At 48.0% G+C, this 57,671-nt stretch carries 52 protein-coding genes (2 of these 52 running past the window's edge); 34 read left to right on the top strand and 18 right to left on the bottom strand.

The window, feature by feature from the left end:
* On the top strand, positions 1–646 hold the 3' portion of the coding sequence (locus PG728_RS03545) for a BMP family lipoprotein (RefSeq protein WP_270625892.1). It extends 614 nt beyond the left edge of the window; 646 of the gene's 1,260 nt are visible here — the last part of the coding sequence; its start codon lies off the left edge, out of view; its stop codon occupies positions 644–646.
* Positions 647–738: 92 nt separating this feature from the next.
* Here PG728_RS03545 and PG728_RS03540 read toward each other — a convergent pair whose 3' ends face one another.
* Positions 739–933 carry a DUF3117 domain-containing protein gene (locus PG728_RS03540; RefSeq protein WP_072509564.1) on the bottom strand — a complete coding sequence of 65 codons (195 nt, stop codon included), beginning with the start codon at positions 931–933 and terminating at the stop codon, positions 739–741.
* A 156-nt stretch (positions 934–1,089) separates the two neighbouring features.
* On the opposite strand from PG728_RS03540, the gene PG728_RS03535 reads away from it, so the two are divergent.
* Positions 1,090–1,725 (top strand): hypothetical protein, encoded by a 636-nt coding sequence (locus tag PG728_RS03535; RefSeq protein WP_270625891.1) that lies wholly within the window; start codon positions 1,090–1,092, stop codon positions 1,723–1,725.
* 308 nt (positions 1,726–2,033) lie between these two features.
* On the opposite strand, the gene PG728_RS03530 is transcribed toward PG728_RS03535, so the two are convergent.
* The 5 genes from PG728_RS03530 to PG728_RS03510 form a co-directional block, all read right to left on the bottom strand.
* A complete protein-coding gene (locus PG728_RS03530) occupies positions 2,034–2,777 on the bottom strand; it encodes an LOG family protein (RefSeq protein ID WP_072509568.1) in 744 nt (247 codons plus the stop codon).
* Positions 2,778–2,893: 116 nt separating this feature from the next.
* Positions 2,894–3,535, bottom strand: coding sequence for an O-methyltransferase (locus PG728_RS03525; RefSeq protein ID WP_270625890.1), 642 nt, complete (start codon positions 3,533–3,535; stop codon positions 2,894–2,896).
* A gap of 58 nt (positions 3,536–3,593) precedes the next feature.
* A complete protein-coding gene (locus PG728_RS03520) occupies positions 3,594–4,715 on the bottom strand; it encodes an Mrp/NBP35 family ATP-binding protein (RefSeq protein WP_270625889.1) in 1,122 nt (373 codons plus the stop codon).
* Between the two features lie 47 nt (positions 4,716–4,762).
* Positions 4,763–5,305: a DUF1003 domain-containing protein gene (locus tag PG728_RS03515; protein WP_270625888.1), complete on the bottom strand. Its 543-nt coding sequence runs from the start codon at positions 5,303–5,305 to the stop codon at positions 4,763–4,765.
* Positions 5,295–6,602 (bottom strand): magnesium transporter MgtE N-terminal domain-containing protein, encoded by a 1,308-nt coding sequence (locus PG728_RS03510; protein WP_072509572.1) that lies wholly within the window; start codon positions 6,600–6,602, stop codon positions 5,295–5,297. The genes PG728_RS03515 and PG728_RS03510 overlap by 11 nt, the downstream gene beginning before the upstream one ends.
* A gap of 189 nt (positions 6,603–6,791) precedes the next feature.
* On the opposite strand from PG728_RS03510, the gene PG728_RS03505 reads away from it, so the two are divergent.
* Together PG728_RS03505 and typA are read left to right on the top strand one after the other, a co-directional pair.
* A complete protein-coding gene (locus PG728_RS03505; protein WP_072509573.1) occupies positions 6,792–7,532 on the top strand; it encodes a general stress protein in 741 nt (246 codons plus the stop codon).
* A gap of 170 nt (positions 7,533–7,702) precedes the next feature.
* Positions 7,703–9,628: a translational GTPase TypA gene (gene typA / locus PG728_RS03500; RefSeq protein ID WP_270625887.1), complete on the top strand. Its 1,926-nt coding sequence runs from the start codon at positions 7,703–7,705 to the stop codon at positions 9,626–9,628.
* A gap of 25 nt (positions 9,629–9,653) precedes the next feature.
* On the opposite strand, the gene PG728_RS03495 is transcribed toward typA, so the two are convergent.
* Positions 9,654–9,887 carry a hypothetical protein gene (locus PG728_RS03495; protein ID WP_270625886.1) on the bottom strand — a complete coding sequence of 78 codons (234 nt, stop codon included), beginning with the start codon at positions 9,885–9,887 and terminating at the stop codon, positions 9,654–9,656.
* 38 nt (positions 9,888–9,925) lie between these two features.
* Between PG728_RS03495 and fdxA the strand changes: the two genes are divergently transcribed.
* From fdxA to PG728_RS03470, 5 genes are all read left to right on the top strand, one after another.
* The gene (fdxA, locus tag PG728_RS03490; protein ID WP_072509576.1) at positions 9,926–10,252 is read left to right on the top strand and encodes a ferredoxin; all 327 of its coding nucleotides are present in this window, start codon (positions 9,926–9,928) and stop codon (positions 10,250–10,252) included.
* Between the two features lie 80 nt (positions 10,253–10,332).
* Positions 10,333–11,490 carry a succinyldiaminopimelate transaminase gene (gene dapC, locus PG728_RS03485; RefSeq protein ID WP_270625885.1) on the top strand — a complete coding sequence of 386 codons (1,158 nt, stop codon included), beginning with the start codon at positions 10,333–10,335 and terminating at the stop codon, positions 11,488–11,490.
* A gap of 101 nt (positions 11,491–11,591) precedes the next feature.
* The gene (locus tag PG728_RS03480) at positions 11,592–12,932 is read left to right on the top strand and encodes a citrate synthase (RefSeq protein ID WP_270625884.1); all 1,341 of its coding nucleotides are present in this window, start codon (positions 11,592–11,594) and stop codon (positions 12,930–12,932) included.
* A gap of 107 nt (positions 12,933–13,039) precedes the next feature.
* Positions 13,040–13,708 (top strand): vitamin K epoxide reductase family protein, encoded by a 669-nt coding sequence (locus PG728_RS03475; protein WP_270625883.1) that lies wholly within the window; start codon positions 13,040–13,042, stop codon positions 13,706–13,708.
* 34 nt (positions 13,709–13,742) lie between these two features.
* Positions 13,743–14,423, top strand: a complete 681-nt coding sequence (locus tag PG728_RS03470) for a metal-dependent transcriptional regulator (protein WP_270625880.1) — start codon at positions 13,743–13,745, stop codon at positions 14,421–14,423.
* 26 nt (positions 14,424–14,449) lie between these two features.
* Here PG728_RS03470 and PG728_RS03465 read toward each other — a convergent pair whose 3' ends face one another.
* The 4 genes from PG728_RS03465 to PG728_RS03450 form a co-directional block, all read right to left on the bottom strand.
* The gene (locus tag PG728_RS03465) at positions 14,450–17,524 is read right to left on the bottom strand and encodes an AAA family ATPase (RefSeq protein ID WP_270625879.1); all 3,075 of its coding nucleotides are present in this window, start codon (positions 17,522–17,524) and stop codon (positions 14,450–14,452) included.
* Positions 17,525–18,775, bottom strand: coding sequence for an exonuclease SbcCD subunit D (locus PG728_RS03460; protein WP_270625877.1), 1,251 nt, complete (start codon positions 18,773–18,775; stop codon positions 17,525–17,527).
* Between the two features lie 130 nt (positions 18,776–18,905).
* Positions 18,906–19,571 (bottom strand): response regulator transcription factor, encoded by a 666-nt coding sequence (locus tag PG728_RS03455; protein WP_270625876.1) that lies wholly within the window; start codon positions 19,569–19,571, stop codon positions 18,906–18,908.
* A complete protein-coding gene (locus PG728_RS03450; protein ID WP_270625875.1) occupies positions 19,561–20,694 on the bottom strand; it encodes a sensor histidine kinase in 1,134 nt (377 codons plus the stop codon). Before PG728_RS03450 ends, PG728_RS03455 begins: the two co-directional genes overlap by 11 nt.
* Before the next feature lie 419 nt (positions 20,695–21,113).
* Between PG728_RS03450 and PG728_RS03445 the strand changes: the two genes are divergently transcribed.
* The 4 genes from PG728_RS03445 to PG728_RS03430 all read left to right on the top strand — a co-directional run bounded on the left by PG728_RS03445 (position 21,114) and on the right by PG728_RS03430 (position 23,866).
* The gene (locus tag PG728_RS03445) at positions 21,114–21,836 is read left to right on the top strand and encodes a hypothetical protein (protein WP_270625874.1); all 723 of its coding nucleotides are present in this window, start codon (positions 21,114–21,116) and stop codon (positions 21,834–21,836) included.
* Positions 21,837–21,865: 29 nt separating this feature from the next.
* Positions 21,866–22,099 carry a hypothetical protein gene (locus PG728_RS03440; RefSeq protein WP_270625873.1) on the top strand — a complete coding sequence of 78 codons (234 nt, stop codon included), beginning with the start codon at positions 21,866–21,868 and terminating at the stop codon, positions 22,097–22,099.
* 192 nt (positions 22,100–22,291) lie between these two features.
* Entirely contained in the window at positions 22,292–23,044 is a 753-nt protein-coding gene (locus PG728_RS03435) for a type I 3-dehydroquinate dehydratase (RefSeq protein ID WP_270625872.1), read from the top strand.
* A 30-nt stretch (positions 23,045–23,074) separates the two neighbouring features.
* Positions 23,075–23,866 carry an inositol monophosphatase family protein gene (locus tag PG728_RS03430; protein WP_270625870.1) on the top strand — a complete coding sequence of 264 codons (792 nt, stop codon included), beginning with the start codon at positions 23,075–23,077 and terminating at the stop codon, positions 23,864–23,866.
* Here PG728_RS03430 and rsgA read toward each other — a convergent pair.
* Genes rsgA through PG728_RS03415 form a run of 3 tightly spaced genes read right to left on the bottom strand, consistent with a single transcriptional unit; the run spans position 23,828 to position 26,535 of the window.
* On the bottom strand, positions 23,828–24,829 hold the full coding sequence (gene rsgA / locus PG728_RS03425; protein WP_270625869.1) for a ribosome small subunit-dependent GTPase A: 1,002 nt from the start codon (positions 24,827–24,829) through the stop codon (positions 23,828–23,830). The two genes, PG728_RS03430 and rsgA, sit on opposite strands and share 39 nt — an antisense overlap.
* The gene (gene aroA / locus PG728_RS03420) at positions 24,816–26,144 is read right to left on the bottom strand and encodes a 3-phosphoshikimate 1-carboxyvinyltransferase (RefSeq protein WP_270625868.1); all 1,329 of its coding nucleotides are present in this window, start codon (positions 26,142–26,144) and stop codon (positions 24,816–24,818) included. The genes rsgA and aroA overlap by 14 nt, the downstream gene beginning before the upstream one ends.
* Before the next feature lie 4 nt (positions 26,145–26,148).
* Entirely contained in the window at positions 26,149–26,535 is a 387-nt protein-coding gene (locus tag PG728_RS03415; RefSeq protein WP_270625867.1) for a hypothetical protein, read from the bottom strand.
* A gap of 95 nt (positions 26,536–26,630) precedes the next feature.
* On the opposite strand from PG728_RS03415, the gene PG728_RS03410 reads away from it, so the two are divergent.
* From PG728_RS03410 to PG728_RS09340, 3 genes are all read left to right on the top strand, one after another.
* On the top strand, positions 26,631–27,329 hold the full coding sequence (locus PG728_RS03410; RefSeq protein WP_270625866.1) for a sigma-70 family RNA polymerase sigma factor: 699 nt from the start codon (positions 26,631–26,633) through the stop codon (positions 27,327–27,329).
* Entirely contained in the window at positions 27,329–27,613 is a 285-nt protein-coding gene (locus tag PG728_RS03405; RefSeq protein WP_270625865.1) for an anti-sigma factor, read from the top strand. Before PG728_RS03410 ends, PG728_RS03405 begins: the two co-directional genes overlap by 1 nt.
* A 122-nt stretch (positions 27,614–27,735) precedes the next feature.
* On the top strand, positions 27,736–27,810 hold the full coding sequence (locus PG728_RS09340; protein ID WP_408648196.1) for a 50S ribosomal protein bL37: 75 nt from the start codon (positions 27,736–27,738) through the stop codon (positions 27,808–27,810).
* Between the two features lie 102 nt (positions 27,811–27,912).
* Here PG728_RS09340 and PG728_RS03400 read toward each other — a convergent pair whose 3' ends face one another.
* A complete protein-coding gene (locus PG728_RS03400) occupies positions 27,913–31,638 on the bottom strand; it encodes a multifunctional oxoglutarate decarboxylase/oxoglutarate dehydrogenase thiamine pyrophosphate-binding subunit/dihydrolipoyllysine-residue succinyltransferase subunit (protein WP_270625864.1) in 3,726 nt (1,241 codons plus the stop codon).
* Between the two features lie 236 nt (positions 31,639–31,874).
* Between PG728_RS03400 and PG728_RS03395 the strand changes: the two genes are divergently transcribed.
* The 8 genes from PG728_RS03395 to PG728_RS03360 all read left to right on the top strand — a co-directional run bounded on the left by PG728_RS03395 (position 31,875) and on the right by PG728_RS03360 (position 40,460).
* Positions 31,875–33,251, top strand: coding sequence for a hemolysin family protein (locus tag PG728_RS03395; protein WP_408648195.1), 1,377 nt, complete (start codon positions 31,875–31,877; stop codon positions 33,249–33,251).
* Positions 33,244–34,290, top strand: a complete 1,047-nt coding sequence (locus PG728_RS03390; RefSeq protein WP_408648194.1) for a hemolysin family protein — start codon at positions 33,244–33,246, stop codon at positions 34,288–34,290. The genes PG728_RS03395 and PG728_RS03390 overlap by 8 nt, the downstream gene beginning before the upstream one ends.
* A gap of 196 nt (positions 34,291–34,486) precedes the next feature.
* Complete coding sequence (locus PG728_RS03385; RefSeq protein ID WP_270625863.1) at positions 34,487–36,229, top strand: hypothetical protein; 1,743 nt, start codon at positions 34,487–34,489, stop codon at positions 36,227–36,229.
* Between the two features lie 228 nt (positions 36,230–36,457).
* Entirely contained in the window at positions 36,458–37,279 is an 822-nt protein-coding gene (locus PG728_RS03380; protein ID WP_270625862.1) for a M23 family metallopeptidase, read from the top strand.
* A complete protein-coding gene (locus tag PG728_RS03375; protein ID WP_270625861.1) occupies positions 37,270–37,995 on the top strand; it encodes a glycerophosphodiester phosphodiesterase family protein in 726 nt (241 codons plus the stop codon). The genes PG728_RS03380 and PG728_RS03375 overlap by 10 nt, the downstream gene beginning before the upstream one ends.
* A gap of 27 nt (positions 37,996–38,022) precedes the next feature.
* Complete coding sequence (locus PG728_RS03370; RefSeq protein ID WP_072509595.1) at positions 38,023–38,472, top strand: ribose-5-phosphate isomerase; 450 nt, start codon at positions 38,023–38,025, stop codon at positions 38,470–38,472.
* Positions 38,456–39,169 carry an ATP-binding cassette domain-containing protein gene (locus PG728_RS03365; RefSeq protein WP_270625860.1) on the top strand — a complete coding sequence of 238 codons (714 nt, stop codon included), beginning with the start codon at positions 38,456–38,458 and terminating at the stop codon, positions 39,167–39,169. The genes PG728_RS03370 and PG728_RS03365 overlap by 17 nt, the downstream gene beginning before the upstream one ends.
* Positions 39,162–40,460, top strand: a complete 1,299-nt coding sequence (locus PG728_RS03360) for an ABC transporter permease family protein (protein WP_270625859.1) — start codon at positions 39,162–39,164, stop codon at positions 40,458–40,460. Before PG728_RS03365 ends, PG728_RS03360 begins: the two co-directional genes overlap by 8 nt.
* Before the next feature lie 109 nt (positions 40,461–40,569).
* On the opposite strand, the gene PG728_RS03355 is transcribed toward PG728_RS03360, so the two are convergent.
* Positions 40,570–41,757: an acetate/propionate family kinase gene (locus PG728_RS03355; protein ID WP_270625858.1), complete on the bottom strand. Its 1,188-nt coding sequence runs from the start codon at positions 41,755–41,757 to the stop codon at positions 40,570–40,572.
* A 22-nt stretch (positions 41,758–41,779) separates the two neighbouring features.
* A complete protein-coding gene (gene pta / locus PG728_RS03350; protein WP_270625857.1) occupies positions 41,780–43,294 on the bottom strand; it encodes a phosphate acetyltransferase in 1,515 nt (504 codons plus the stop codon).
* Positions 43,295–43,523: 229 nt separating this feature from the next.
* Between pta and guaA the strand changes: the two genes are divergently transcribed.
* The 4 genes from guaA (at position 43,524) to PG728_RS03330 (ending at position 48,646) form a co-directional block, all read left to right on the top strand.
* Positions 43,524–45,107, top strand: coding sequence for a glutamine-hydrolyzing GMP synthase (gene guaA / locus PG728_RS03345; RefSeq protein ID WP_270625855.1), 1,584 nt, complete (start codon positions 43,524–43,526; stop codon positions 45,105–45,107).
* A 659-nt stretch (positions 45,108–45,766) separates the two neighbouring features.
* Positions 45,767–46,717 carry a DUF3644 domain-containing protein gene (locus PG728_RS03340; protein WP_270625853.1) on the top strand — a complete coding sequence of 317 codons (951 nt, stop codon included), beginning with the start codon at positions 45,767–45,769 and terminating at the stop codon, positions 46,715–46,717.
* Positions 46,718–46,944: 227 nt separating this feature from the next.
* Complete coding sequence (locus tag PG728_RS03335) at positions 46,945–48,087, top strand: hypothetical protein (RefSeq protein WP_270625850.1); 1,143 nt, start codon at positions 46,945–46,947, stop codon at positions 48,085–48,087.
* Between the two features lie 103 nt (positions 48,088–48,190).
* Positions 48,191–48,646 carry a cupin domain-containing protein gene (locus PG728_RS03330; protein WP_270625849.1) on the top strand — a complete coding sequence of 152 codons (456 nt, stop codon included), beginning with the start codon at positions 48,191–48,193 and terminating at the stop codon, positions 48,644–48,646.
* Positions 48,647–48,801: 155 nt separating this feature from the next.
* On the opposite strand, the gene PG728_RS03325 is transcribed toward PG728_RS03330, so the two are convergent.
* Positions 48,802–49,110, bottom strand: a complete 309-nt coding sequence (locus tag PG728_RS03325) for a thiamine-binding protein (RefSeq protein ID WP_270625847.1) — start codon at positions 49,108–49,110, stop codon at positions 48,802–48,804.
* 389 nt (positions 49,111–49,499) lie between these two features.
* On the opposite strand from PG728_RS03325, the gene PG728_RS03320 reads away from it, so the two are divergent.
* From PG728_RS03320 to purF, 6 genes are all read left to right on the top strand, one after another.
* The gene (locus PG728_RS03320) at positions 49,500–52,946 is read left to right on the top strand and encodes a phosphoribosylformylglycinamidine synthase (protein WP_270625845.1); all 3,447 of its coding nucleotides are present in this window, start codon (positions 49,500–49,502) and stop codon (positions 52,944–52,946) included.
* Entirely contained in the window at positions 52,937–53,407 is a 471-nt protein-coding gene (purE, locus tag PG728_RS03315; protein WP_072509604.1) for a 5-(carboxyamino)imidazole ribonucleotide mutase, read from the top strand. The genes PG728_RS03320 and purE overlap by 10 nt, the downstream gene beginning before the upstream one ends.
* A gap of 30 nt (positions 53,408–53,437) precedes the next feature.
* Positions 53,438–54,148 (top strand): phosphoribosylaminoimidazolesuccinocarboxamide synthase, encoded by a 711-nt coding sequence (gene purC / locus PG728_RS03310; RefSeq protein WP_270625843.1) that lies wholly within the window; start codon positions 53,438–53,440, stop codon positions 54,146–54,148.
* A 94-nt stretch (positions 54,149–54,242) separates the two neighbouring features.
* Positions 54,243–55,220, top strand: a complete 978-nt coding sequence (gene purM, locus PG728_RS03305; RefSeq protein ID WP_270625841.1) for a phosphoribosylformylglycinamidine cyclo-ligase — start codon at positions 54,243–54,245, stop codon at positions 55,218–55,220.
* Between the two features lie 71 nt (positions 55,221–55,291).
* Complete coding sequence (purD, locus tag PG728_RS03300; RefSeq protein ID WP_270625839.1) at positions 55,292–56,485, top strand: phosphoribosylamine--glycine ligase; 1,194 nt, start codon at positions 55,292–55,294, stop codon at positions 56,483–56,485.
* A gap of 48 nt (positions 56,486–56,533) precedes the next feature.
* Positions 56,534–57,671: the 5' portion of an amidophosphoribosyltransferase gene (purF, locus tag PG728_RS03295; RefSeq protein WP_270625837.1), read on the top strand. Its footprint extends 323 nt past the window's final position; the window shows 1,138 of its 1,461 coding nt (coding positions 1–1,138); it begins with the start codon at positions 56,534–56,536; the stop codon falls past the right edge of the window.

Raw genomic sequence — 57,671 nt, 5'->3', positions numbered from 1 at the left:
TACCTTTGGTTCCGGGCTGTATTTAGGGGATAAGGTAGATGATGCCCAGCTGACTAGCCAGGTTGAGACGTTGGTAAAACAAGGCTCGGACGTTATCTTTTTTGCACAGGGCGCGCAAGGCGGGGGAGGTATCAAGGCGATAGTTAAAGCGAATCAAGAAAAACTTAAAGCTGCTCAGGAAGCTGCTGAAGCTGCAAAAACGGCCGCCAGCTCGCCCTCGTCCTCTCCTGAAAAAAGCGCTTCCCCTAGCGAGGGGGAACGCATTTCCGCCATTCCAACTGAAAGCAGTATCCCGGTAGCTACCCCCAGCGTCACTACCAGTATTTCTCAATCAGATGCGCTAGGGACTATCACCGCGATTTGGTATTTAACCAATGGGCATGAAACTCAAACGAAAGTGGCAGGTTCTAAGCCCCCGATTCTCACATCGATTGTTCCAGATTTATCGCAGGCAATGATTTCTTTAATCGAAGATGCACGTAAAGATAAGTTTGCCACGAACTCTACCCAGATTTTGGGGAGCTATAAGAACGGGTGGGTGGGGTTAAGTCCATTTTATGAATATGACTCTACAGTGCCCAATGAGGTTAAGAAAATGGCTAAGACAATAGAGGAAGAATTTCGGCAGGAAACCTTGAAACTGTAGCTAAAATACTGCTGATGATTTTACTCAGATTTCAAGGGCGGATACTCAGCCGTAATGCCTGCACGCTTCGCTGCAAAATGGTGGGAATACTTTTACGGTAAGTCGGGATATAGTTCGTGGATAGCTGCTGCCAGGTCGATAAGCTCTTTCTTGCTCATTTCGATTACCAGGCGACCGCCCCCTAAAGCGGGAAGTCGCAGCACCACTTCGCGACCTTCTTCCGTACGAGCCCCGTCCTCGGCTACCTCTAACGGACCATCTCCGGTTCGCGGTTTCATTGCTGCCATGCTGACCCCCGAGAGATAAAAATAGGACTAAAAATTAAAGCTTACTCAGCTAATTATAGCAGATGGTGTCCTGCTTAGCTTTGGCTATTTTGGGAGGGAAATGGGAATTCGGGCAGCTGCTAGTTATTAAAACCAGTGGGGTGTTAGGGTTAAATAATGGATGTGAAACGATATCCCGGTTTTGCGGTTCGTTTGACTGTCTATACTTTCGGGCATTTTTTCTTTGAATTTGTGGCTAACTATTTCATAATCTCTCTAATTGCGCCCCAAATTACTTCATACCCGCAGATGATTACGGTGTTACTACTTTACAATATCTGCGACTATGGTCTGCAGGTATTGATTGGTCTACTAGACGATGTGGTTCACCGTAACCATTTTTTCGCTGCTTTTGGAGCGGCGCTATTTATAATCGGGTATTTTTGTAGTCCCATTCCCTTGCTAATGGCGGCGGTTGTAGGGACGGGGGCTGCTTTTATCCATGTTCCTCTGGGACGTCAGCTTTTACTTGACCGCCCCGATAGTTACGCGGCCTTGGCTCCTTTTGTAGCCTCGGGGTCTTTCGGGGTGTTTTTAGGGCGGAAAATAGGTCTAATCCATGTGGAGATGGCGGGGGTGATACTTGCTTTAGCCCTGGGGATGATGTTTCTACTGATTGCGGTAGGGACAGGGGAGCGAACTGGGAACGCTGATATCGAATCCTCCCGCCTCGGCTACTACGAAAAATACTCCACCAGCTACCAGTTCTACTCCCTCGGCTACAACATCCACCCCGACGCAGACATCTTCTGAGGAACAAACTACCAGCGCACCAACTAAAGCAACCGCTAGCAAGCAAAGTTCTCAAAACCAGGGAGTTAGCAAGGCGCTACTAATCGCTCTAGTAGTGCTTTTAGGGTTTATCTGCATAATCTCGGTTCTGTTGCTTTACTTGCTGTTTGTGAAAAACAAGCACAGGCAATCTGATTTCCCAGGTTATCCTCGCTAAAGGTGATTGCAGCAGCGGCTTTTACATTTCAAAATCTACCTACCTTTACTTCGCGTTCATTTTGCCCAAGGACAAACTGGTGCTGCGTTCTATAGAGGACGGGGGTAGGGGGCTAGCAATCTTTCGGGGCTTTGCCAATAATCTGCAAAGCCTCGGCAGGGGTATCTACCAGCTGCAATGCCGCGAGCTCTTTTTCTGTAATCATCTGGGAGCTAATTGCTTGTTCACGCACCCAAGACAGCAATCCGCTCCAGTAGTTTTTGCCAACTAGCACTATTGGGAAGGACTTAATTTTTCCGGTTTGTGCCAGGGTGACCGCCTCGAAAAGCTCATCTAGAGTACCGAATCCTCCCGGCAAAACTATAAAACCTTGAGCATATTTTACGAACATAGTTTTGCGAGCAAAAAAGTAGCGGAAGTAAATTCCCAAAGAAACCCAATCGTTGAACATTTGCTCGTGGGGCAGCTCGATACCAAGCCCCACGGAAATACCGCCGGCTTCACTACAACCTTTAGAAACGGCCTCCATTTGTCCTGGGCCCCCACCGGTTAGAACCGACCATCCGGCTTCAGCAAGCAGTTTTCCGGTTTCTTCTCCGAGGGCGTAGCTAGGGGTATTGGGGGCGGTGCGCGCTGAACCGAATACCGAAATTGCCGGGCCTAGTTCGGCTAGCGCCCCGAAACCCTCCACGAATTCGCTTTGAATACGCAAGACTCGCCAAGTGTCATTGTGAAGCCATTCAGTGTCTTTTTGTGGGCGGAGCAGGCGTTGCTCGGAAGTCTCGGTAGGTAATAACGGTTGGCGTAACTGGATAGGACCGCGCCTATAGATTCCATCATTTTTAAAACTTCTCACTCGCGCAGCATACCAGGAGAGGGTTTAAGCCAGGGCTAACTGCGCCGAAGAAGCCAGAGAAAACTCTGCTCCGGGAATAAAACGCGTTGAGTCAATCGCAAAAAACTGGAACAAATTTATTCTGGCGGACAGTAAACCCCGACCGCTAAGCCGTCCCCGCAGGTTAAAACATTGGAAATAAAGCGTTCATCACCAAGTAGGGAAGTGACTGCCCCACGCATTTGGGTAGTTTCCATTTCGCGGCGTGCGGGGTCTCCGACTTGATCCATCCAGAGGGAGTGTACGATTACCACCATGCCGCCCGGTCTTAACATTCGGGTTGCCTGTTCAATATAGCTGCTGATTTCCCGCACATCCCCATCGATAACCACCATGTCATAGGCGGCTTTGGCCATTCGAGGAAGTACTTCCAGAGCGTGCCCATTGATTAGACGAGTGCGGTTAGATTTTTGAGTTGCCACTCGAAACGCGCTACGAGCCGCAGCCTGGAATTCTGATTCGGAGTCAATAGTGGTTAATACCCCGTTCTCACTCATTCCAGCTAGCAGGTATAACCCGGAAACCCCCGCGCCAGTACCAATTTCAAAAACTGCTTTTGCGCCACAAGCTGCCGCTAGCATTCGCAAAGCTGCCCCGGTGGCGGGAGAAACTGGGCTAGCTCCCATCTCTACGGCGGCGGCGCGGGCTGCTACCATTACCGCGTCCTCGAAAACTTGAGACTCGGTCCAATCCCAACTTAAAGCCTTGCTGTTGTTCATAGTTACTTCCTTGCTAGCGGATTTACGCTTTAACCAGTTTAGGAAAATTTAAAAGAGCCTAGAGCGGTTTGATACCGAGACTGCGTCCTGCCAGAGACTGGGTGCGTTTAGCCAGTGCCTGAGCTACCTGGCTAATAGCCTGAGATGCCGGGGAATCCGGGTGGGTGGTTACCACAGGTCTGCCCTGGTCAGAGCCTTCTCGCAAAGCGATATCTAAAGGTACTTGCGCCAAAAGCGGAACCTGGTATCCCAGTTGGGAGCTAAGCCGTCCCGAAACCATGTCTCCGCCGCCACTGCCAAATAGCTGCAATTTGCTACCGTCTGCTTGGGGTAAATAAGACATATTTTCTATTACCCCAATTACCCGCTGGTCGGTTTGGGAACCGATAACCCCGGCACGCTCGGCGACTTCTGCGGCCGCCACTTGTGGGGTGGTTACTACCAAAATCTCTGATTTGGGCAGTAATTGGGAAATCGAGATGGCTACGTCACCGGTTCCTGGGGGCAAATCTAGCAATAAAACATCCAGGTCACCCCAGTAAACATCGGCTAAGAACTGCTGAAGGGCGCGGTGTAGCATCGGGCCGCGCCAAATAACCGGTTGCCCATCTGGTACAAACATTCCGATAGAAATTACTTTCACCCCACCAGCAACTGGGGGCACAATCATGCCATCAATAACTGTCGGTTCTTCGCTAACCCCCAGCATTCTGGGAATCGAAAAACCGTAAATATCAGCGTCAAGAACCCCGACTTTCAATCCCTGCATGGCAAGAGAAAGCGCCAGGTTAGCGGTCATTGAAGATTTACCAACCCCGCCTTTACCGGAAGTAATGGCATAGATTCGGGTTAGATTATCGGGTTGGGTAAAAGGAATCACGTTTTGCGGTCCGGAAAGCTTCTCTTTCAATGCGGCACGCTGGTTTTCATCCATGACTCCCATTTCTACAGTCACCGAACCTACGCCAGGAACTTTAGAAACTTCTGCTTTTACGTCCTTTTCAATTACGGCTTGCAGCGGGCAGCCCGCGATAGTTAAATCTACCCCAACTTTAACTGCTCCACCAGCGTCAATAGATATTTCGCGTACCATATCTAAGTCGGTGATTGACCTGCCCAACTCGGGATCGATTACCCGTGAGAGCGCTTGCTTAACTGCCTCTTCATTTAACTCACTCATGTCTTTATCCTATATTGACTGCGGTCCTTGCTCACTTTCACCAAGAACTATGAATGTTTATCCCGCTCTAAGTGGTTATTATTTTGCTCATGGTCGCGGAGGCTGGAGTGTTTTTCTTCTTCCCGGATTTCCTCAAGGAGGTCGCGAAGTTCTGCCCGCACAAAGTCACGGGTAGCAACCTCAGACATCGCAATTCTTAAAGAAGCGATTTCGCGGGTTAAGTATTCAATCTCGGCATGATTGCGGACAGCGCGCCGCCTGTCCTGCTCGGCGGAAACTCGGTCACGGTCATCTTGACGGTTTTGCGCTAAAAGAATCAGGGGAGACGCATAGGAAGCCTGCAAAGAAAGCATTAAGGTCAGAACCGTAAATCCCAGGGTTGCACTGTCAAAGCGCCAAGCCTCCGGAGCCCAAGAGTTCCAGGCTAGCCAAACAATTACGAATACGGTTAAGTAAACCAAAAACTGGGGAGTCCCCTGGAAACGAGCAAAAGATTCCGAAGCCCGCCCTACGCCCTCGGACTGCAAATTAATACGCGGAAGTCGAAAACGACGTTTTCTTTCACGCGGAATATCCAGCCTATCCGTCATCTTCGTTCCTGTCCCTTTCCATAGCTAGGTCAGTTTCGTGTTCATCAGCATCGCGCCAGTCTTCAGGCAAAAGATGATCGAGGACGTCATCGACACTAACTGCCCCTAAAAGATGTCGATTCTTATCAACCACGGGTACCGCTGTGAGGTTATAGGTGGCAAGTAACCTGGTGACCGTGCCAATTCCTGCCGATGGGTCTACGCCTTTTAAGTCGTCATCAAGAATTTTACCCAGTAGTGTTTGCGGAGGTTCCCGCAGAGCTTTTTGAATATGAACCGCTCCCAGAAAACGCCCGGTTGGGGTTTCGGTGGGGGGACGACAAACACAAACCATGGCGGCGAGGGCGGGGGGAATATCTTGGCGGCGCACATGGGCTAGCAGGGTGGCAACATCGGCGTCCGGGGGCAAAATCACCGGGGTAGTGGTCATTAGACCACCCGCAGTGCGTTCGCCATAAGCCATTAGGCGGCGCACGTCCTCTGCTTCCTCCGGTTCCATCTCGGCCAATAAAATTTGCGCCTGCTTTTCTGGTAGCTCATTTACCAAGTCAGTGGCATCATCTGGTTGCATCACATCTAAAACATCGGCAGCTCTGGCAACATCTAAAGAAGTTAAAATCGAAACTCGATCCTCTTGCCCCAGCTCTTCAAGGACATCGGCTAATCGTTCATCTCCTAACTGCGCTGCTACTTCGATACGGCGCTCTTCAGGAAGGTCCGCGAGAACATCTGCCACATCTGCGGCTTTTGCGTCCTCTAATTGGGTTAAGAGGGTGGTGGCTTCCTGAGGAAGAACTGATTTACGCAGGTGGGTTACCTCTGAAGGATCAACAAGTAGGGTTTCGCCGCGGCTAAGAGCCAGTGCCGAAGTAATGCGTTGCACATAGAGCTTAGTTATATACCAGTCGCGACGGTCATCTTGCTCCATACACATATCCTGGATTTTTACCTCTCCAGAACCGTCCCGCATCGACAGCACCCGATCCATGAGTTCGCCCATCACCATGGTTTCTGCAACTCGCTGTCTAAACTGGCGGATATTAACTAATCCGGTGGTGATGACCTGTCCCGGTGCGATAGCCACTATTCGGGTTACAGGGACAAATACGCGCCGGTGGGTGGCAACTTCAACTACTAATCCCACCACGGTTGGCAGTCCGGTAAAGCGTAGCACCGTGATGACATCGGTTACTCGCCCAATATTGTCTCCGACCGGGTCGAATACGCGGGTTCCCGCCAGTTTCCCGATAAAAACCCGTGAACCGATAGGTTTGATTGAGTGCTTGACGTGCTCCATAACTCTAACTTTACGTGAAGATTCGCACCGGTAAAGCTGTAAAACTTAATAGTCAGTTTTTAATATCATTTTATCTTTTAGGCTTCTAAGATCTGCCCCAGATTAGACGCTGATTCGCCCCTGGCTAAACCCGCCTGTTCTACGCTAATCGCTTTTGCATTTAAGCAGCTTAAAAGGCAAACTGTGGCTATGGCTCTAATTCCAAACCGTATGATAACTACCGCTCCCACCGGGCAGGACTTAGCGATTTTTTCTTCCCGAGAAAGCGCAGAAGAAGCCATTAATTATTTGAAATCCAAAGATTTCCCTATCCAAAATCTGGTTTTGCAAGAACGGGGATTGACCCGCTCAAACCAAGTTCTAGGGACAGTAACCTGGCCTAAAGCCATGATTTCCGGGTTTATCCGCGGGCTAATTATGGGGATATTTTTTGCTCTCCTGTTTATGATTTGGAAACCTGCCCTGTCGGTATTTGCTCCTCTAGTGGTGTTTACATTCGCGTTTTTAAGAGCGATAGAACGGTTGATAGCCTGGGCAATTCATTCTTCCGCTACCGGCGCACCCATCGCTTTCTCTTCCGCCTTTACCGCTCAAGAACAGGTGTTAATGGTTCGGGAAGACTATTTTACGGCTCGCAGGTTTCTATTAGATAATCCCCGTTTTCAAACCGCAGTAATCGAACAAGATACCCCCACTGCCGCCACTAACAGCGAGTTCGGCTCGGGGATGGATGAGCAACCTCGTTTCGGAGTGCGCCTTAGTCCCGATGCGCGCAGGCAACTTCGTGAACAACAAACACAGCTAAAAGATGACTCGGATTCGGCAAATAACCTTGCTGGTAACGGTCAAGTTAATCAGGACGCTACCGGAAATAATGCGCAAGATTCTCCTCAGATAGAGGAAACTCCTTCCAAAGAGCTAAAAAGCTAGCCACCCGGATAAACGCCGGATTGTACCGGTATAAACAGTGACTTAAATGACGTCCGTTAGTACTGGTAGAGCTGGTAGAGGTATATTTATTTTAGTTCCGGCGCAGGTTCTAATCCCGCCGGTTTTTTCATGTCCGAGATACCACTTGGAACGGCTATAAGGAGGCGCGAATGGAAGTTCGCCAGGATTTGCGGAATGTGGCAATCGTTGCCCATGTAGACCACGGGAAAACTACCCTAGTGGACAAAATGCTTTGGCAGTCCGGAGCGTTCGGAGACCACGCGAGTGTAGAAAAAACCGGGGAACGGGTGATGGATTCTGGTGATCTCGAACGGGAAAAAGGGATTACTATCCTGGCAAAAAACACTGCCGTTCACTATGCGGGTAAAGCCGCTCAAAAGGTCGGAGTCAGCGAGGGGATTACCATTAACGTAGTAGATACCCCCGGTCACGCCGATTTTGGTGGGGAAGTAGAGCGCGCCCTCTCCATGGTGGATGGGGTAGTGCTGTTAGTAGACGCCGCCGAAGGTCCCCTACCACAAACCCGATTTGTGCTGCGCAAAGCCTTAGCGGCACGCCTGCCTGTAATCGTAGTGATAAATAAGGTAGACCGCCCAGATTCGCGTATCGACGAGGTTGAAGCCGAAACTGTGGACCTGCTTTTGTCCCTGGCTCAAGACCTAGTTGATGAGGGTGAAGAAGTAGATTTAGATGCTCTGCTCGATGTTCCAGTGCTCTACTGCTCGGCGAAAGCCGGATGTTGTTCGTGGAAAAAACCCGGCCGCGGTGAACTCCCCGGAAATGACCTGCACGACCTATTTGACGCAATCATTAACCGGATACCTGGCCCCGAATACGACCCGCAAGCTCCCCTGGCTGCCCACGTAACTAACCTGGACTCTTCCCCTTTCCTAGGACGCTTGGCTCTGCTGCGGATTCACAACGGTACTTTGCGACAAGGCGAACAAGTAGGGTGGGCTCGCCAGGATGGTTCAATAACCAATGTGAAACTAACCGAGCTGCTAGCCACCTTCGGTTTGGAACGCCAAAGCGTGAGTGAAGCCCACGCCGGAGACATTGTGGCAGTGGCAGGTATCCCGGACATTACCATCGGAGAATCCCTAGTAGATTTGGATAATCCCCAGCCGCTACCCTTAATCACGGTAGATGATCCGGCTATCTCGATGACTATCGGAACTAACACCTCTCCGCTGGCCGGAAAAGTCAAAGGACACAAGCTCACTGCCCGCCAAGTTAAAGACCGTTTAGACCGCGAGCTAATCGGTAACGTGTCTTTGCGGGTGCTCCCAACCGAACGCCCCGATGCCTGGGAAGTTCAAGGGCGTGGGGAACTGGCGCTAGCGATTCTAATTGAGCAAATGCGCCGAGAAGGCTTCGAGCTAACAGCCGGAAAACCGCAGGTAGTTACCAAAGAAATCGATGGGAAGACCTGTGAACCTATGGAACTAATGACCATCGATGTGCCGGAAGAATACCTGGGTAAAGTTACCGAACTGATGGCGGCACGTAAAGGTAAATTGCAGACCATGTCTAATCACGGCACCGGTTGGGTGCGCCTGATTTTCCGGGTTCCTGCTCGCGGGCTGATTTCATTCCGTTCCAAGTTCTTAACCGAAACTCGTGGCTCGGGGATTGCTTCTTCTATTGCGGACGGCTATGCCCCTTGGCAGGGTGCTATTACGCGCCGTCAAAGCGGCTCTTTGGTTTCAGATCGCGCCGGGAAATCTACGCCTTACGCTATGATTCAGCTGCAAGAACGCGGTAGTTTCATTATTCAACCCGCTAGTGAGGTTTACGAGGGGCAAGTGGTGGCCGAAAACCCGCGCGGGGAGGATATGGACGTTAATATCACTCGCGAAAAGAAACAAACCAATATGCGCTCGTCTACTGCGGAAGCCTATGAGGGGCTGATTCCGCCGCGCATGCTCACCTTGGAAGAGTCTTTGGAATTTGCGGCCGAGGACGAATGCGTGGAGGTTACCCCGGAAGAAATCCGAATCCGCAAAGTGGTATTAAGTGCGCAAGATCGTTTCAAAATTGCTTCGCGTCGGCGCCGCCAGGAACGCGACGAATAGCAGATTTTGAGAGACGAGAATCGGGCTAGATTTTTGGCGCAGGCGGGACTCTTTTTCCGGTCACCATTTTTTCTGCCGGAACTGTTACCGGTCCTTTGCGGGTCAAAATAGTGACGCTAGCAGGGCTTACGTCCAGGACTTCCCCAAGAGCGTCATAGAGCCCATCGGCTTCTCGTCTACGCAGTACCACCCGTTCTCCGACTTTCCAAGACATCCAAGGCAAACGGGGCGGCGGTTTTTGATTGCCTACTAAGTTCATAGTGAGATACTAGCAATATCGATACTTAAGGAGAGTAAATGACTTACGTGATTGCGGAACCATGCGTAGATGTTAAAGATCGCGCTTGCGTTGATGAATGCCCAGTGGATTGTATTTACGAAGGTAAACGTACTCTTTATATTCACCCTGAAGAATGCGTGGATTGTGGGGCTTGTGAACCGGTTTGTCCGGTGGAAGCTATTTTCTATGAGGACGATTTACCTGAGGAATGGTCTGATTACTATCGCGCGAATACTGACTTTTTCGATCTTAAAGATTTAGGCTCTCCCGGGGGGGCTTCCAGTGTGGGACCTACGGGATATGACGATCCTATGGTTGAAAAGCTTCCTCCCCGCGCGGAATAGTTTTACGGACGCATTACCCGTTTCACTTTTTCTGGTGGACGCGAGGGATTTTTGCCCTACCGCTGTCTTAGGCTGGGAACATGAGAAACACTAGATTTCCCCGTCCTCTAGATTTGCCGGTTTTTCCTTGGGATTTGCTCACGCCCTATCGGGTTAAAGCCGCTGCTTGCGAGGGTGGGGCGGTAGATTTATCTATCGGGACTCCGGTCGATGATTGCCCGCCTCCTGCCCTGGCGGGACTTTCTCAGGCCGCTAATAGTCCCGGCTATCCTCCGGTGGCGGGCAGTGATTTGCTGCGAAATGCTATTTGTAGCTGGGCGCGCACTCGGAATATTAGGTGTATTGACGAGGATTCTTGTCTACCAACGGTAGGTTCTAAAGAACTGGTGGCTTCGTTGGGGTGGCAGTTAGGGCTCGGCAGTACAGATACGGTTTTATTCCCAGATATTGCCTACCCGACTTACGATATTTGTGCCCGATTGGCTGGGGCTAAGGGAATCGCGGTTTCTTCCGATATTTCTACTTGGCCACGTGATGCCGCTTTGGTGTGGATAAATAGCCCCGCTAATCCTACCGGCTGGGTGGGAAGTAAAGATTGGTTGCGACAGGTGGTTTCCTGGGCGCGACAGGTAGGCGCGATAGTTGCTTCCGATGAGTGCTATGCCGAGCTCACTTACGGGGTGGGCGAGCCGGTGCCCTCAATCTTGGACGAGGACGTGTGTGGGGGCACTAGCGAGAACCTGCTATTGGTTTATTCGGTATCGAAGGAATCTAATCTGGCAGGATACCGCGCGGCTTTTGTAGCCGGAGACCGAGACTTGGTTTCAGCTTTACTTTCAGTACGTAAACATATGGGGCAAATGATGCCCGCTATGGTGCAGCAGGCACTTGCGGGGGTGCTTTTAGATAGGGAGCATGTTGGTAAACAGGTGGCTCGCTATCAATGGCGGCGCGAAGTGTTGGGGGCGGCGATTTCGCGGGCGGGGTTAAAAATAGAGGATGACTGCGAGGCGGGTCTATACCTCTGGGTTTATGATCCTGCTGATAGGGCGGACTCGCGGGTGCGCTCTGGTCAGGGAGCAGATTGGCGTCTGCTGGATAAGCTTTCTAAAATTGGTCTAATTGTAGCCCCAGAAAGTTTCTATAACTGCCGTCCCGGCAAGCATGTTAGGGTGGCGCTGTGCGTAAAAGATGAGGATATTAAGAAAGCGGCTAGGCGTTTAGAACAATCATTTTAAATGGTGAAGTCTTTACGAACATGGTATAGTCTTGAGGGCGATAAGTCCTGCATATTAAATAGGGGGCGGCGTTAGCTATCTCCCTTGGGAAGGTTGTCGAAATGGCTGAAAGTTTAGGAAATGCCCAAACCTTAAATGATTTCGACCGCCAACCAGGCATTTTGCAAGTTGATGGTAAAACTATTCAATTCCCTCCCGTCAAGGCAACCTGCGGTGACCGGGGAATTGACGTGTCTAAACTTCGGGGAGAAACCGGTCTGGTTGCGTTAGATCCCGGGTTTTCCACTACCGCTTCTTGTACTTCCAAAGTGACCTTCATTGATGGTGGTAAAGGGGTGCTGCGTTACCGGGGATATCCGATTGACCAGCTGGCAAACCACTCCAGCTTCCTGGAAGTTGCATATTTGCTGATTAAAGGAGAACTTCCTACCTCAACGCAACTAGATGAGTTCGTTAGGCGAGTTAAGCGTCAAAGGCTCTTGCACGAAGACTTTAGGGCATTTTTTACCGCTTTCCCCTCCAATGGTCACCCGATGGCTATTTTGCAGGGCGGCATTGCCGGGATGGCCACCTATTATGAAGATACTTTTGCCGATGTACATGACCTAGAATTGCAAGAAATTCAGGCAGTGCAGCTGCTGGCAAAAGTCCCGACCATGATTTCTTATATTGCCAAACGTGCCGCTGGTCTGCCATTGCTCTATCCGGATAACGAACGCTCCTATGTAGAGGACTTTATTCGTTTGACTTTCGGTTTACCCTACCAGTCATACGATATTGACCCGGCGATTATTCGCGCCCTAGAAGTACTGTTTATTTTGCATGCTGATCATGAACAAAACTGTTCGACTTCCACGGTGCGCCTGGTAGGTTCGGCGAATGCAAATATGTATGCTTCCATAGCCGCGGGGGTGGGGGCGTTGTCCGGTCCGTTGCATGGGGGCGCTAATGAAGCCGTACTCAGGATGCTGATTAATATCCGGGACAGTAAGTTGTCCATTCAAGACTTTGTTGAAAAAGTCAAAAATAAGGAACAGGGCGTTAAGCTAATGGGTTTTGGTCATCGAGTTTACAAAAACTATGACCCCCGGGCAGCAATTGTCAGAGAACAGGCACACAAAGTGCTTGAGCGGATGGGAAAAAACAATGACCTGTTTGATTTGGCTATGGAACTAGAACAGGTGGCACTCTCAGATGACTATTTCATTGAACGCAAACTATACCCAAATGTCGATTTTTATACCGGCTTGATTTATTCCGCAATGGGATTCCCCACCAAGATGTTCACCCCACTGTTTGCGCTAGGGCGACTGCCGGGTTGGATTTCTCAATATATCGAAATGCTCCATGACCCCATGACCCGTATCGGTCGTCCTCGCCAGGTTTACCAGGGAGAGCCAAAGCGCGACTATGTGCCCTTACGTATGCGAGAAGCAAAATAGAAATTCGATAAAACAAATCCTCGGGTCTATTCACGGGAATCTCACGGTTTTTGATTTGCCCATTATGCTAGATAATGTGCAGGTGTAAATAGCAACAAAGGGGAAACATGGTCGAAACTGAAGAAGCCCTGTCATCGTCAGAACTAAGTTTTTATGCCGACCCGCTTTCACCATCTCCGAAAATGCGCAGCGGATATTTACCGCGTGCATACAGTATTTGGATTATCCTTTTTTCGGCACTCGGATTTATGGCTTCGGCGCAGCTGTGGCGTACCGAAATGATTCACCGTGCCCATCCGCAGCTCGGGCTGGGCTGCTCCCTGAACCAGGTGGTGGATTGTCGGGGCGCGATGGATTCGCCGGTAGGTCACCTAGTTTTCGGTATCCCAAATTCGATTTTTGGTATGGCGTTATTCTTGGGGCTAATCATCGTTGCAATCTATCTGTTATGCGGCAAATACCTGCCAAAATGGGGATTAGTGATTTTTTGTATTGGAACCAGCTTTGGTTTACTATCCGTAATCTTTTTCTTGTTTACCTCGGCGTTTAGCCTACATTCACTGTGTCCCTACTGTTTTCTAACCTGGTTGGCAACTATTTTTCTCGCCTGGCTATCCTATGCTATTCTAGTACGCCAAGCAGCTAGCCCGGCTCGTCCTCTTAAAGGGATTCGCCGCGCTCTAGTAGGATATTGGTGGCTGGGAGCACTGCTAACAATCGCGGCAATCTTCGCCCTCCTATTCCAAGTTTTTGGAATGCAAATTTTCCGCCTCTAAACAGGTAAAATAGCCAGGCAAACAGGGGGAGTAAATGAGTAGGGAAACTGACAGCAACGCTGATACTTCCCGGGTAGTAGAAGACTATTTAAAAAATCTTCTAGGAGCTAGCGAATGGGGAGGCAAATCCCTATCCGTATCCGGACTAGCCGAAAGAATGGGGGTTGCTCCCTCAACTGCCTCAGAAAATGTTCGCCGCCTAGATAAACTAGGGTTAATTACCCACGCGCCCTATCGGGGAATATCTCTGACCGAGAGAGGGCGAAAACTAGCCTTAAAAATGGTGCGCAAGCATCGTATCCTCGAAACCTATCTGCATCAAAAACTGGGCTACCCCTGGGATGAGGTTCACTGCGAAGCCGAAATACTAGAACACGCCGCATCAGACAAGCTTATTGCTGCCATGGATAAAGCCTTGGGGCATCCTAAAAACGATCCCCACGGCGACCCCATTCCCACTATTGAGGGCGATATCCCTCCAGTATCTACTCGCCCCTTATCTGAAGCGCCCCTAAATACATCTGCCACAGTTGCGCGCATAAATGACATTAACCCGGCTTTGCTTAGATTCTTACAGTCCGTAGGGGTGGTCCCCGGGGTCGTCCTCACCCCAATCGAGAAAATTCCGGAAGCCGGAATAATGCAGCTAAAAATCAATAACCATCAGGTTACTTTAGGTAAACCAGCCGTTAAAGCCATTTGGGTAACCGACTAAAGAATTCCGGTTTTCGGTATCCGGCTTTAGTTCCCGGTAATCCTCAGGGTTGAGCCTTTCTCGCGGGTGAAAACCACTTCAATCTGATCAGTAATTTCTGAACGCAGAGAACCTACGTGACTGATTAAGCCCACGGTTCTGCCCGAAACTGATGTTGATTGCAGCGCCTCCATCACCAGTGAACGTTTCGTGTCGTCAAGAGTACCAAAACCCTCATCAATAAACATAGAAGAAATCTCGACTCCGCCCGCCTGGGCGGTTACTACCTCGGAAAGACCTAAAGCCAAAGATAAGGAACAGTAAAATAGTTCCCCGCCCGATAGGGCGGAAACCTCGCGAACTTTACCCGAGAAATGGTCGGTGACTACCAGGGATAATGCTTGATTACGGCGGCGGGAAGATTCGTTATCACTACGCGAAAGAGAGTAGCGCCCAGCTGAGATTTTCCCTAAATAGGGGTTCGCAATATCTAACACCTCTTGGAAACGATCAAGCAAAACCCAGGTCGCTAAGGGGGACTTTAAAGCGGAAGATTCTTCCCCTTTAGCGAGGTTTGCCAAAGTAATCAGTTCCGATGCATCGCTAATATGCTCCAAATACTTCCTGCTGGCAGTTTTTAGGGAGCGGGCGGCGCTGTTTACTGTCCGTAACTGCTCGCGAACCTGGCTCAGGGTTGCCTGTCGTTTTTCAAAAAGCGTTTTTTCTATTTCGACTTTGGTTTCTAGTGCCGTTAAATCCGGCGGGGTGGGGGCTTGGTGTCTAAGCTTCGCTATCCGCGGTGAACTTAGTTTTACTTGGTTTGCCTGATAGGCGTTTTCCCATTCCTCGGTTTGCGCAACTAGCTTTTCATAGGTAGTTTCTTCCAGGAGGGCCTGCTTTGCCTGTTGAGCGCTATGGAAGTTTTCTGTGTTTAATGATTCTTTTAACCGTAGGTTTGCTTGGCTAAATTTGATTTCATCCGTTCTGGTCTGTTGGATTGCCTGAAATAACACCGTTAGTTTATGTTGCTCATCATTTAGCTCTTTTTGACGGGTAAAAAGATTTTCACCTGGAGAAGAAATAGCGACTTCATTTTCAATTTCCCTTATTTGACGTAAAGCATTTTGAGTATTAGTTTTTTGCAATTGGGCTTTACCGATTAAATCCCGTAGATTATCTTTATATTTACGCCCTTGGAATTCTAATTGTTTTATCCGATTATTATAGGTTTTCAGCTCTTTTGCTTGTTTTTGCAGATAATCCACTCGGGCAATAATCCTATCGGCATTTCCTGGGAAGCTATTTCTAAGACCTCCAAGCACACCTTTCAAGCGAGAGTGTTCTTCGCGTAGTTGCAACCTTTTTTGTCGGACGGCGGTTATCGCTTGGGCTCGTTGGTTGCGGATTCTTGTCAGTCCTGCCAGGGAATAATGGGGTGAAGCTTTTCCCTGGGCAACCTGCGGGTGGGTGCGTGATCCGCACACCGGGCAGGGGTGGTTAGCTACTAACTTATCGGCTAATACGATCGCCGAATCTACAAAGAATTCGCGTTCATATTCGGCAGCGTCTTGGGATTTTTTCTGAGCGTCTGTTTGCAGGGTGTTAAACTCTTTTTGCATTCTATTGAAACGTTGAAAATCATCTAAAAAATGTTCACGTTCACCCTGGTATTTTTGTAGTTCTATCTGTTTTTGACGTGCTTGTTCTAGATAAAGCTGTTCGCGTTCAAGCCGTATTTTATGGATTTTTTGGGTGCAAATCTGGGGAATTAGCTGCGAAATATCTTTGGATATTAATGCACATTGACGCAAAATTTCTATATAGGACTTGGTGCTGTTTCTAACTTCAGTTTCTAAAGCCTGAATTTTTTTCTGGCGCTCAATCAGGGGAGTGAGAGCACCCAGTTCCTTAGCGATTTCTTTACTTGCTTTGGATACCTTTTCACTGAAATCAGCGAGAGACAGTTTATCTTTTCCTACAGCAAAGTCTAGAGAAATGAAGGATTCTTCTGCTAATATTTCCTGTATTTTCTGGCTGGATACTTCTAGTTGAGCCTGGTAGTGAGCGCACAAATCTGAGGCAGGTTTTATGCGGGCTGCGCGCTGATGATTAGATATTTTTTCCTTATTAGATATGATTCTGTCTTGCTCAGCTGTTAGCCTTTTCTCGTCCTCAAGTAAGTGTTTAAGTTCGTTAAGATCTTGGGCTAGGGTTTTAGCTTTTTCTAGCTTTTCGAGGGCGTTCTGATAATTCTGACTTGCTGTTTGAAGCTGCGCCGTATGCTTCCTAATCCAAGGGTCTGCTTCTTTGGTAGGCAGGGAGTAGACCCTGTTCCATGACTTGATAATCTGCTCATCTAGGACATCTGGCAGGGCTGCTAGGCTTTCATTGAAAGAGGTAAAATCGCTGCTAGGCGTGCCGAGAGAGTCTTCTAGATTTTTCCAGTTTTCCGTAAAAAGCGTTAGTTTACTAGCCAGTTCTTTTGATTCAGTTTTGGTGTTTAGTTTGGCTTGCTGGGCTCTTTCAATGAACTCTTTTTGCATTAGGGCAAAAATCCGAGTACCAAAAATACGCTGCAAAATATCTTGTCGTTCATCAGAGCTGGCGCGTAAGAAACGGGAGAATGCCCCTTGAGGCAGGATTACTGTCTGTAAGAACTGGGTTTTCGACAGGGGAAGAATATGGCCGACCAGTTCCTGATTAACAGTTTGGGGCTTAGCAGCTATCGCATCTGCCTGGGGAATACCCTCAGCGGATAAACGCCATAAAGTGGCTTGCGCTGGTTGTAGCGTGGTTCCTGTTCCGCGATGTTTAGCTCGGGTATATTGAGGGACGCGCCGCACTCGAAATAGCTGTCCGCGTGCCTCAAAATCAAGCTCTACCCAGCTGATTTGATCCGCTTGGGCATAGTCAGAGCGCATCCGGCTTTTTGAGGAACTGGATTCTAAAGCTACATCGTTATAGAGGGCGAAAACAATGGCATCGAGGATAGTGGATTTACCCGAACCGGTTGGCCCGTGAATCAGGAACAAACCGGTTGCGGTACCCAGTTTGGTAAAGTCAATAGTTTGCCTACCGCCAAAAGGCCCCACTGCCTCGAAGCTGAGCTTTAATATCCGCATTTAGATTTCCTCTCGCACCTGCTCATATACCTGTTCAATTAGCTGGTTTTCGCTGTCGCTTAACTGTTGTCCATGGCGAGCAAGACTAAAGAAGTCTTTTGCCAGGGCTGCGGGTCTATGTTGGTTTGTCTGTAACGCGCGATGTTGAATATCGCCACTTACCTGGGTGCTTTCGTGCAGCATTGCGAGGGCGTGCGGGTAGCGTTGCTTCAGCTTGGTTACCATTTGCTCTGGGCGTTGAGTATCCGTGACTGTTATTTCCAACCAGTAAGAAGAGTATTCACTATATTTTGTGCTGCTAATCAGGTTTTCAAACGAGTCTTTTATCCGGGCTAGGGGTCTATAGACCGGAGTGGGAATTAACTGTGGGTCTAAGTTTTTGGCGGCGGTATCTAAAAGCACCACCGATTTTGGAGTGTGGCATTCCGAGAATGAGAAAGCTATTGGCGAGCCGCTATAGCGCCCACTGCTAAGTTTGGTTTTTAGTCTTTGTGGTACGTGCAGGTGACCTAAGGCTAGGTAATCAGGGGCAGGTAAAATCTGGTTTTCCGCCGGATGGTTCATGCCGTAGCATTCAAATACGTCTAGAGGAACTGCCGGAACTGTTCCCACGGTAATGTCACGTTCACTGTCGGACGGTGCGGCTCCCACTGCGAAAGCATGAGCCATAATGATTGTGCGAGCCGGAGTGGTGAGGGCGCGTTGGGCTTTAGCGATTTTACGCATGGCGGCTGCAATAACTGCTGTATGGGAACGAGGGAGCCGAGGGATTTCAGCTGCTTCCGCCTCGGTTTTTTGGTTAGCAGTTATCTCGGTATCTGGGTATCCGTCATAGAGGCTGGTACGTACCATATCGGGATTCAGATAGGGTAGTCCCCACACTCGCACGGTTTCTGATTGGCTGCCTATTTCAACCGGTCGGGAAATATCGGCTAGGCAGGTACGTAGATGGAGGTTTCCGCTGACGTAAGGGGAGAGAAAACCTAGTCTTTCGGCACTGTCATGATTGCCGGGAGTTAAGATTACTGTCGTTAATTCTGTTAGTTCATTTAGGGCTTGGGAAACGATTTCTAGAGATTCCAGCGAGGGGATAGCGCGATCGAAAATATCACCACAAACTAGGACTGCTGATACAGTTTCCTCCCTGACCAGCTCAGTGAGGAAAGAGAAGAACTGGCGGTGAGCCGCAGATAAATCTTCCCCATAGAGAGTGCGTCCCACGTGCCAATCGGAGGTGTGGATTAGCTTCATAAGAACATAATAGTAAGCATTATTAAATAAAACGCTTTCTGGCTAATAGCCAAACTTTCCTAGACCTAGTAGGCACGAGCGATTAAGCCTCCACCCCAGAGTGTGGCAGATGAGTCTATAGAGACCCAGATTACTGGATTCCGGCTTTAATGGCGGTGATAGCTAGTTCTGCTCTGGTTGCCGTGCCAGTACGCATAAGTATTTCTGATACATAGGATCGTACCGTTGATTCACTTAGATGTAGTTTTCTAGAAATGTTTTTGTTAGCTAGAGCTTTGATTAACAATTTGAATGTGGGGCGTAAATAATCGGGTAAAGTTTCAACACTATGGATGAAATCAGCGTACTTTTCCCTTGCTTGTTGTCCCTCTTTATAGCTAACCATCATTAGTTCGGTTGGTTTGGGACTCATTACAATTTGACCGCGGTAGGCTTGACGAATCAGAGTAACTAGCTCTGGAAGGGGAGTATCTTTAGTTAGAAAACCACATATCCCTGAACCGATAGCCTGCGCCAATGAGTCTTTACTTTCAAAGGCAGTTAGCATGAGTGACTTAACCGTGGGGTAATCTTGGCTGATACGTTTGGCGGTTTCAATCCCGTTCAAGATTGGCATATCAACATCCAATAGCGCAATGTCGATACGTTGCTTGGCTAGCACATCAAATACTTGCGCACCATTAGAGACTGTAGCTACCACTTCGAAGTCTTCTTGGTTGGACAGTAGATTAGCTAAGCCTTGACGGATAATGTCGTCATCATCAGCCAATAGAATCCGAATGGAGTCAGTGGACATCTAGGTTCTCCTGTTCGTGGGTAAGCGGTCTGGGATTGATTTGTAAAGTGACATTAATAATCCATCTTTCGTCTAACTGGGTAAACTCAAGGCTGTCCCCTTCGCTCTCTAGGCGTTGTTTCAAATTAAGAAGACCGTATCCCCCAGTTATTTCAGTAAAATGTGAACCGGGAGCCACTTGATTGATGATTGAGACGGTAACTTGCTCTTTAGCATGATTGATATAAATTTCAACGCTAGCGTTAGAGGAAGGTGGCGCGTATTTTAATATGTTGGTTCCGCATTCTCTTAAAACTAGGTTTATCTTTTTGGACAGTTTACTATCTAAACTGTTGTCAATTTCGCTGTCAATACTTGTCTCAAGTGCGATTTTTCGGGTGGTAAGCATCTGCTCAACTTGTTGGACAACCTGAGATGTCGATAGTTCTTTTGCCTCAGTATCTAAGGATAGAATCATCGGGCGAATACGGCGAGAAGCGGTGAAGGCAGTATCAATAATGGGACGCAACTGTCCAGAGTGTTCCGGGTGTTGTTGAGTAAAATCTTGCAGCATGATTGCTATATGAGCAATATCTTTAGCAGTAGTATCGTGAAGCTGTTTTGCGAGTTCGGATCGGATATCTAGATTTGCTTGTCGGGCTTTTTCTTTAGATGCTTCCGCCAGGATTCGTTTTCCTTTTTGCCAGGACAAAGCCAAACCAATAGAAACCACTATGGGGATATTGATGATTGAACTAAGCAGTTGTGCTTCAGGGATATCGGAAACTAGAAAAGATATCGTTTCATTTAGGAACAGAACAGCAAGTGCGGGTAAAAACCAAGAGCGTATTATCCACACCACGACAATAGTAAATATTCCTATGTCGAGCATTTCTAACTGATCTAAAAGATTAAAGACAGTCAGCAGTATTTTCGTAGTAATAAATATGAACTCGAAAACGGTATTCCAAGCAGAAAGAGCGAATACTGTAAGCAACCCTAATGCTGTCAAATAATATGAATAAGATTGAGTGTTTTGTAGGTCAAATAGCTCTATGCCTCCGATGAGGATAGCAATAGAGGTAAAAACTACTATTTTAGTTACCTTCGGGCGGTCAAATGTTTGAAGAATCGAGTCAATCATCAGCTCTAACTATACCGTTAAATCTGTCGGTCATTTCTTTTGATTGCATATCGAAAGTCTCGGAAATGATCTACATATGATTGGGGTACTAGCTTGCGCGATTTCCTTAATTATCTTTGTGACGCTCGGGGAATAGCTATTAATGGGGTGCATATCCGGTGAGGTAGGAGAGGGTTGAAGGATGCTAACTTGTAATACTAAAGCAAAGCTTAGACCGGTTAGTGTAGAAGCAAGGGAGGCCATAGGTGTCTATCCTTTCCTAGATACATTCTTTTAATGCTCACCCTATTTATCCTGTTCATTTAGGTATACCGACATTTGTCGGTATGAAATACCTACTTTTGTCGGTGTACAACATTTAGCGTCCGCAAATACTCTCAAAGAGTCCAAACGGAATGAAAAAGAAAAGGAAGTTTTCAATGATAGTCAGGACTCTATGCGCCAGGACATTAATGGTGGGGGCGCTCGTTACATCACTTACATTAGGGACCAGTACGATTGCGTCTGCTGAAATCTCCAATAATAAAGTAGTTGAGGGTAAGACCACTGTGTCTGTATCTGAACCACTGAACTCTAAATTGGAGCCGATACGTGACAGAGTAAATATGTCATCAGAGAATCTTACTGAGTCTGACTTGGAAACCTTAGATACGGGGCTACAAGTAATCATGCAGGCTCAAGCTGAAACTGGGAAATTGCGATACACGATTGATAATGATGGGAAAAGAATTTACGAGACTGAACTAAAGCTTGCAGATGGGCAGCAAATTTGGTTTTATTACGAGGCAGAATCTCAGTCCGTAGAAGCTACAGCCTTGTCGAAAGCGGTTTATACTAAACGCCTAGCAGTAAAAAGTGGAGACGAATGGTATCCAAAAATTTGGGCAGGCAAAGACTCTAAAGGAAGATGGGTGCGTTTTAATCGGGCGGCTCAAAAGATTATGGTAGGAGCTGGTGGGGCAGCGTTGAAATCTGCTATCTGCGCTATACCGGGTGTAGGGACTATTGGGTGTGCTTTTGTATGGGGAGCAACTATAGTAGCTAAAAAAGTTATTAATAAAATTGGGAGATGTCCTAAAGCTCGACCGTGGCTCTATGCATATCCCGCAAGTATTAAATCATCAAGATGCCGAGCAGCTTAAGAATAGACGCGAAAGAATAGGAAATAAAAATGAAAAAATGGATTGAAACTCATTTATGGACTTTCTCTTTAATCCTGGTTACTTTACTTTCACCAGTGATTATTTGGGAAGCCTGGGAACTTATTACTTCTTTCTCCGCTGTTCCGATAAGAATCTTGTTAGGGGTGGGGATACTAGCCGTAACTTATATTGGTCTAGTAGTGCTTTTGTTGCTGAATCGTTTTCTTCAAGAAAAATATCGCGAATGGGGAATCCGTAAGTAACCTAATCGATATTAAAATGTGGTCAGAAATTGCCAATACGGTAGTTTCTGACCATATTTTTATCGAATACGAAACCCTAGTATGTCGGGTAAAACAGTACTTGATGCGACTATGCTTCAAATGCTCCCGATTGGGGTGCTCGGGGTAAGATTATAACGCCCATAAGACACAGGAAAACCAGGAGGTAAACGGTTGAATAATACCCAGACCCTGTTTACTCCCGGCAGGCCAAGCTTGATAGTTCCACTAACCGGGCGTAATCATCAGGAACTTCAATCTCAGATTTCTGCGATTCCCCCAGAAGCCGATTTGGTGGAATGGCGAATTGATCAGTTTTCTAGGCATGACAATCCGGTGGCTTTGCAACAAATAGCCACTGAAATAGCTCCCCAAATTGGCTTTCCCTGGTTGGCAACCTGTCGCACGATTGCGCAAGGAGGAGCCTCTCACCTTGAAGCAGCTCAGCAGCTTCAAGCCGTGAAACTATTGGTAGAGGCGGGTGCTTTCGCCCTCGATATAGAGGACGATTTTTCTTTGGTAACTGAGGCTTTAGCTTATGCCCATGACCAGGGGGTAATAAGCGTTCTTTCTAGGCATTATTTTGCGGCAGCGGAAGCCGAAAAAATGGATAGCGAAAGAATCTATGACTGGTTAGCTGCCGCTCACGAACGCGGGGCTCAGGTAGCAAAACTGGCTCTTACGGTAACGAACAGCTCCCATCTGCTACAGATATTTAGCGCCATGGACAAGTATTATCGCGATACCGACGGAAAACGCCCATTTATAGTTGCAGGTATGGGCACTATCGGTATCGCTAGCCGGTTAATTGGGGGGATATTTGGAAACTGTGCGACTTTTGCGGCGCTGCCCGGTACTGCCCCCAGTGCGCCCGGACAAGCTAGTTCTTTCTTAACTGCGAGCGTGCTATCCGTCCTCGAAAAGTAAAATACCAACCAGAAATCAGGTAACTAGAAAATGCGCAATCTACAAAAAGATATCGAGTTATTGCATAACCTGACCGATCAGGTAGACGACTATACCCTTACACATTTTAAGCAGCGCGATTATCAGGTTTACGAAAAACCAGATTTCACTCCGGTTAGCGATATTGATCGGGGAGCCGAACAAATGATTCGGGATTTCTTAAAAGTTCACCGTCCCCACGATTTAGTTTACGGGGAAGAATACGGAGGAAACGCTGCCGAAGCTAACCAGGCTCGCTGGATTATTGATCCCATTGATGGCACTAAAAATTTTGTGCGGGGCGTGCCGGTTTGGGCAACCCTGATTGGCTTAGAATTTGCCGGCAAAATGCAAGCTTCCATAGTTAGTGCCCCGGCATTATGTCGGCGCTGGTGGGCAGGGCGCGGTTTAGGGTCTTGGCGTTCTTTCAGCGGAGAAAAGCCGCAAGCAAACCGGGTTTCGAGGATAAGTGATTTGAAAGCTGCCTCCTTTAGCTATTCTTCCCTTACTGGTTGGGAAGAACGCGAAAAGCTTCATGCATTCGTTGAACTTACCCGCAAAGTGTGGCGCACCCGTGCCTATGGAGATTTTTATTCCTATATGTTAGTTGCCGAAGGAGTAGTCGATGCGGCAGCCGAACCCGACTTGGAGCTTTACGATATGGCGGCGCTAGTACCCATCGTGGAAGAAGCCGGAGGTAAATTCACTTCATTAGAGGGCGATGAGGGCTGCCGGGGAGGAAACGCACTTGCCACTAATGGTCATTTACACCAGCGGATTCTGACTATTTTGGGAGGCAAGTAGGCGGCGGAAAGACTCTACTCGGCGCATCTGTGCGGGATTGGTTTTTCCGAGCGTGCTCAGTTGGCATCCCGGTACGGATGGCAAATGAGGACACAGTTTTGGGCATTGCGCTGCTACCTCGGCAAGATCGGGGAAAGCCGCCAAGAGGTCGTCGGTTTCAATATGGGCTAATCCGAAGGAGCGAATGCCGGGGGTATCAATTAGCCAGCCCCCCCGAAATTCGATGGCAATAGCGGAGGTAGAAGTGTGTCGTCCGCGACCGGTAACTTGATTAACTTGACCGATTTGTCTATCTGCGTGGGGAATGAGGTTGTTCATCAGTGAAGATTTGCCTACTCCCGAATGTCCCACCATTACGGTAGTAGTAGCGGCTAATGCCTCGCCAGCTGCATCAATGCCTTGAGAGCTTTCTATACTGGTCACAATTGCCGGCACTTCTAAAGGTGAAAATAGTTCAAGTATCGGCTCAGGGCGGGCAATATCCGCTTTAGTGAGCAGCAGTAATGGTTTCAGACCCGCGCTGTAGGCGGCTACTAACAGTCGGTCAATCATGCGGGGACGAGGCTGCGGATTAGCGCAGGCGGTGACTATCGCTAATTGGTCAGCGTTGGCAACCATCGGTTTTTCTTTCGCCCCGGGACTATCTTCCGCGGAGCGGGTAAGAACACTTTTGCGCGGTAAAACTTCCACAATCCGCGCCAAAGAACCAGTTTTCCCGCTTAAATCTCCGGTGACCCGTACCTGATCGCCGACCACGATACCGCGCCGACCCAGAGAGCGAGCCTTAACCCCTACCAGTTTGGTTTGATTCATTTGTAGGTGAATTCTCCCGCGATCTACCGCGAATACGAAGGCGGTGGGGCTGGCAGAATAATCTACCTGTTTTTTGGAGCGTCGCGGTTTAGAGCGGGAAGGACGCACCCGTACCCGCGGATCATCGGTTCCGGTATCACGCCACGCCATTAGTACCAGCCACAGCGGCTCGCCAAATCTCAGGAAAATCCGGGAAAGTTTTCGTGACGCACTCAATCCCCGCTATTTTCACGTCTGGAACCCGTAATCCAATCAGGGCTCCAAACATGGCCATCCGGTGATCGCTATAGGTTTCGATGGTAGCGCCGTGCAATATCCCAGGAGTGATTTGTAGCGAAGTTTCGGTAGCCACTGCTTTTGCCCCGAGACGGTTAATTTCGGTTTCGAGGGCGTGTAATCGGTTGGTTTCGTGACCTTTAAGATGCCCAATTCCGCTAAGTTTGGAGGGTTCGACTGCCAGGGTGCATAGCGCCGCCAAAGTGGGGGTAAGTTCCCCAATGGCGTTAAGGTCGGTCTGAATCCCGCCAATTGTGCCATTGCCTTGACAAATAAGCGTTCCTTCGCTGTCGCGATAGATACGTGCGCCCATTGGGGAGAGTAAATACCGCCAGGCATCGCCGGCTTGGAAAGTTTGTGCCGGCCAATTTGGCACACTAATTTGACCGCCACAAGCAAGGGCGGCTCCTAAAAACGAACCCGCATTGGTCAAGTCCGGTTCAATGACTTGTTCACCGCCACGTAATCGCGCTGGCTGACAGCGCCAAATATGGCGAGTTTGCAGGGAATCCCAGTCTCCGGTTTCACCACTGATGTTTTCGATTTTTCCACCGCACGCATTTACCTGCGCTAGTGTCATTTCCACATGACGAATAGATGGTAAAACAGAATCTACTTCTATTTGAAGTTCAAAGGGGAGGGCGGGGGAAACCAGCAGCAGAGCGGAGACAAATTGGGAGGAGTCGCTAGCGTCAAGGTGTACTTGCTGTAGCTGGCTGCTGTCATTTAATGCGCCCTCGATAGTAAAGGGTAGGTGTCCGGGCAGGGGGGCGTCCGTAATTTTTGCTCCCAGCTGGGTTAAGGCATCTAAAAGACCACGCATTGGACGGGTGCTTGCCTGTTTATCTCCTTGAAAGTGAACTGGTTTTCCGCTCAGTAGGGCAATGGGAGCTAAGAAACGCATCACTGTCCCGGAAAGACCGCACTCGATAACTCCGGTTTTCGCCGAGATTGTGGGCGGGGGAGTTATCAGTAGTCCTCCTGATTTCTCTTCTACGTTGGCACCGAACTCTTGGATACCGGCGATCATTAAATCGGTGTCGCGACATCGCAAAGGATTAGTAATAAAAGTATTTTCCTTCGCTAATAAGGCTAAGACCAGGGCACGAGCGGTCAGGGATTTAGAGGGAGGTAGTGAGACCACCGCGTTTAGAGGCTGGGTCGAAAGAGGGGGAGTCCAAACAGTCAAAGTATTAATCCTGTCTACGGGAGAATAGTTCAGAGGTTAAACCGGCGTGGAGGGCTAGCCCTTGGGCAATTCTTAAAGCATCAATTTTACCGGGCTGACGTCCATTAATAATAGTTGCTGCCCCATTGGCCAGTATCAAGGCGGCAGTTGAAAGGGGGGAGCGCCGGGTAGTAGCCATCCTTAATGCCAGGAGGGTCACCGTAACTCCACAGATTTTAGCGATAGTTCGTAAATCGCTCATCTGTACCGGTGGTAACCCATTTTTCTCCATGACCTCTAGGTGGTGTTGGGCTAGATGCGCATGTTTATCGCTGTTACGCACCGCATCGATTCCCTCGATGATTAAGGGAGCCGCTAGTAGTGCTCGGGAAAAAGAATACCTATTAGCCATATCTCTATTTTTACCTGACCGGGGCGTTGATTTCTAGCTTTCTTGAGTTTGCCGCCAGAACTAGCAGCTGCAAAACTGGACTAGAGTAGGCAGTAATGGATACTGAAACCTTAGCTAGCCTTACCGTAGAGGACGCCCCGCCCTCTACTGATTTGCCCCCTGCTGGGTCTTTGCTACCGGAGCCAGGTTCAGACGAGAACCCTGTCTCGGAAGAAAATAAGGCTCGCTCCGATAGCGCTCAATTGGCGCAGCGGTTTACCCAGGAGGCGCTGCCGCTACTGGATCAACTATATGCGGGGGCGCTGCGATTAACTCGCCGGCCTGCTGATGCCGAGGACTTAGTGCAAGACACCTATATGCAGGCGTTTCGTAAATTTCATCAGTACCAGGCGGGAACTAATCTTAAAGCCTGGATGTACCGGATAATGACCAATACTTTCCTCAACCAATACCGCTCAAAGACTCGCCGTCCCCAAGAGGAAACTACCGCTGAAATATCGGATAGCCGGCAGGTGCAGCACTCACTTCATCATCAGATAGGTTTACCTTCTGCGGAAACTGTTGCTTTGGAGCGTGTGCCTAATGAAACTATTCAAGCTGCCTTTGACAAACTCTCCGATGAACATCGGGCAGTAGTTTATTTAGCTGATATCGAACAGTTCAGCTACAAGGAAATATCGCAGATTTTAGGGATTCGGCTCGGTACAGTAATGTCTAGGCTTCATCGAGGCAGAAACCTACTGCGAGAAGAACTAGCAGAATATGCCCGCCAATATGGAATCGGGGTGAACTAATGAGCCAGCAACCGTGCCAACGTGACCTGTTTCAACAGCTGTCAATCGAGTCTCGGGAACTTAGCGTAGAAGAAGCTCGGCATATCGCCCAATGTCCGTACTGTCAAGAACTTTTAGAAGCTGAAACAGCGGGAATATCGCTATCGCTAAGACGCTGTTTATGTCACCACATTTCTGCCCCGCACGCTTTGCGCACTCGGATAGTACAGTCCCTAGCGGTGTATATGGATTCCGAGGAGTTACAGATTTCCTATCGTCAGCAGCAATATGGTGACAGGTGCTAGAGATAGCCTATAAAATCATATATTTTGGTCGACTAATGCGACAGGCGAGCCTTTCAGTTTCCTAAAATGGCAACTGGTGTGTAAAACTAGGGACGTCGATTTTATTTGGGAAGGTGTATGAGATGTCTAAACGTGGACGTAAACGCAAAACTCGTCGTACCAGTGCCGCCAATCACGGCAAACGACCTAACTGCTAACAGTAACCGTTCTAGCTAACGCTAGATACTAACGGTAAAACTTATTTGGGGGTTGGGGTGACTTTTTGTCACCCCAACCCCCAAGCATTTCTTGGTGGAGAACTAGGCGAATGCCTGTTCCATTAGCTGCCGATTTTCATCTTTATGGAGCTTGGCGTTACCAGCAGCCGGAGAAGCGGCTTCTGCACGCGAAATCACCTGTATAGTTCGCTTAATCTTTGAGGGAAGATGTAAAGCTATAAACGGCCATGCTCCCTGATTTTCGGGTTCGTCTTGGACCCAGGTAAGTGGCAAATCACCCCAGGAACTAAGCAGCATATTTAGTTCTGCTACCGGTAGCGGATACAGCTGTTCTAATCGAATAATCGCAGTATCGAAACGTTCGGTTTTTGCCCGCTCTTTGACCAGGTCATAGTAAATACGTCCAGTACAAAGCAATATCCTGTTTGGTTTAATGACCCGCTTATCTGGTTCGCCAATCACTGGCAGGAACTGTCCGGAAGTAAAATCTTCTATTGGGGAAGCCGCTGCCGCTAAACGAAGCAGCTGTTTCGGCTCAAACGCTATCAAAGGTTTACGTGGTCTTTTATAGGCCTGTTCTCGTAACATATGGAAATTGTTAGCCGGATTAGATGGCTGGCACACCCACATATTATTTTGGGCGCACAACTGTAGATACCGCTCAATGCGTGCCGATGAGTGATCGGGGCCTTGCCCCTCGTATCCGTGGGGCAGTAGCATTACCAGTCCGGAGCGTTCATTCCATTTTTGGAAAGACGAAGAAATAAACTCGTCAATAACTGCCTGAGCACAGTTAGCGAAATCGCCAAATTGTGCCTCCCACAATACTAAAGTTTCCGGGGACTCAACCGAATATCCATACTCGAAAGCCAAAGGAGCATATTCGGAAAGTGGAGAATTGTATGCCTGGAAAGACGCTTGCCCTTCGGTTAGAAAATTTAGAGGTGTCCATTCGCGCCCATTCTCGTAATCGTGAATAACAGCGTGTCGATGCGAGAAAGTACCCCGACGGGAATCTTGCCCCCCAAGACGGACATTAGTTCCCTCCATCAGCAGCGAACCGTAGGCTAGCATTTCCCCCATACCCCAATCGATTTTGCCCTCCCGGGACATAAGTTCTCGTTTTTGGAGCAACTTCATAATCTTGGGGTGAGCAGTGAAATTGTCAGGGACTCTTACCTGGGATTGCCCGATACGTTCAATTTCTTCACGGCTTATAGCAGAGCTCCAACCGAGCATCATCCCCTGACCAGGCTGTTGCGAGGAGGGCATAACCCAACGGGTATCAATACCGGGATTAAAAGTATCGTCATAATCTGCGGCGCTGAAATGTTTCTTTTCCCTGGTTTCCTGGAAAATCTTGTTTAGTTCTTGATGGTATTCTTCCAGGGCTTCGGCTGCTTTTTCCTCGCTTAAATCTCCGCGTCCAATCAGATTACGGGTATATACCTCGCGCGTGGTGGGCAGGCGATTGATTAAAGAATAAAGAACCGGTTGCGTCATTGAGGGGTCATCGCCCTCATTATGTCCGCGCCGACGGTAACAGACCATATCGATAATTACGTCTTTGTGGAACTCTTGCCTAAAGTCGAATGCTAGCTTGGCTGCTTTCACCACCTCCTGCGGGAAATCCCCGTTTACATGGAAAATCGGTACTTGCAAACCCTTAGCTAAATCCGTGCAATAACGAGTCGAACGTCCCGAGGTGGGTCCGGTAGTAAACCCAATCTGGTTATTGACGATGATATGAACAGTGCCGCCAGTACGATAGCCACGCAGCTGCGACATATTCAGGGTTTCCTGCACCACGCCCTCGCCAATAAAAGCGGCATCACCGTGAACTAGAATCGGCATAACCAAGTTTTCGGCTTCTTCCCCAGCGCCCAAGCGATCTTGTTTAGCGCGAGTAATGCCCTCCGTTACCCCATTAGCCGCCTCCAAGTGAGATGGATTGGCAGTTAGAGTCACGAGTACGCCTTCTCCTTCCCCAGGGGAATAGATTCCCTCTGTGCCCAGGTGGTATTTCACGTCCCCAGAGCCCTGAGTGGAATTCGGGTCAAGATATCCTTCAAACTCGGAGAAAATTTGTCCGTAGGTTTTTCCAGCTATATTTGAGAGCACATTCAACCGTCCCCGGTGAGCCATCCCAATGGTTATTTCCTTCAAACCGGAACGGGAAGAGTTAAAAAGCATCGTATCTAATAGCGGTATTAACGACTCTGCGCCCTCTAAGGAAAAACGTTTTTGCCCCACATACTTTGTTTGTAAGAAAGTCTCGAACGCTTCCGCATGATTGAGCATACTCAATATGTGCATTTGTTCAGTTTTAGAAAACTTTTTTGAGGGTTTTTCTATCCGATTTTGTACCCAACGCCGCTGAAGTGGATCTTGAATATGCATATATTCAATCCCCAGCGCCTGCGTATAGGTGGTACGCAATTGTTCTAGCAGTTCACGCAAATTCATCGTGTCACGACCGGCAAATCCGCCGGTGGGGAAAACCCGATCCAAATCCCAGACGCTCAGCCCATAAGAGCTGATAGAAAGGTCGGGGTGGCGACGTAAAATCTGCTGTAGGGGATCGGTATTAGCGGCCAAATGTCCACGGGAACGATAGGCGTGAATTAGTTCGGCAATCCGGGCAGGTTTACCTTTTTCGGTAACCTGATCGTAGGTGAAGTCCCTCTCCCATTTATAGGGTTCATGAGCCACCCCCAAGGTTGAAAATACTCGCTCAAAGAAACCGTCGTGACCGGCTAATTTTTGTTCAATAATTCGCAGGAATTCTCCTGATCCTGCCCCTTGAATCACGCGGTGATCATAGGTTGAAGTCATGGTCATCACCTGACCTACCCCCGCGTTGGCAAGCTGAGTGGGGGAGGCTCCCGCCCATTCGGCAGGGAATGAGGTAGCGCCCACCCCAATGATTGCTCCTTGACCGGACATTAAGCGAGGAACGGAATATTTTGTCCCTAAAGTGCCGGGGTTAGTTAAGGTGACGGTTCCTCCCGAAAAATCACTGGGTTTGAGCTGTCCGCCGCGTGCTCTTTTTACTAAATCTTCGTAGGCGTCGATGAACTGTCTAAAGTTCAAAGTGTCAGCATCGTGAATTACCGGTACCATCAGGGAACGAGAGCCATCTTTCTTCGGTAAGTCGATGGCTAGACCAAAACCTACGTGCGCAAATTTTCGGATACATTCGCGACCGTCCTCGTCCTTTTCGAAGCGAACGTTCATCGACGGCATTTCCACTAATGCTTCGATAATTGCGTATCCGATTAAATGGGTGAATGAGACTTTTCCGCCGGTTGTGGCAGCCAGGTGAGCGTTGATTACTTTACGGTTTTCGATTAACAGTTTGGCGGGAATCTCTCGTGCCGAGGTGGCGGTAGGAATTCGGAGCGATTCGTCCATATTTTTCACCACGGCTTTTGCTACCCCGCGTAGTCGGTGTACCTCGTCCTCGGCTTTACCGGCTTCCCCAGGGCCAAAGTTAAGGGCGGTTTCCCGCGCCACATAGGGGGAGGTGGGTTCACTGGCTGCCACCGGGGGAGCCGGGGGTAAATCTGAGCGGGTTACATCCCTGCCGGTAACTGCTATTTGAGAGTTTGCGTTCTTGGGGGAGGTGGGTTCTTGCGGGGTAACCTGTTTTATTTGTGCCTGTTGAGCTTCTAGAGCGCTGAAATAATTTCGCCAATCCTCGGGTAGATTCATGGGGTCAGCGCAGTATTTGTCATAGAGGTCGTCAATGATTTCTTGATTGATGGGGCTGACCGACTGATCTATTTGTTCTTCCGAGATAGGCATGATATTTCCTTTTTGGAGGGTGACCAAGTATCCAATAAGATTTTATGCCCAAATAGTTCTAAAGTCCTAGCACTTTTCTTGATATTAAGATATTTTATGCAGCCTTTGCTTATCGCTGATAAATTACTGCTAAAAGAAAATGCGATTACCTATTCGAAGAGGTGTTTGCCTTGCGCTTAGCCCCTAAATGTCTGGTAGCGGTGGTGTAGTTGCCTGACACCATCTACTACCTGTTAATGATTTTATTAGGGATAGTGCTTACCATCGGTACTGCCTTATTCGTGGCGGCAGAGTTCTCGATGGTGGCCTTAGATCCCTCCCAGGTGGAGGGGAGAGTGGGGCGCAAAGAAAAGGGAGCCAGGGGAGTATTAAAAGCCCTGCGACATTTATCAACCGAGCTTTCTGGGGCGCAAGTAGGTATCACCCTCACCACTATTCTTTTGGGCTATACCACTCAAAGTGCGCTCACCTCACTACTAGCTAAAATACTGCAAGATATTCATCTAGCTGCTTCCCTAGCTACCGCGATTGCGGTAGTTGTGGCATTAGTGCTGGTAAATGCGTTCTCGATGGTGTTTGGGGAGCTTTTTCCCAAGAATCTCGCTTTAGCTAAACCTTTTGAAGTAGCTCGCACAGTGACCCCCCTCCAGCGCGCCTTTACTATCCTATTTAAGCCAGTAATCGTGGTTTTGAATGGAATTTCAAACCGGGTGGTACGGGCTTTGGGGGTAGAACCTTTAGAGCAACTTTCCTCTGCGCGTTCTGCCTCCGAACTGACAGCTATGGTTAGGCATAGCGCTCAGGAAGGGACTCTTGATTTATCTACCGCAACGATTTTTACCCGCTCGGTAGGTCTGGGAAAACTTTGTGCGCGTGACGTAATGACTGACCGAGGTCGCATGGACACGTTAGAAGCCTCTCAAAGCGCCGAGGACGTGGTGGAGCTTTCTCGGCGTAGTGGGCATTCTCGGTTTCCAGTTCAGGGCAAGGACGCAGATGACATTCTGGGCTTGGTGCATTTACGCCGGGCAGTGGCAATACCTTTTTCCCGGCGGGCACAAGTACCGGTTACCGCACAGTCGCTGCTGGTTAATGCGCTGCGAGTTCCTGAAACTGTGCGGCTAGCGCCACTTTTAGTACAGTTACGAGAAGCCGATTTACAAATGGCAATTGTGGTGGACGAATATGGTGGTACTTGCGGAATAGTTACTTTAGAGGACGTAGTGGAAGAAATCGTGGGGGAAGTTGCTGACGAACATGATTTGCGCCGCCGTGGCATCAGGCTAGAAGGCAAGAACCGGTGGCTGGTAGATGGGGATTTACGTCCCGATGAGATTGCCGATCGGATAAATGTGCTTCTGCCGGATGATGGTCCTTACGAAACTGTTGCCGGTTTAATGTTGGTGCATCTAGGGAAAATTCCCGAGCCGGGCGAGAGCGTAAAAGTGCGTTCAAACACTTTGACAGTGGCAAAAATGGAAGGGCGGCGTATCGAGAAAGTGTTGATTGAAGCTGCTCAGGGCAAAGAGGTAGCGGTGCAACCGGAATCCATTGATGGCAGCTCTAAGCCGGGAAATCAGCAGTTATCAAAGGATGGTGAGAGCACTGTCTGATTGGTTAGCTCTGATAATTGCGGCAGCTCTGCTGGCGGTAAATGCCTTTTTCGTTGCCGGAGAATTCGCGGTTACCTCTACTCGCCGTTCCCAAATCGAACCTCTGGTCGCGCAAGGAAAACGCGGGGCAAAAGCGGCGCTATGGGCGGTTGAACACGTATCCTTGGTGCTTGCAGTTACCCAGTTGGGGATTACTTTAGCTTCTACCGGGTTGGGGGCAGTGGCAGAGCCCGCTGTTGCCCACCTAATTGTTCGCCCCCTAGAATTCTTTGCGGTTCCGTCCTCGCTAACTCACCCGATTGCTTTCGTATTAGCCCTGGTTATAGTGGTATTCTTGCATATTTTACTGGGGGAGATGATTCCAAAGAATCTTACCGTGGCTGCTTCGGCGCAAGTATGTCTGGCAGTCTCGCCTTTGCTGGTGCGCATTGCTCGCACGGTGCGCCCGGTTGTTCATGCTCTAGACTCTAGCGCTAACTGGTTCGTAAAACTGTTTGGGGTTACTCCCCGTTCAGAGGTTAGTCAATCTTTCACTATTGAAGAGGTTGCCGCAATCGTCGAGAAATCAACCCAAGCTGGCACTTTACGTGATGAGTTTGGGCTACTTTCTGGTTCATTGGAGTTTTCTACCGAGGACGTGCGGGAGGCGATGGTTCCGCGCTCTCAGTTGGTTACTTTGTCTTGGCCACTTTCGGCTGCTGATTTTGAAGCCGAGGTAGCTAAAACCGGGTTTTCTCGTTTTCCCATCAGCGATAAGTTAGGGCAGCTAACTGGTTATCTTCACATTAAAGACGTCATTTTTGCTGATTCTATCGCCGCGCGCGAGGCTCCTTTGGAGGATTGGCGAATACGCGTCCTCCCCGAGGTTTCCCCCGATGAAGAAGTTGAGGACGCGTTGCGCCTAATGCAAAAAACCGGTGTTCATCTGGCGCAAGTTATCGAAAATGGGCAGTGTTTGGGGGCTATTTTCCTAGAGGATATCTTAGAGGAATTGGTTGGGGAAGTTCGCGACACCATGCAACGAAAAGAGAGCTTGTAATAGTAAGATATTACTTTTCAGAATCCATTTGAATCCCTAATCTTCGCAACTGTCCCTAGTTATACTTGCTGAATAAAATTGTTCCTCACTTAAAGAAGAGTTTGTGATTATGGCTAAGTGTCCCAGTTGTCTTGCTGCTTTTTTAAATGAAAATGGATGTTGCCCCAGCTGCGGGTATCGCTCAGATGGTCAGTTTTTGCCAGGAAATAATCCGGCGAGGCCGGTAGGGGAAAATGATGCGGGGGCGCCTTGGTCAGCTATGGGGGAGGGACAGCCGGTGATGCCGCCGGTGGCTCCAGTACCACCAGTTTCTCCTGTGGCTAGTTTTAACCCTAGTAACGATGCTGCTTCTTCGGGTAATCCCGGTTATTTCGGAGGAGCTCCGGGGCAAAATAGGAGCGCTGCCGGTTATTATCCTCCTTTTCCTAATGGGGGTAGTACCGTAGGGGATGGGAACTTACCAGGAAAGTGGTATCGCAATAAAAAGACTTTATTAACAGTGATTATTGGGGCGGTGGCAGCTATCGCCTTGGTGTCGGGGGTTGCCTATGCGGTTAGTGGTTTTCCTAAGCCAAAAACCACGGTTGCTTCCAGTCCCGACACCACGACTACCGCCCCTTCTGTGTCCGAGACTCCTACCCCCGAGATTACGCTAGTGGATTTGCCTACCAGTTTCTCAGCCGGAGATAAAACGGTTGATTCTAAGTGGCAATGGCAGGGGGGCGCAATGGTTAGCAAAATCTATAGTCAAGGTGAGCCAGAAAGCCGGGAATTCTATTTTCAAGTATGGGCTCCGCAACTCAAGGATCAGGTAGCAGATTGCGCTTTTTTGCCGACTAAAAACGGAGAAAAGATGACGGACACGGATGTCTCGGTAACAGCTACCTACGGGGATAAACCTAAGGTTTTTGTGGTTTATACGATTCTTACCAAAGCAGTGGGGACTTCTCCAGAAACAGTTCACCTCTATGCCCAAGAACTAGAGTTGCCCTCGTGCAAGGCTAAGCCCCGCATAGACCTGCAAACCGAGGCCGATAATGTAGTCAATGATCGTCAAGACTATAAATATGAGGTCATCGGAAAATCAGAAAGTAAAATAGCGGTTGCTAAGACCTGGATTACCAAAACTGATTCTGCCTGGTCTCAGCAAGGTCATGTACAAGTCATGGCGATAACCGCAGGAGAAAAGAATGCTTCTTCTCTGCAAGAAGCGGAGGGCGAGGACGGTGAGATTTGGGTTTCATCCAGTGTTACCAATGATACTTATATGATTGTCACGGATAAGCGGCGTGTTTATTCCATTGATAACAACAAGGTGCTATTTGAACTACCCTTCAAAATTGGTGATGGCGAGAACTACTGCGTTACTAATGAAATTTTGGGTAGTTCTTTGGCTTTATATCGACTCAGCGCGGATAAATATGTATATATCTGTGATGGACGTGTGGACGATGAAAAGCGTCTTTACCAGACCTTTTTAGTTACTGCTAGCAGCAATGAAGCTGTTCCATTTCCTAGTTTTCTCAAACTTTCTGAAGATAGCCCTTATACCCGCGGCTATTGTCAGCAGTTTAAAGATGGTTCTCTGCTGGTAACCAGCGGGGACTCTAATCAGGCATTTCATATCGGCACCGACGGAACAGCAAGCGAGATATTAGACAGCGCCCAGTGGGAGCGACTTTTACATGACGACGATAGTCATTTTGGTGATGTCAATTATTTAAAGAATCAGTTCTACGCTAAAACTACTGATGAGGTAATATCAGTGGATTTAACTGGTAAGAGTGTGGACACCTTCAACTTAGAGCCCTTGGTAGCTTCAGGGGTGGATAACACCAAACTAAAATGGATTGGGTGGGTATATAAAGGTAATTATTCTCAAGAATCCGTAGTGCTCACCACCGGTGACAATCCTGCTGAATCTAAGACTACCGAATAGCTAGGAAAGTCTAATAGCTAGCTAGATTCCTTTCGATAAAAGGAATGAAAATCGCCGCACCCAGTCGGTGATGGGTAGTGCTAACTCGCGTCCTATCAAGAAAGTGAATGAGTGCAAATGTAGAGCAGTGATTTAACGTTGAAATCGCGCATAACTGCCCGCCCTAGATAAAATGTTACAAATTCGTTATTATTTGAGGGTTAGTTAATTCTTTGGAGGAATCAGTCCATGGTTGAACCTATTTCGTCGTCGGGTACTCGCCGAATGCAGCGAGTTCGGCGTCGCCGTCACCAGCGATTGGCTGCTATTCCCCGCGCTCTCGTGCTGTTAGGACTAGCGGCGGTTACTATCGTCGCTCCTCTCAGCGGATTTGTGCAAGCAAATAAACCAGGCAGCATGACCGCTCATGTTCTTTCCTTAGCGGGGGGAGAGCAAAGCTGGGCAGACAGTGCAAATGCGTTGGTAGCTACTGATTCCGAGGAAGGCTTGATTCCCGTTCCAGCGGCAGGAACTCGCGCTCGTATCCTGAGCGCTGATCCCCAATGCCAATTCTCTAATGTCGGGTCGGGCAATCGCGGCGACAGTGTAATGTCTGATGAGGGAGCGATTCTTTTTCCATTGCAGCAGGGAACATTTAGGCAAACGTCTCCCTTCGGTGAACGCATTCACCCGATTTCTGGAATCCGTAAACTACATACCGGAACAGATTTCGCTGCTCCCGCCGGTACCTCGATTCATGCTTTAACCGATGGTGAGGTCATGTATGCGGACATGATGCCGGGAGGGGGAAATACGGTACGTCTAAAGCATTCAATAGCGGGAAAAACCGTTTATTCACAGTATAAACATATGCTTCCCGGTTCATTTGCGGTCAAAGTTGGGCAAAAGGTGAAAGCGGGCGACCGATTGGGGGCAGTAGGATCGACCGGAAATTCAACCGGAAACCATCTACACCTAGAAATAATGCCAGAAGACGAAGAAAACTATATAGATCCGGTTCCCTGGCTTCAATCTCATAACTTCCGTTATTTGGGACAAAAATGCGAATAAAACCCCAGGTTATTGCGCACCGCGGAGGTGGCGGTGAAGCAATAGAAAATACTCGAGAATCCATAAAATATGCGCTTAACCAAAACGTAAGTCGCTATGAAACCGATGTGCGCGCCCTTAAAGACGGGACAATTGTGCTCCAGCATGACGAGCGCCTGCTGAACCCTTGGGGAGATACTCGCCTGGTTAATGAGCTTAACTACCAAGAATATATGTCCCTTAGAGGACCGGAGGGCGAACATCCTATTTCGCTAAAACATGCTCTTGAGGACTTTCCCAACCTGGCATACAACGTTGATATTAAAGAGTCGCGCGCCCTTGAAGGAGCACTGAAAGCTGTAGCAGAAACTACCGCCTGGCACAGAGTAATTTTTTCTTCCTTTTCCACAAATACCCTGCGTACGGTCAGAAAACGTTATCCGCAAGCGCAAACCGCGATGACTCCTCTGGAAGTCCTAAAAACCGTTATTGCTAGCAAAAGTGGTTTTACTGGGTCGGTAGATTTCCCGGCAGCTTTCGCGCAAGTGCCGTTGCAATGGCGGGGAATCTCCATTGTGAACCGTAGGTTCATTTCTCTAGCTCACAGTCGCGGAATTCGGGTAGAGCCATGGACGATTAACGAAGAAGAGGAAATGCGCCAGGTGGCAGCGATGGGAGTCGATGCGATTATGACTGACTATCCTGCCCGTCTAAAAGCGGTACTTGCTGAGATGTAAAGGCTCTCGCCCTGATAGGGTAAAGCTATGAGAATCCATATTGCTTGCGATCATGCCGCATTTGAACTTAAAGAGGCATTAGTAAACCACCTGCGTACTAAAGGGCTAGAAGTCATTGACCACGGAGCCAAAGAATATGACGCTTTAGATGATTACCCAAATACCTGTATCCCCTGCGCCCAGGCAGTTCTGGCTGACGAGGGCTCTTTGGGGATAGTGTTAGGGGGCTCTGGTAACGGCGAACAGATGGCTGCCAACTGCGTCCCAGGGATTAGGGCGGCTTTGGCCTGGAATGTTGAAACCGCCAAACTTGCGAGAGAACACAATAATGCCCAAATCGTAGCGGTGGGGGCTCGAATGCATGACACTGCTACCGCCTTCGAAATCGTTGATGCTTTCATAGCGGAGCCATTTTCAGGCGATGAGCGTCACCAGCGACGTATTGATTTGATGACCCAATATGAGCAGGAAAAGTAGTAACGCTTCTAGCTATTTAGAGCACCCCCGGCTTTCTTTGGAAAAGGTTTGCTACCTTGAGGACGAAGAGCCGGTACTTCAAGATGTTTCCTTTACGCTTGGGGCTGGTGAAATGCTGGCGCTTATCGCCAGCCCTAGCGCTAATGAAGCCCTATTGAATCTGATTTCCGGATTTGCCGACCCGCTATCGGGAACTATTGAAATCGAGGGGCAGAACCTAGGGGACATGAACCCTGCTCGGCGTGCCTGGCTGCGGAGGGAAAAAATCGGGATGGTTAGGGACGGGGTTAATCTGGTGGAAAGCTTAACCGTGGCAGAGAATATTGCTCTATCCTATGAGCTTTCAGGTATGGGACACGCCCAGGCACTTTCCCGAGCGGGCGTGGCGTTAGCTAATATCCGTGCTTTCGAGATTGGAGACTGCTATCCGCAGCAATTAGACCGCAACCAGCAGTTAAAGGTAGCGGTAGCTAGAGCTGGATTAGGGGGAGCGAAACTGATTTTAGTCCTAGAGCCAACTGCCAGCCTTAAGGCAAAAGCAGAGCAGAATATAATCTCTTTGCTTCGCACCCAAGTAGAAAAAGGCAGTTCCTGCTTGTTATTTACTACTCGCCAGGACTTAGCGGCAACAGCCGACCGAGTAGTAAACATTTCTCTTGAACAAGTCAGTTGCGGTTTAGGGGATAAAAATGCTTAGAGCGAGTCTTATTTGGCGATTAGCTTATCGAACCCTGCAACATAACCGGTCATATAGTTTAGCGTTGCTAGCAATTATTGCTCTTACCTCTTGTTTAATGACGGCGGTTACGATTTCTTTTGTAACCCGAGACCCGATAGTAGCCTCTCCACGCGAAGCAGTTTTTCCCGCAGCTAACGCAAGTTTGGAATACCAGCCCCAGCTAAATGAGCAAAAAGAAAAGGGACTAGAGTTTTTTACCCCTGAGGGGGACAGGAAAACCCAGATAGCTCAAGGGGCACACCCCTTTAATCCCAATGACACCAAGACCGGAAATATCGTAGGTTCTAGTCATTTAGAACCGACCCTGTTTATCACCGGCAGTTTATCGGGCAGTCAAGGCACAAATTCTCGCCCTAATCAGGTCAAATCATTATCAGGTCTGGTAGCTGACTGGACGGTTCTAGATCCCAGGTCGCAGACCGCTATTGCGGGGCGTAACCCGAAAGAAACGGGAGAAATAGCCCTGGAGAAAAACACGGCCAGACAACTTAACCTGGCTGTAGGAGATGATATAGCAGGTAGCTCGTTATGTTCGGCAAATACTTGTCTCAAAGATCGCAGCTACAAGGTAGTTGGGGTTTTTGCTGCTCCTCACTCTAACTGGCAACAGCTACGTTTAGGCAAAACCGATAAACAAGCAATCATGGGCTTTCAGGGTACAGTTTCTAACCAGTCACCCCTGAAAGGTACTTGGAGATTCAGCGATTTAAATCGGGATGAAAATAAATATCCTTACTTTATTTATTCATATCAGGTACTTTCTAATACCGATTTTTCCATTGAGGTTAGAAAAGAACTTAATCAGGCGCATTTGCGCGTTATCCGCGCCGACGATAGACCTTTTTGGGACTATAAAGCAATTAGTTTTGGGTATCGGGTAGCCCTATTTTTAGCTCCGCTAGCAATCTATTTATTACTGATCATGGTGTTTTCTGCTCCGGTAATGAGGGGGGCATTAACTAAACAAAGCGGTGATTTAGCGGTATTGGAACGCCTAGGCGCGCCCCCGGCAACTACAGCAAGAGTGATTGGGGTTCAAGGAATCCTATTAGGTTGGATTGGGGTAAGCGTGGGAGTAATTATTGGTTACGCGCTCCAGCAGATAGTAATATCTCCTAATACTGGAGCTCCTCACATTGTGCACTTTTTCCTAGTATTAGAAGCAATTTTAGGGATTACAGTTTGTGTTTTAACCCTGTTTGGCGTGCATAAAAAACTACAAAAAGCGGTTGTTCCTAGCGCCAAATAGCTTTGTAGTCTGGCTGCTTAAAAGATATTGGAAACGACTACTGGGGCTAATCCCAATAGTAGGGGTGGGATAGTGACCTGCTATCCCACCCCTACTATAAAAAGTATTTTTATTTAACTAGCGAGCGTACTTGCTGTGCGATAGCCAATTCTTCATTGGTCGGAACCACCAGCACTTTTACTGATGAATCCGGGGTTGAGATAATTGCTTCCCGCCTGAAATGTTCTTTATTTAGCTCTAAATCTATTTTTACTCCCAAGAAAGCTAGACTTTCGCACAGTTCAGAACGTACCCAGGGGTCATTTTCGCCCACCCCCGCAGTGAAAGTCAGCGCGTCTAGTCCGCCCATAACTGCGTAATAGGCTCCCACATATTGCAGGAGGCGGTGCTGGTAAATATCCATGGCTGTCCGTGCGTTTTGGTCACCGGATAACACCAGCTCCCATACTTCACGCATATCATTATGCCCGGTCAGACCCTTCATGCCTGATTGCTTATTGAACAGGTCATCAATCTCGTCAATCGACATTCCCGCTTCGCGGTACAGGTGGAATACGGTAGCCGGATCAATATCGCCGGTTCGTCCTCCCATAACCAAACCCTGAAGGGGAGTAAGACCCATAGAAGTATCAAGTGGTTTACCGCAAACTACCGCAGATGCCGAAGCCCCATTTCCTAGGTGTAAAACAATCTGTTTTAAGTCTTTGCGCCCCAAAATAGAACTTACTCGCTCAGACACGTACTGGTGAGAAGTGCCATGTGCTCCATAGCGGCGAATACGGTATTTTTCAGCAACGTCCTGTTTCAAAGCATAGGTGGCAGCTTTATTAGGAAGCTGATTAAAGAAAGCAGTATCAAATACTGCCACATGAGGAACATCTGGCAGAATACGTTTCGCGGCATCAATACCTTTAAGATGGGCGGGATTATGCAGCGGTCCCAGCGGGCATAATTCCTGGATTAGTTCATATACTCGCTGGTCGATTACAGCCGGACCGGAAAAATAGGGGCCTCCCTGAACTATGCGGTGACCCACCCCGATTACATGAGAATCTTCCAAAGGCGGGCCTACCTGTTCGAAAAGCTCCTCAACTACCGCCATCCCCTCTAAATGGTCACGTACGCTGCGGGTTAGTTTCTTTTCGAGGGAGCCGTGAATATGTTTAATCCGGCTTTCTTTCTCTCCAATCTGTTCCACAATCCCGGAAGCTATGGCTTGCCCATCTGCCAGATTAATCATTTTGTATTTAATAGAAGATGAACCAGAGTTGATAACCAGAACGGTTTCTGTTGTCATTTTTTCGTTCTCCTTAGCTGGATTAATCCTGTGCCTGAATAGCAGTGATAATTATGGTATTAACAATATCTTCAACTAGGGCTCCGCGGGAAAGGTCATTTACCGGTTTATTTAACCCTTGCAAAACGGGGCCGACCGCAACCGCGTCAGCGGTGCGTTGAGCAGCTTTATAAACACAGTTGCCCACATCCAAATGGTTGAATACGAATACGTTAGCTTTACCGGCAACCGGTGAGTTTGGGCGTTTTTTGGCGGCTACCTGTGTATCTACTGCGGCATCGAATTGCAAAGGACCGTCAATGGCTAAATCGGGGCATTTATCTTTAGCTATTTGGGTTGCCTCTTTTACTTTATCTACAGTTTCTCCTGCGCCCGAGTCCCCAGTCGAGTAGGAAATTAAGGCAACTTTTGGTTCTACCCCAAAATCGCTCGCTGTCTTGGCGCTAGAGATAGCAATATCTGCTAGTTGGGTGGCATTAGGATTAATTGAAACTGCGCAGTCGGCATACAGGTCAATGTGGTCAGAGAACAACATGAGGAACGCCCCCGAGACAGTCGATACTCCCGGTTTGGTTTTAATGATTTGTAAGGCGGGGCGAATCGTGTTTGCGGTAGTGTGGCAAGCACCAGAGACCATTCCGTCCGCGTCGCCGTTCTCAATCATCATCGTTGCGAAATATGCCGAGTCTTTCAACATTTCTTCCGCTTTTTCTTCGGTTACTCCTTTTTTGGCGCGCAACTCGGCGAGGCGAGAACGGTAACGAGCCAGTTTTTCTTTATCGCGAGGATTTACTATTTCGGCTGCGCTTAAATCAATATCTAGGCGTTTTGCACTGGCACTAATTTGGCTTTCCTCTCCGATAATGACTATTTCGGCAGCTTCTAACGCTAGTACCTGAGCCGCTGCTTTTAAGACGCGGTCGTCCTCAGGTTCGGGAAGAACTATTTTACGTAGGGAAGATTTTGCCCGTTTAGTTAGCTCTGCCTGGTAGGTTAGCGGGGGAATGCCGGGGGTGGGGGTATTATCGAGGGCGTGGGCAAGTAGCTCGCTTTGCTTAGCAGATATTTCGGTATTGGGAGTAACTATTACCGGGGAATGAGCGAATGAACTCTCAAAGGTAAATGAGGCGTTAAGCAAGATAGAGGCGATAGGGGTTCCGCCTTGTTTTTCGATTTGTACCGCCATGGCGTGAGCGGCGGCACTTGCTCCCTGGGAATCCAGGTTCTGTGCGTCAATTACTAAAATGATGGGGGCGCGAAGATGACGAGCCACGTCAGCATGAATACCGCAAATATCTAAACCTGCTGGTACATCGGTAAATCTTCCTGAAAATATAGTTGTCTGTTTGGTATAAAGGCTATTTACCAGTTCTTGTGCACATTTTTGGGGTTCAAAAAGCCATTTGCTGGGTTCAGCAAATGGGGGTTCAAATACTGATTTTATCGGGCAATCTTCCAAGGCACTCGCCAAGGCACTCGCAATAGAATCAATAGTAATATCTGCCTGTAAAGGTGCTAAATAACAGCTGTTGGGCATGGTTTTGCCATCTCCGCTTTCGTTAGGGTGTTTTTACTAATCAGGTTATCAGTTCCGCCCCACTTGCCCTGCCATATTCCAGGGCCTGGTACGCCACAACTTGGTATTGTCCAGGTTTTAGTTCGGTAGATTTGTCGATAGCGAAGCGATAAACAGAAGAAACCTAGAAATTCTTTCCGAATTACCTCTCGACTCGTGCTACAAAGCCTAATCCCGATATGCTTAGAGGGTGCTGAAAAATAATCCTGATTCGTCCTCCCCGGTATTGGTAATCGATATGGGGGCACAATATGCCCAATTGATCGCGCGGCGGGTACGAGAAGCTCATGTTTATTCCGAGATTGTTCCGCACACTATGGATGCGGAAAAAATCCTAGCCAAGAACCCGGCCGCTATTATTATTTCGGGCGGTCCCTCCTCGGTTTATGCGCAGGGCGCTCCTAGTATTGATTCCGCGATTTTTTCTGCGGGCGTCCCGATTTTAGGTATCTGCTACGGGTTTCAGCTTATGGCGCGAACTTTGGGCGGTCAGGTAGGGCGAACCGGGACTCGTGAATACGGGCATACTCAGGCTAAACTGCAAGACGGCGGGGGATGTTTATTTGCCGGTACTCCGCTAGAGCAGACAGTTTGGATGTCTCACGGGGATTCCGTAATTAAAGCTCCCGAAGGATTTAAGGTAACTGCTGCTACCGAACAAACTCCGGTGGCAGCATTTGAAGATTCAACACGTCATCTTTATGGCTTGCAATGGCATCCCGAGGTGTTGCATTCCCAATATGGTCAGCGCGCCTTAGAACATTTCCTCTATAACGGGGCTGGTTTGCAGCCGACATGGACTGCCGATTCTATTATCGACACCCAAATTGAAAAGATACGCCGTCAAGTGGGTAATGCCCGGGTTATTTGTGGTTTATCTGGGGGAGTGGACTCTTCAGTGGCAGCTGCCCTGGTACATAAAGCTATTGGAGATCAACTGACCTGCATTTTTGTCGATCACGGTCTTTTGCGTGCGGGAGAGCGAGAACAGGTTGAGCGTGATTACGCTGCTTCAACCGGTATTAAAATCGTGACGGTAGATGAATCGGAACGCTTCCTAACTGCATTGGCTGGGGTTAGCGAGCCGGAAGCGAAACGTAAAATTATTGGTCGCGAGTTTATTCGCTCATTTGAGGCTGCTCAACGCGCCCTCGTAAAAGAAGCTGGCGAAAGCGGAGAAGAGATAAAGTTCCTGGTGCAAGGAACTTTGTATCCTGACGTAGTCGAGTCCGGTGGGGGTGAAGGGGCTGCCAATATCAAGAGTCACCATAATGTTGGAGGCTTGCCGGAAGACCTTAATTTTGAATTAATCGAGCCGCTCAGGACGCTTTTCAAGGACGAGGTACGCGAGATCGGTTTAGCTTTGGGAGTGCCGGAGCAAATCGTTTGGCGTCAGCCTTTCCCCGGTCCTGGTTTAGGGATTCGCATTATCGGCGAGATTACCGCGAAGCGATTAGAGATTTTACGGGCTGCCGATAAAATCGCTCGTGAAGAGCTAACGGCGGCCGGTTTAGATCGGGACATTTGGCAATGTCCGGTCGTTTTACTTGCCGATGTGCGCAGTGTCGGGGTACAGGGGGATGGACGTACCTATGGTCATCCGATTGTGCTTCGCCCGGTTTCTTCTGAGGACGCGATGACGGCCGATTGGTCGCGTTTGCCCTACGAGGTTCTCGCTAAAATTTCTAACCGGATTACTAACTCTGTTCCGGAAGTGAACCGAGTGGTTTTGGACTGCACCTCCAAGCCACCAGGAACGATCGAGTGGGAGTAATAGCAAAAGTTTATAAAATGCCTTGATTAAAAGCTATAAAAAGAGAACAAAAAATGGCTGCTGGTACTCAATGGTACTGGGAGCAAAAAAGAATAATTATAATAATAGTTCAAAGTGGTTTACATCTGGGGCAAATAAATCAGATTATAACTTAAGCGGTATGGTCTTTTTTATTTGATAGGTTGCAATTAAAAGCGACATCTAGTATAAAAATAATTTAAAAAATCGAATAAAAAAGATTTAGGAGATAAAGAAAAATATTTTTGAAAAGAAAATGAATTTTTAAATACATAAAACTATGGCATATTACCTTAGAAAATATGTATTAGAAAAAAGAAATTTATATTGCAGACCTAGAACCATTTAGAAATCTATAATGCCTGCTTTCAAGTGTAATAAAAACATAAACTAGATTGTAAAGGCAATTTATGTAACTGGTGTTATTTACAAGAAGTATATAGGTTGTAATAGAAAAACTGTCAAAAGAGATTTAGCAGAGTCATTCCCTGTTGTTAAGAATGAAATAAGTGAAATTAATATGTAGAGCTGTCAATATGTATAGTTGTAGAAACTTATTTTATTTGATAAACTTTATAAGTTTATATGGGAGCTTAATAATGGGCAAAAAAGATTAGCGCTATAATTGGAATGGAGATTCCATGGGAAGATCAATATCGAATGAATTATTAGATAAATCAAAAGAAGCAATGATTTCCGCGGTACAAATTTATAATAACCCGTCAATTGAGTTTAAGTCTGAAATGTTTATCATAACTGCCATTATTTCATGGACTTACTTAATGCATGCCTATTATAGAAAACGTAAAATAGATTATAGATACTATAAAATTCACGGAAAGCAAAAAAGATATGACAGAACAAAAAACGGAGCTTTTAAGCACTGGGAACTTGAAAGATGCATTAACGAGAAAAATTGTCCACTAGATAAAGGGACAGTTAATAATTTAAAGTTTTTAATAGGTATAAGACATGAAATTGAGCATCAGAAGACAGATAATATTGACGAATATATCGGAGCTAAATTACAAGCCTGTGCTTTAAATTATAATAAAGAATTAACTAAAATGTTTGGCGCAAAACATAGCATAAGAGATAATTTAAGCTTAGCAATACAATTTTCTCCTATATTACCAGAACAGGAAGAATTATTAAGAAATGAAGCCAATCTGGATATTCCTATTAATGTTAGAAATTTTATTACAGAGTTTGAATCTGATTTAGATGACGAAGATTTAAAGTCCTTATCTTATTCCTATAAAATAGTATATGTACCAGTTTCCGTAAATAGAGCTAATCAGGCTGATAGGGCTATTGAATTTGTACCGGAAAACAGTATTGATGCAAAAGATGTTGAACGGGTTTTATTGAAAAGCGTAGAAAAAAAGAAGTATCTTCCTAATGAAATAGTTACTAAAATGAAAAATGAAGGGTTTATAAAGTTTTCTATGCATTATCATACACAGTTATGGAAATCACGTAATGGAAGAGATCGGAAATATAATTTTGGTGTATGGGTTTCTAAACAATGGTATTGGTATGAAAATTGGGTTAATGAAGTTAGAGATTATTGCATAAATAATAATTTTTAGTGTCGGTACCGGGACTGGGATGGGACTATAAATTTGAAAATGTCCTATACTTAGAAGGATTTAGTGATATTTGAAAAAATAGAATGTATTATTTTGAATGATGTGGGATGTATCGGATGTTTAGAATAGAAGAGGGGGAATAGAGAAGGGTTTGCACTGCTCCAGGGGGCTTACTGATAGGTGATGATAAAATACTCAATGTCCTAGTTACGTCGAAAGGTTAATCGTTGAGTACTCCTATCCATCCAGACTCCTCAAATCCGGGGTCTGCATCATTAGAACCTGAATCAAGCAATACTCCTAACATTCCTAGTGGTGAGGCAACTAACTCTAATCCATCATTGCCGCTGCCAGCTCCTGCAACTGGGATGAATTCTCTAATGCCTCCTGCGGGAATGGTTCCTCCACCTCCTCCTGGTGGTTTCCCGCCTCCTGGTGCGCCAGGTGGTTATCCACCCTACCCTCCGCAACCTGGATTTGGAACGCAGCCGGTATCTAATGCTGCCAATTCAATGTCAGCCGGGCAGAATCCCTATCCGCAGGCAGGATATGAACCGCTCAATCAATTTGGCGGTTATCCAGTCTACCCAGGTAATAGTGCCGGATATCCTGGAATGAAGAAACCGGCAGGAGATTTTGCTCTGGCATTGAAAGCTATTTGGCCAACTTTTACAGGAATGCACAAATCTGAAGGACAACTCCGGGTAAAAGCTAACTCCCAGTTGAAACACTGGTGGTGGGTCATGATGCTGCTATTTGCTCTGGTAGCTGGACTATCTTCCTCTGTGCTCCTTGCTCGCAGTGCAGATATTTTCTCTGGAGGAATACTGGGGGCTTCCGGATACGGAACCTATAGTGTCTTGTACTTCGCGCAATGGTTACTTTGCTTTGTTATGTTCACACTGGTGGCGTTCGCGGCTGTGATTCTGCGGGCGGTATTAGCCTTAGCGGCTGCCCGCACCAAGCAAACTGTGGTTTCGTTTACCCAGGTAGCTTCGATAGTTGCTACTGGGCTGGTATTGCCCACTTTTGTGCTGTCATTGATGTTCTTAATCGCCCTGCTCCCAATTCCCGTTTTGACCACCATAATGATACTGGTGCTGCAATTGCTGCTTTCGGCATCCTTCTTGATGATGGAATTGCTGGTTTTCGGAGGCTTAAAAGACCTATATCCGAAAGATAAAAGCCCCGAAATGCGTCATACAGTTTTCTTTGTTATCTGGACTTTGTGTGCGTCATTGGTAATCGGAATGTTTGCAGTTCCTACCGGATCGTACGCGCTTTACTCTAGTGCGAAGTCTGCCGTACAAGACAGCGTTCAAAATGAACTCAATAATTTGAATGATTTAGAGCGGTTATTCGGTAACTAATTCAACGCTGGTAGCGATATTTGTAAAGAATCTAGAACTTTAACCTAAAAGCTTAGTTACTATGGTAAATAACAGCATAAGCAATAAAGAAAGGAAGATGACCATGACTGTTCACGATAATGGTCCCGAACCATACAGCTTCGATTTGGAAACTGAAACCAAGGAAAACACCAACTATCGCACTACCGCCTGGACAGGAAAGTTCTTGCAGGTAACTCTAATGTCTATTCCGGTAGGGGAATCCATCGGTTTGGAAGTACACCCCGATAATGACCAATTCCTGCGCTTAGATGCTGGTAAAGGCAAAGTAGTGATGGGGGACACCGAAGATAACCTCACTTTTGAACAGGAAGTTAGCGACGGCTGGGCAGTAATGGTACCCGCTGGTAAGTGGCATGACATTATTAATGTCGGTGACGAGCCGATGAAACTCTATGCCGTTTATTCTCCGTCCCACCATGCGAAAGGAATCGTACAAGAGACTTTCGCTCAGGCAGAACAGGACGAGGAATCCGGCAAGGACGTTCCTCCCGAATGGACAGTTCAGCTAGGTAAATAAATTTCCTCTCCGCATCAAATCGGACGGTATTTAGCTTGACTTTTAACTAAAAATCAGTTTTAGATAAACAAATTGGCGGTGTCACCTCGGCTTGCGTGGTGACACCGCCAACTAATTAGTTCCGCACCAAAAATCGATGCTCGAGAGTGGGCAACTTAGGAATCTAACTCTTCAAGGGCGGCTTCTAGGCGAGTCAGCTTCGCGCTCATTTCGCCGCTGCGATCGGGACGAATATCGGCTTTTAGAACTAAAGCCACCCGCGGACCAAATTTAGAAACCGCTTCACAAGCATCTTTGACTACCTGCATACATTCATCCCAGCTCCCCTCGATGGTGGTAAACATGGAATCTGTGCGGTTAGGGAGTCCGGAATCTCGAACCACCTGCACCGCGGCCGCTACCGCGTCCCGCACTCCACCATCAGCGTCAGCAGTAGAAGGGGTAATAGAAAATGCAACTAACATATTTTTACTCTAACCCCATCTTGATAAATACGGTTAGTATAAAACCCTCCCAGAGTATTAAGTGTTCTAAAGCTACTAATCAGCACGTCCTCGAGAAATAAAAAAGCTCCTAAAAATGATAAAAATGCAGGAAACGTGACGAATATAGCCTGTCTGTAACCAATAAGGGATTGGTAGGTAAGGCGCCGACCCTGGTAGGCTAAAAGGGTAGTTGGTTCCTGTGGGCTTGTTTCAATGAGTCCCGGGCAAGCAACTAACAGGCTTCCCGGGCAGCTGGTTAAACCAGAGGTCAGGGGAATGCGGTTGGGTAGTGGGTGAGAATTCAGACGACTTCCCAATTTCGCGCGCAAAATTTCATATCGGGCAGCTATTTCAGATAAGGGAAGACTTTGAATAAGCGGATTTTCGTAAGAAAAAAGAACGATACCACCCAGTTCAATGTCTATGACATCTTCGGTCTGGACACTGCTGCCCTCGAAAAGGTGAAATATACGGTATTCGCCGAGATAAACCAGGATATCGTACTCGATAGCATTGACCTTGATGACTACTACGTCCTCGAATATCTGCCAGGTCAATTTGATCAACGCGCAGATGCCGCGGAAAAATGCCTAGCCTTACTGGGGTATCAAGCCACCGTGAAATGCGGATATGGGCATACCGGCAAGGTGGAATTCAACCCCATCGAGATGCGGCTTAAAGATATGTCGGTACTGGAAAATGAAACCTATATTCCCAACCGGCAACTGCCCCCCACGGTTGAAATTACCGATGATTACTATGAGCACGCCTCCTTGGCAATGACTAAAGACGACCTGTTATTCATCAAAGATTATTTTGATTCTATAGGGCGACTGCCCACCGAAACCGAAATTAAGGTAATAGATACCTATTGGTCAGACCATTGCCGCCACACAACTTTTGAAACTGAGCTAACCGATGCGACCTTTAGCGGTCCTTACGCGGATCGCTTGCAAGCAGAATGGAATCAATATCTGGCAGAACGCAACAGCCAGAAACCAATCACCCTAATGGATTTGGCCACCTTGGCTGCCAAACGGGAAAAGGTAAAGAACCAGGAAGTCTCTAACGAGATTAATGCCTGCTCGGTATATGTAACCGTGGGTGGCAAACGCTATATCTTGCAATTCAAGAACGAAACCCACAATCACCCCACCGAGATAGAACCTTTCGGGGGGGCTTCTACTTGTATTGGGGGTGCTATACGTGACCCGCTATCGGGACGTACCTTTGTTTACCAGGCGATGAGAATCTCTGGCAGCGCCGATCCGCGGCTAGAGGATTCCATAGATGGAAAACTCTCCAGCAAAGAAATTACCCAGCGGGCAGCTGCCGGATATTCCTCCTATGGCAACCAAATCGGGCTGACCACCAACTATGTTAAAGAAATCTATCATCCTGGCTATCGCGCGAAGCGCCTCGAACTCGGGTTCGTAGTTGGGGCAGCTCCCGCGGAAAATATCATTCGCGAAGAACCTGCTCCCGGGGATCTCATCCTCTTGATTGGAGGACGGACCGGACGTGACGGGATTGGGGGAGCCACTGGCTCGTCCAAGACTCACACCCGCGCCTCAGCCCAAACCTGCGGAGCGGAAGTACAAAAAGGTAACCCGATTGTTGAGCGCAAAATCCAACGCCTGTTCCGCCGAGGTGAGGTAGCCAAACGGATTAAAAAATGTAACGACTTTGGCGCGGGGGGAGTCTCCGTCGCTATCGGGGAACTAGCTCCCGGCTTGGAAATAGAACTTGACCGCGTGCCGGTAAAATATCAAGGTTTAAGCGGAACCGAACTGGCTATCTCAGAATCGCAAGAACGAATGGCGGTCTGTATTGACCCCGCAGATTTGCAGTTCTTCTATGATGCTTGCGCGGCCGAGGACGTAGAAGTCACCCAGGTCGCAACCGTTACCGATAACCGGCGTCTGGTGATGCATTACCTGGGAGAAACTATCGTAGACATTTCCCGCGATTTCCTAGATACCAACGGGGTGCGCTCCCAGGCGCAATTTGCGGCGACCTCCAGCGGAAACATCACTGCTCAACGCAGCATTGACGGTAATGACTTGCAAGAACAATTGGCGAACAATCTAGCTGATTTAAACATTTGCTCGCAGCGCGGATTAAACGAGATATTTGACTCCTCGATTGGGGCAACCACTCTAACCTTGCCTTATGGGGGTAAGTTCCAACGCACGCCCTCCCAGGTGAGCGCCCAGCTAATTTCGGTTGAAGACGGACAAAGCGATATTGCCTCGGTAGCGGCCTACGGGTTTGAACCGTCCTTAGCGAACAAAAGCCCCTACCACAGCGCCATCGTTTCCGTAGTACAATCCATGTCGCGCCTAGCCGCAGCCGGGGTAGATTATCACGACCTATATTTCAGTTTCCAAGAGTACTTCCCGCGGCTGGGTAAAGATCCAGAAAAGTGGGGAACGGTAGTGGAATCCCTCTTAGGAGCCAATCGGGTTTTGCGGCATTTCCATTTAGCCTCCATCGGCGGTAAAGATTCCATGTCGGGAACTTTTGAAGATATGAATGTGCCGCCTACGTTGGTTAGTTTCGCGATTGGTATGCAAGCAGCGGATAAACTGCGCACCCCCGAGTTTAAAGCCCGAAATCACCGCATTTACCTGTTGAAAGTGGAAAATGACGAGCTGGGGGCGGTAGATTTAGATTCTTTCCAATCCGCACTTGATTTGCTAGTAAATACTAACCCGCACGCCGTTTATGCCTTGGGTTATGGCGGAATCGCCGAGGCACTGCCTAAAATGGCTTTTGGAAACCGGATAGGTTTTGCCGTAGATACTGAAGAGGATTTGTTCGCTTCCCGCTTCGGCAGTTTTATCATCGAGAGTGACCAGCCCCTAGATTTACCATTGCTGGGATACACTGGCAGCTGGCAAGAAACCAGCATTAACGGTCAGCGTATTGATTTGGCTGCTTTACAACAGGCTTGGGAAGAACCCCTTCAAGAGATTTTCCCAACCGCCGGTAGCCAGATTTCCCATGATGATTTGCGCGTAGACGAAAGCTGCCTAACCAAAACCCTACATGCGCCCTATCGAAAAGAAAATCCGCAGGTATTTATTCCCATCTTCCCCGGTACTAACTGTGAATATGATATGACCAGAGCTTTTACTCGCGAGGGTGCACAGGTAGTAACGGAAGTGTATCGAGATGCTGCTTCCTATGCTCGGCAAATCGAACAAGCAGACATTCTGGCAATTCCCGGAGGATTTTCAGTCGGTGACGAACCCGACGGATCGGCAAAATTCATTGTTTCGGTGCTGCGCCAAGCCCAGGTTAAAGAAGCCGTACACTCCTTGCTTCGCAAAGGGGGCTTGATTCTGGGAATTTGTAATGGTTTCCAGGCATTAATCAAATCTGGTTTACTTCCCTACGGGCAGATTCGGGATTTAGATGCGGATTCGCCAACTTTGGCACAAAATGACAGCGAGCATCACGTAGCCAAAATCGTACGTACCCAAGTGGCGTCGGTAGCTTCACCCTGGTTAAGTTCCTTTGATGTAGGCGAGGTGCACCACATACCTATTTCTCATGGAGAAGGACGGATAGTGATGGGCTCGGCAGACTACGATAAATATCTAGCAGCTGGGCAAATCGCCACCAAATATATTGGGGAAAATCCCAACGGATCGTCCTATGAAATTGAAGGACTATTGGCTCATCAGGGGCAAATCCTGGGGAAAATGGGTCATTCTGAGCGCAGCGGTAGCGGCTTATACCGCAACTACTGTCCCGAAATAGAACAGAACATATTTAGAAACGGGGTTAATTATTTCCGATGGATGTAGCAATTATTTTTGGCTCTGCCTCTGATAAAGAAAAAATGGCAGGCGCAGCTAAATGTTTAGATGAATTCGGGCTGGAATACAAAGCATTTATCGCTTCTGCGCACCGGGTTCCAGAATTATTAGAGACCATTCTAAAAGAAGCCGTGGACTCGGGGGCGAAAGCTATCATTGCGGGAGCCGGACTGGCAGCACACCTGCCGGGAGTAATCGCTTCTAAAGTCACTATCCCAGTTATCGGGGTACCCTTAGATGCGGCTTTGGGCGGACAAGATGCTCTCTATTCAATCGTGCAAATGCCCAAAGGAATCCCGGTTTCGACGGTGGGAATCAATAACTCCTATAACGCTGCTATGACTGCGGTTGAAATCATCGGTACCAGCAACCAGCAGGTAGCTGCGCAGCTAAAAGAATACCGCGAAAATATGAAGAAAAAATTCACTGCCGAACCGATTAATTTTTAATAAAAATACAATAAAAGAGAAGGCAAAATAATGGAGAAGAAAGAATTTCTTTACGAGGGTAAAGCCAAGAAAATCTATGCTACCGACGACCCTGATAAAGTCATCGTCTACTACAAAGACGATGCTACTGCCGGTAACGGAGAGAAAAAGGGCACCATTAAAGATAAAGGTGTAATTAACAATGAGCTAACCAGTTACCTGTTTGAAATGCTGGCTTCCCACGGGGTGAAAACCCATTTCCTTGAGAAACTCAGCGATCGCGAACAATTGTGCGTCAAGCTAGATATTGTTCCGCTAGAGGTAATTACCCGCAATATTATTGCGGGTTCTATGGCTAAACGCCTAGGTCTAGAAGAGGGAACTATCCCGAAGAAAATGATTCAAGAGTTCTCCTATAAGGACGATAGCTTGGGTGACCCCCTGATTAACTCTGATCATGCGATTGCCATCGGGGCAGCGACCGAAGAAGAAGTTGCCGAAATCCTGGAGGTAACCGCTAAGATTAACCAGATTCTTTCTGATGCTTTCAAGAAAGAAGGCATCCTCTTGGTAGACTTCAAGATTGAGTTTGGTCGCGATAAGGACGGGAAGTTGCTGCTAGCAGACGAAATCACCCCAGACACCTGCCGGCTTTGGGACGCAGAAACCAAGAAGAAACTAGACAAGGATCGCTTCCGGCGAGATATGGGCGGGATTGAAGAAGCCTACAAGGAAATCCTGCACCGCATTACCAAGAAATAACTAATTGCGCTTTTCCTGGGGGCGGAACCTCGCTTGCGCCCCCAGGAAAAGCGCCACAATGTAGAGCGCTACTGAGGGCAAGGGAAAACAGATTATGGTCAGCTATAAAGATGCCGGTGTCGATAAAGAAGCAGGCTATGAGCATGTGCGCAGGCTGAAGAAAATGGTAGCCTCCACCCAAAATGAACAGGTTTTGGGATCGCTAGGCTCATTTGCTGCTCTGTATGAGCTGGGAAACTACCGCAATCCAGTCCTGGTTTCCGGCACTGACGGGGTAGGAACAAAACTTAAAATCGCCTTCGCCCTCGAAAAATACGACACTGTAGGCATTGACCTGGTGGCAATGTGCGTAAATGACGTGCTCTGTCATGGGGCACGCCCGCTATTCTTCCTCGACTATCTGGCTTGCTCCCAGCTAGATGCCGAGGTTTCCGCACAACTGGTTTCCGGGGTAGTTGCTGGCTGTAAACAAGCCGGGGCTGCTCTAGTAGGGGGCGAAACCGCAGAAATGCCCGGATTTTATGCACCCGGCGAATACGATATGGCCGGTTTTGCCGTCGGCGTGGTAGAAAAAGATGCCATTATAGACGGCTCGGCTATCCGTAGCGGCGACCGGGTGATAGCGCTTCCCTCCTCAGGACTACATTCCAACGGCTTCTCCCTGGTAAGAGCGCTATTTAAAGATGACTTTTCGCCAGAGCTACTTACGCCCACCAGAATATATGTACCTGAAATTCTGGCTTTACTAGACAAAAAAGTTAAACTTCATGGTCTAGCGAATATCACTGGCGGGGGGCTGGAAGAAAACGTACCTCGGATTATTCCCGAGGGGCTCACCGCCCAGATTGAAAAATCCAAAGTTCGGATTCTCGATATTTTTAGGCGCAGTGAGTTTGACGCGGTTAGCGAACCAGAAATGTGGGGAACTTTCAATATGGGAGTGGGATTTGTGCTAGTGGTACCTCCGGAAGAACTGCCAAAAATACAAGCCATAGTGCCTGATGCTTACGAAATAGGAGAAATAACAGCAGAAATTCCCGGGCAGCAAGGCAATAAAATATGCCTGCGATAATCAGCTATTGCTTTAGGTAGCAGACACAAATCTTTTGGAATCGTTAGCGGAAAAAGGGAGAATAAAAGCTGATGGCGAAGATTTTAATAGTAGGTAACGGGGGACGCGAAAACGCGATTAAACGCGCCCTGGGATCCCACGAAATTGCCCAAACCACGTCCTCTAATATGCAAGAAATCTTGCAGACGGCGCGCGATTTGTCCGCTGATTTAACCATTGTGGGCAGTGAAGATTTGCTAGTTGCCGGAATTGAAGATTTGTTTAGCCAGGCAGGAATGAAGCTGTTTGGGCCGGGTAGGGCGGCTGCCCGACTAGAGGGCTCGAAAGCCTATGCCAAAGACTTTATGAAAAAATACGGGGTAAAAACCGCCCGCTACCAAACTTTCAGCGACTACGAGACCGCGATTGCGGGACTGGTGGATTTTAACCTCCCGGTAGTGGTGAAAGCTTCTGGACTTGCAGCCGGGAAAGGGGTAATCATCTGCGAAACCGCAGATGAAGCTCGTGATGCGATTGCGGAAATCATGGTTGAGGGACGATTCGGCAAAGCCGGAGAACAGGTTATCTTAGAGGAATACCTGGTCGGCAAAGAAGCCTCTATTCTCAGTCTCGCTAATGAAAAAGGTATCTTTCCGCTAGTTTCTGCCAAGGATCATAAGAAGATTGGCGAAGGAGAAACTGGTCCCAATACTGGTGGAATGGGAACTTTTGCCCCTAACCCGTTTTACACCGATGAGCGGCAAGCCCAGTTTGAACGCGACATTTTGGCTCCGACTTTGAAAGGTATCCAGGCAGAGGGGCTAAAATTTGCGGGCTGTATATTCTTTGGTTTAATGCTCACTGATAATGGCACTTACCTTTTGGAATACAATATGCGCTTTGGCGACCCGGAAACCCAAGTTGTATTGCCACTCCTCGATAGCAATTTATATTCACTTTTAACTGCCTGTATGCAGCGGACACTTACCCAGGAAGATATTAAAATACGTAATCAAAAAGCTATCTGTCTGGTATTAGCCTCAGGGGGATATCCCGGAGATTACCAGAAAGGTAAAGAAATTACCGGTCTGGATGGAGTCGATTATCTAGAGGCGGGAGTGCGCCATGAAAACGGTAAAAGCTACACCAATGGTGGGCGGGTGCTAAACCTTTTGGCACAAGCCGACACTCTAGAGGCAGCCAGAAATATAGTCTATAAGAATGCTGAAATAGTAGATTTTGCGGGTAAAACCTATCGTAAAGATATAGGTAGCGACGCTATTTAATAAACCAGTCCTATCGCTTAGGGTTTTTAATTATTTAGGAGGACGAGCTTGCAGGCACAAACGGTAACTAACCTGGGAGAAGAATGCGGGGTTTTCGGAGTATATGGTTCTCCCGATGCCTCTAGTCTTGTTTATTACGGACTGCACGCCCTCCAGCACCGCGGTCAAGAAGGAGCCGGTATAGCGGTCTCCGATGGCGAAACTATCCGAGTTAAAAAAGCCAAAGGGCTGGTAACCGAAGTTTTTGATGACCCTAAGCGCCTCACTAAACTGAGTGGTTCGCGCGGGATTGGCCATGTGCGGTATTCAACCTCTGGAAATAACTGGTCTTGCAATCTACAGCCCTTTGTGTTCCATCTCCATCAAGGCAATATTGCTTTAGCACATAATGGAAACCTGGTAAATTCTCCGCAGCTTAAAGCGCAGCTAGAGCAGCAAGGCTCTATCTTTAACTCCAACTCAGATTCGGAAGTTCTTATGCATTTAATAATGCATGAACAAGGCACCTTCTATGAAAAATTATGTGCAGCCTTGAATAAACTGCGGGGCGGATTCACCTACCTGATTATGACCGATGACACCATGTACGGAATTGTGGATCCGCACTGTCTGCGTCCTTTAGTAATTGGGAAGATGAAGACTCGGGGAGGCTGGGTTTTAGCCAGTGAGAGTTGCGCTCTAGATTTGATTGGGGCTGATTTCTACCGGGATTTGCGCGGTGGGGAAATCGCTATTATCAACGAGGACGGTCTTAAGATTAAGCGCTACTGCGAGGAACAAGATACTTGCGTTGCCGCCATGGAATATATTTATTTCGCTAGACCAGATTCCAATATTTTGGGGAAAAATGTTCATGCGGTGCGTAAACAGTGCGGGATGGCCCTCGCTAAAGAACAGCCCACACCGGGCGCGGATATTGTAATCGGCGTTCCTAACTCCTCACTTTCTGCCGCCTCGGGCTATGCGGAAGCTGCACACCTGCCCTATGAAATGGGATTAATAAAGAACCAGTACGTGACTCGCACTTTTATTCAACCAAAGCAATCATTGCGGGAAAAGGGCGTATTGATGAAGCTGTCTGCGGTCAAAGGAATCGTAGAAGGTAAATCCGTAGTGATGGTTGATGACTCGATTGTGCGTGGCACTACCTCTAGAAGAATCGTGAAACTGTTAAAAGATGCTGGGG

The sequence above is a fragment of the Varibaculum timonense genome, from assembly GCF_027694345.1.
In the GTDB taxonomy this organism is placed as follows: domain Bacteria; phylum Actinomycetota; class Actinomycetes; order Actinomycetales; family Actinomycetaceae; genus Varibaculum; species Varibaculum timonense_A.
The sequence above is the reverse complement of the archived record's forward strand: the minus strand, read 5'-3'. Positions and strand labels throughout refer to the sequence as shown.

Coding starts and splice junctions, on each gene's coding strand:
- PG728_RS03540 (WP_072509564.1), bottom strand. CDS start 933: ATGGCAGCAATGAAACCGCGAACCGGAGATGGTCCGTTAGAGGTAGCC.
- PG728_RS03535 (WP_270625891.1), top strand. CDS start 1,090: ATGGATGTGAAACGATATCCCGGTTTTGCGGTTCGTTTGACTGTCTAT.
- PG728_RS03525 (WP_270625890.1), bottom strand. CDS start 3,535: ATGAACAACAGCAAGGCTTTAAGTTGGGATTGGACCGAGTCTCAAGTT.
- PG728_RS03520 (WP_270625889.1), bottom strand. CDS start 4,715: ATGAGTGAGTTAAATGAAGAGGCAGTTAAGCAAGCGCTCTCACGGGTA.
- PG728_RS03515 (WP_270625888.1), bottom strand. CDS start 5,305: ATGACGGATAGGCTGGATATTCCGCGTGAAAGAAAACGTCGTTTTCGA.
- PG728_RS03510 (WP_072509572.1), bottom strand. CDS start 6,602: ATGGAGCACGTCAAGCACTCAATCAAACCTATCGGTTCACGGGTTTTT.
- PG728_RS03505 (WP_072509573.1), top strand. CDS start 6,792: ATGGCTCTAATTCCAAACCGTATGATAACTACCGCTCCCACCGGGCAG.
- typA (WP_270625887.1), top strand. CDS start 7,703: ATGGAAGTTCGCCAGGATTTGCGGAATGTGGCAATCGTTGCCCATGTA.
- PG728_RS03495 (WP_270625886.1), bottom strand. CDS start 9,887: ATGAACTTAGTAGGCAATCAAAAACCGCCGCCCCGTTTGCCTTGGATG.
- fdxA (WP_072509576.1), top strand. CDS start 9,926: ATGACTTACGTGATTGCGGAACCATGCGTAGATGTTAAAGATCGCGCT.
- dapC (WP_270625885.1), top strand. CDS start 10,333: ATGAGAAACACTAGATTTCCCCGTCCTCTAGATTTGCCGGTTTTTCCT.
- PG728_RS03480 (WP_270625884.1), top strand. CDS start 11,592: ATGGCTGAAAGTTTAGGAAATGCCCAAACCTTAAATGATTTCGACCGC.
- PG728_RS03475 (WP_270625883.1), top strand. CDS start 13,040: ATGGTCGAAACTGAAGAAGCCCTGTCATCGTCAGAACTAAGTTTTTAT.
- PG728_RS03470 (WP_270625880.1), top strand. CDS start 13,743: ATGAGTAGGGAAACTGACAGCAACGCTGATACTTCCCGGGTAGTAGAA.
- PG728_RS03465 (WP_270625879.1), bottom strand. CDS start 17,524: ATGCGGATATTAAAGCTCAGCTTCGAGGCAGTGGGGCCTTTTGGCGGT.
- PG728_RS03460 (WP_270625877.1), bottom strand. CDS start 18,775: ATGAAGCTAATCCACACCTCCGATTGGCACGTGGGACGCACTCTCTAT.
- PG728_RS03455 (WP_270625876.1), bottom strand. CDS start 19,571: ATGTCCACTGACTCCATTCGGATTCTATTGGCTGATGATGACGACATT.
- PG728_RS03450 (WP_270625875.1), bottom strand. CDS start 20,694: ATGATTGACTCGATTCTTCAAACATTTGACCGCCCGAAGGTAACTAAA.
- PG728_RS03445 (WP_270625874.1), top strand. CDS start 21,114: ATGATAGTCAGGACTCTATGCGCCAGGACATTAATGGTGGGGGCGCTC.
- PG728_RS03440 (WP_270625873.1), top strand. CDS start 21,866: ATGAAAAAATGGATTGAAACTCATTTATGGACTTTCTCTTTAATCCTG.
- PG728_RS03430 (WP_270625870.1), top strand. CDS start 23,075: ATGCGCAATCTACAAAAAGATATCGAGTTATTGCATAACCTGACCGAT.
- rsgA (WP_270625869.1), bottom strand. CDS start 24,829: ATGGCGTGGCGTGATACCGGAACCGATGATCCGCGGGTACGGGTGCGT.
- PG728_RS03415 (WP_270625867.1), bottom strand. CDS start 26,535: ATGGCTAATAGGTATTCTTTTTCCCGAGCACTACTAGCGGCTCCCTTA.
- PG728_RS03410 (WP_270625866.1), top strand. CDS start 26,631: ATGGATACTGAAACCTTAGCTAGCCTTACCGTAGAGGACGCCCCGCCC.
- PG728_RS03405 (WP_270625865.1), top strand. CDS start 27,329: ATGAGCCAGCAACCGTGCCAACGTGACCTGTTTCAACAGCTGTCAATC.
- PG728_RS03400 (WP_270625864.1), bottom strand. CDS start 31,638: ATGCCTATCTCGGAAGAACAAATAGATCAGTCGGTCAGCCCCATCAAT.
- PG728_RS03395 (WP_408648195.1), top strand. CDS start 31,875: ATGATTTTATTAGGGATAGTGCTTACCATCGGTACTGCCTTATTCGTG.
- PG728_RS03380 (WP_270625862.1), top strand. CDS start 36,458: ATGGTTGAACCTATTTCGTCGTCGGGTACTCGCCGAATGCAGCGAGTT.
- PG728_RS03375 (WP_270625861.1), top strand. CDS start 37,270: ATGCGAATAAAACCCCAGGTTATTGCGCACCGCGGAGGTGGCGGTGAA.
- PG728_RS03370 (WP_072509595.1), top strand. CDS start 38,023: ATGAGAATCCATATTGCTTGCGATCATGCCGCATTTGAACTTAAAGAG.
- PG728_RS03365 (WP_270625860.1), top strand. CDS start 38,456: ATGAGCAGGAAAAGTAGTAACGCTTCTAGCTATTTAGAGCACCCCCGG.
- PG728_RS03360 (WP_270625859.1), top strand. CDS start 39,162: ATGCTTAGAGCGAGTCTTATTTGGCGATTAGCTTATCGAACCCTGCAA.
- PG728_RS03355 (WP_270625858.1), bottom strand. CDS start 41,757: ATGACAACAGAAACCGTTCTGGTTATCAACTCTGGTTCATCTTCTATT.
- pta (WP_270625857.1), bottom strand. CDS start 43,294: ATGCCCAACAGCTGTTATTTAGCACCTTTACAGGCAGATATTACTATT.
- PG728_RS03340 (WP_270625853.1), top strand. CDS start 45,767: ATGGGAAGATCAATATCGAATGAATTATTAGATAAATCAAAAGAAGCA.
- PG728_RS03330 (WP_270625849.1), top strand. CDS start 48,191: ATGACTGTTCACGATAATGGTCCCGAACCATACAGCTTCGATTTGGAA.
- PG728_RS03325 (WP_270625847.1), bottom strand. CDS start 49,110: ATGTTAGTTGCATTTTCTATTACCCCTTCTACTGCTGACGCTGATGGT.
- purE (WP_072509604.1), top strand. CDS start 52,937: ATGGATGTAGCAATTATTTTTGGCTCTGCCTCTGATAAAGAAAAAATG.
- purC (WP_270625843.1), top strand. CDS start 53,438: ATGGAGAAGAAAGAATTTCTTTACGAGGGTAAAGCCAAGAAAATCTAT.
- purM (WP_270625841.1), top strand. CDS start 54,243: ATGGTCAGCTATAAAGATGCCGGTGTCGATAAAGAAGCAGGCTATGAG.
- purD (WP_270625839.1), top strand. CDS start 55,292: ATGGCGAAGATTTTAATAGTAGGTAACGGGGGACGCGAAAACGCGATT.